Origin of the sequence: Streptomyces noursei (genome assembly GCF_001646665.1) — a bacterium.
Taxonomy (GTDB): domain Bacteria; phylum Actinomycetota; class Actinomycetes; order Streptomycetales; family Streptomycetaceae; genus Streptomyces; species Streptomyces lavendulocolor.
Genome location: NZ_LWBU01000169.1, coordinates 229,186 through 284,545 on the forward strand (window position 1 = coordinate 229,186; position 55,360 = coordinate 284,545).

Sequence of the window (55,360 nt, forward strand, 5' to 3'; positions counted from 1 at the left end):
GTTCCTGGACGTGCGGGACGGGACGTACCGGATCGGCGGCACGGACGCGGACGCGCTCGACGGCGACGACGTACGCCGGCTGGTCGGGCTCTGCGCCCAGGACGCGCACATCTTCGACAGCTCCGTCCGGGAGAACCTGCGGCTGGCCAGGACCGGCGCGAGCGACGGCGACCTGCGCGCGGCGCTCGGCCGGGCCCGGCTGCTGGACTGGGTGGACGGCCTGCCCGAGGGGCTGGACACCCTGGTGGGCGAGCACGGCGCACGGCTCTCCGGCGGCCAGCGGCAGCGTCTGGCCCTCGCCCGGGCGCTCCTCGCCGACTTCCCCGTACTGGTGCTGGACGAGCCCGCCGAGCACCTGGACCTCGCCACGGCGGACGCCCTCACCGACGACCTGCTGCGGGCCACCGAGGGCCGGACGACCGTGCTGATCACCCACCGGCTGCACGGCCTGGACGCCGTCGACGAAGTCGTCGTCCTCGAGGACGGGCGTGCCGTGCAGCGCGGCCCGTACGCCGAGCTGGCGGACGCGGACGGGGCACTGCGCCGCATGCTGGAGCGCGAGCGGGAGGCGGACCGGCTGCTGCTGTCCCCCACGCCGCGCCGGGCATGACCGTGTCCGGGCGACCGCAGCACCCGGTGCACCAGGAGCACGGCGTGGCAGCGGCGGCGGGTCCAGCCGGTGCGGCGGTCCGGGGACGGACCACCGGCGACGGCGGTGGCGATGGCGGTACGTCGGTGGTGGCGGTACATCGGTGGTGCGGGGAGCGCCCCTGGAGGCACCCTTCCGGGTGCGCCCGTAGGCCGGGCGGGGCAACGGCTGTGGGCCGGACGGCGGTACGACACCGCTGGGATGCCGCACATCGGGGGCGCCCGGCGCCACCATCCCAGGATGTTGTTCGTGGCGCTGGCCGTCCTGCTCGCTCTGCTCCCCCAGCCCTCGGCCGCCGCCGCCGAAGGGCCGGGCGGCACGGCCGGAGAGGTGGCGCGGCTGTACGACGAGGCCGCGCGGGCCACCGAGACGTACGAGCGCGGCCGGCGGGCGGCGGCCGGGCAGCGCGCCCTCGCCGGCCGGCTCCAGCGGCAGTTGGTCCTCAAGCGGCGGGAGCTGGCCCTGCTCAACGACCGGATGGGCGAGGTGGCCCGGGCCCAGTACCGCGCGGGCGGGTCGGTGGGCCTGACCGCGCGGCTGTTGCTGGGGGACGACGTGGACGAGGTGATGCGGGCGGAGCGGCTCGCCCGGCAGGCGGACCGGGCGGTGAACCGCCTCATGGAGCGCACCCGGGATGCGGAGCGGCGCCTCGCCCGGGCGGAGGCGGCGGCCCGCGCCGCGTGGCAGGACCTGGACGCGCGCCGGAAGCGGCTGGCCACGATCCGGGTGGGCATCGAGGCGCGGCTGGAGCGCGCCCAGCGGCGGCTCCAGGTGGAGGCGGACCGGCGGGTGGCGGCGGGCCGGTGCGCGGTGGGGGACGCGGGCGGGGGTGCCGGTGCGGCCGCCGCGACGGGTGCGGGCGGGGGCTCGGGTGCGGGTTCGGGTGCGGTCGAGGCGGTGGGTGCAGGCGCGGGCGGGGCGCGGGGCTGGGTGGCGCCGGTGGAGGGGTACGTCCTGTCCGCCGGGTTCCACCGGGCGGGCACGCACTGGGCGCACCGCCACACGGGGCAGGACTTCGCGGTGGACGTCGGCACCCCGGTGCGGTCGATCGGGACCGGGCGGGTGCGGTCGGTGTCGTGCGGCGGGGCGTTCGGCATCGAGGTGGTCGTGCGGCACGCGGGCGGCTGGTACTCGCAGTACGCGCACCTCGCCGCGCCCGTCGTGGCACCGGGGCAGCCGGTGGCCACCGGTCAGGTGATCGGGCGGTCGGGGAACACCGGCAACTCGACGGGGCCGCACCTCCACTTCGAGGTGCGGCTGACTCCGTACATGGGATCGGCCGTGGACCCGGTGCGCTGGCTGGGCGAGCACGGGGTCCGGTTGGGCGGGTGAGGGGCAGGGGCGTCAGTACGCGCCGAGGATGTCCTCGATGACGCGTGCGACCCCGTCGTCGTTGTTGGCCACGGTCCGGCCGGAGGCGGCGGCGACCACGTCCGGGTGCGCGTTGCCCATCGCGTACGAGCGGCCCGCCCAGGACAGCATCTCGATGTCGTTCGGCATGTCCCCGAACGCCACCACCTCGTCGGCGGAGATGCCGCGCTCGGCGCAGCACAGCGCGAGCGTGCTCGCCTTGGACACGCCCAGTCCGCTGATCTCCAGCAGCGCGCTGGGGCTGGAGCGGGTGATGCTGGCGTGCTCGCCGGCCGCCGTGCGCGCCAGGGCGAGGAAGCCGTCCGGCGTCAGGTCGGGGTGGTGGGCGAGGAGCTTGAGCACGGGGGCGGTGAGGCCCGGCCCCGCCTCGTGCAGCAGGTCCTCGGCGGGGGCGATGGTGGCGTCGGGGTCGAGCCAGAAGGGCGGGTAGTCGGGCTCGTAGTGGAAGCCGGTGGTGAACTCGACGGCGAACGCCGTGCCGGGCGCCTCGCGGCGGAGCGTACCGATGACTTCCAGGGCCGTGGGCCGCTCCAGCGGCCGCACCTCCAGGAACGTGCCGCCGGAGTGCAGGTCGACGACGGCCGCGCCGTTGGCGCAGATGGCCAGGCCGTGGCCGTGGACGTGGTCGCTGACGACACCCATCCAGCGGGCGGGCCGGCCGGTGACGAAGAAGACCTCGATGCCGGCCTCCTCGGCCGCGGCGAGCGCTGTGATCGTCCGGTGGGAGACCGATTTGTCGTCGCGCAGAAGCGTTCCGTCGAGGTCGGTGGCGATCAACCGGGGACGTCGGTGTGCCGTGGGCCGGGGGCGGGGAGAGGTCGCTGAGGTCACCCGCCCATTCTCCCGTACGGGGGTGCACGGGCGTGCGGATAGCTGCACATCTGAGCCATGGCGGCTCTGTCGGTGGGGCGACGTAGGCTCGTTCCATGCGTCTGAGCACCGTGATCCTTCCCACCCGCCGCTGGCACGAGGGCGGTCGCGACGCGTGGCTGCGGGCCGAACGGCTCGGGTTCCACGCCGCGTACACCTACGACCACCTGTCCTGGCGGGTGCCGTTCCGGGACGGGCCCTGGTTCGGCGCGATACCGACGCTGACGGCCGCGGCCACCGCCACGGCGAGGATGCGCCTCGGCACGCTGGTGACCTCGCCGAACTTCCGGCACCCGGTCACGCTCGCCAAGGAGCTGATCTCGCTGGACGACATCTCCGGCGGCAGGTTCACGCTGGGCATCGGCGCGGGGGGCAACGGCTTCGACGCGACGGCGCTGGGCCAGGAGCCGTGGACACCGCGGGAGCGGGCGGACCGGCTCGCGGAGTTCGTGCCGCTGCTGGACCGGCTATTGACGGAGGAGTCGGTGACGCACCGGGGGGCCTTCTACTCGGCGGGCGAGGCGCACAACGTGCCCGGCTGCGTGCAGCGCCCGCGGCTGCCGTTCGCCGTCGCCGCCACGGGACCGCGCGGCATGAGGCTGGCGGCGCGGCACGGTCAGGCATGGGTGACGACGGGGGACCCGAAGCTGTACGAGTCGGGGACGCCGGAGGAGTCGTACGAGGCGCTGCGGGGCCAGCTGGAGAAGCTGGGCAAGGCGTGCGCGGAGGCCGGGCGGGAGGGCGAGCCGGACAAGATCCTGCTGACCGGCTTCACGCCGGACCGGCCGCTGGAGTCCTTCGACGCCTTCGTCGACTTCGCGGGGCGCCACTTCTCGCTGGGCTTCACCGAGATCGTGATCCACGCGCCGATCGCGGACTCGATGTTCGCCGCCGACGAGAAGGTCTTCGAGCGGATCGCGACGGAGGCCCTGGCGCAGCTGCGCTGATCCCCCGCGTGTCCGCCGAGCCGCCCGTCGTCAGTCCCGCTCGGGGAAGCGGAGGTAGGCGGGCGGCACGGCGGCCGTGAGCCAGACCCCGTTGGCGCTGACGTGGAAGATGTGGCCGTCCCGGTGCATGGCGCCGGCGTCCACCGAGAGCACGACGGGGCGGCCCCGCCGGGCGCCGACCCGGGTCGCGGTCTCGCGGTCGGGCGACAGGTGCACGTGGTGGCGGGCCATGGGGCGCAGGCCCTCGGCACGGATCGCGGGCAGGCTGCGGGCGACGGTGCCGTGGTAGAGGTGCTCGGGCGGTTCGGCGGCCGGCAGGTCCAGGTCGACGTCGACGGTATGGCCCTGGCTGGCGCGGATGCGGTCGCCGTCGATCGCGAAGCGCCGCTTGTCGTTGACCGCGACCACGTGTTCCAGTTCGGCGCGGCTGATCCTCACGCCGTGCTCGGCGGCCGCCCGCAGGAGGTCCTCGATCGCGACCCAGCCGTGCGGGTCGAGGACGAGCCCGATGCGCTCGGGCTGGTGGCGCAGATGCTTCGCGAGGTACTTCGAGACCTTCACGGTCCGTGCGCCGTCCATGCCGTCGGCGTTCCCGGTCCCGGGTGCGCCGTTCCTGCCGTTCCTGCCGTTCCTGCCGCTCATGCCGCTCAGCGTGTCAGGCATCACGCCCGTGGTGCCACAGCAATTTCCGTGAAAAGGTTTGATCCACAACCAACTTCGTTTATCCACAGGCTATTTGACGAATCTGTGGACAACTAGGCAGTCTTTTCAGCCGGTTTGCTCTACTTGCCCACAATTGTTCGGTGTTGGCATGAGAGCGTCCAAGGTCCTTGTCCGCACCTCGCGTTCGGCCGCCGCGGCGATGAACGCCGAGGTGTTGCCCGGGCCAACGAGCTGCTGCACGGCCCGGATCGTGGCGGCCGGGAGCGCCACCTGCCGGGTCGTGTCCTCCTCCACCCGAGGCCCCTCCGGAACCAGGTGCTGCTGGAGGTGCCGGGCGGCGAACGTACGCATTGCACGGGCCAGTTCGGCGTCCACCGTCTGCTGCGCGAGCGGTCGCAGCCGCCGCACCAGGGCCGCCGCCTCCGACGCGTCGGCGTCCGTCGGCGGCCGGTGCTCCAGATAGCGGGCGAAGACGTGCTCGGTGGTGAACTCCAGGAAACGGTGGGCAATGTGCTCGACCTGGCCGCGAAGTTCCCTCAGGTGTCCGGCAATCGCGGACAGCGGCACACCGGCCGCGTACAACTCGGCCGCCACGGACAGCTCCTGGGGGCTCGGCACCAGGAACTCGTCGTCGCGTCCCGGCACGCACTCCAGCACGCCCAGCTCCAACGCCTCCCGTACCGCATCCTCGTCCGGGGCTCCGCCGAAGGCCGCGTCCAGCTCCGCCCGTGTGATCCGGTCGGCCTTCTCGTCCGTCCACGGTCCGTGCACCTCGGCGACCAGGCCGAGGACGCCGCCCAGACCGCGCCCCGCGTCCCAGGCCTCCAGGAGCTCCTTGATGGACGCCAGGGTGTACCCGCGGTCCAGCAGGTCGGCTATCTGCCGCAACCGGGTCAGGTGGGCGTCGCCGTACACGTTCGACCTGCCGCGCCGCTCCGGCTTCGGCAGCAGCCCCCGGTCCTGGTAGGCGCGGATGGTCCGGACCGTGGCGCCGCTGTGGTGCGCCAGGTCCTCGATCCGGTACTCGGCCGCCGGTGTCCGCGCCGCCCGCTCGTCCACACCCGCTCCCCGCTACTCCGACCCGTTCCGCGAGGGATGGTACGTCCGCCGCCCGCTCACAGCTTCGCCTCCAGCCGGGCGAGCGCCCGCAGGGCCCGTGGCGCCAGCCGGGACAGCAGCCGGGCACCGTGGGCCTCCGGCGTCACCGGGACCACCGCCTCGTTCCTCACGACGGCCCGCAGGATCGCGTCGGCGACCTTCTCCGGCGGGTAGTTGCGCAGCCCGTACAGCCGGGCCGCCTTCTTCCGCCGGCGCTTCTCCTCCTCCTCGGACACCCCGGTGAAGCGCGCGGTGGCGGTGATGTCGGTGTTCACGATGCCCGGGCAGACGGCGCTGACCCCGATGCCCCGGCCCGCCAGCTCCGCGCGCAGGCACTCGCTGAGCATGAGGACCGCCGCCTTCGACGTGCTGTACGCCGGCAGCATCCTGGACGGCTGGAAGGCCGCCGCGGACGCCGTGTTGACGATGTGGCCGCCCTGTCCGCGCTCGGCCATCCGGCGGCCGAAGAGCCGGCAGCCGTGGATGACGCCCCACAGATTGACGTCCAGGACCTGCTTCCAGTCGTCGCTCGTCGTCTCGAGGAACGGCCCGGACAGGCCTATCCCGGCGTTGTTGACCAGCACGTCCACCGGGCCGTACTCCTCGGCCACCTTGTCCGCGAGCTTCTCCATGGCCTGTTCGTCGCCGACGTCCACCGCCTCGCCCCAGGCGTCCGGCGCACCGGTCAGCCGGGCCAGCGCGGCCGTCCGCGCGGCACCCTCCGCGTCCCGGTCCACCGCCACCACCCGCGCTCCCGCCTCGGCGAACGCCAGCGCGGTGGCCCGGCCGATGCCCCTGGCCGCGCCCGTCACCACGACCAACTGCCCGCCGAACCGGTCCGCGTACCGGCGGCCGGCGGCGACCGGCGCCGGCATCTCGCCGCCCCGGTCCTCGTGCGCCCGCACGAACTCGGTGATCCATGCCGCCAGTTGGTCCGGCCGGGTGCGCGGCACCCAGTGCTTGGCCGGCAGCGACCGGCGCACCAGTCGCGGGACCCAGGTGTCCAGCTCGTCGTAGAGCCGGTCCGACAGGAAGACGTCACCGGTCGGCGTGATCAGCTGCACGGGCGCGTGGGCGTACGCGTCCGTGCGCGGGCGCCGCAGCCGCGCCCGGACGTTGTCCCGGTAGAGCCAGGCGCCGTGTGCCGCGTCGGCCGGGAGCGAGGCGGTCGGATAGCCGTCGTCCGGCACCTTCTCCACCCGTCGCACGAGGCCGGGCCAGCGCTTGCCCAGCGGCCCGCGCCAGGCCAGCTCGGGCAGCACCGGGGTGTGCAGCGCGTACACGTACCAGGACCGGGCGCCCTGGCCGAGCAGCTGGCCGACCCGGCGCGGGGTGGGCCGGCTCATGCGCCGCTTGATCCAGTGCCCGAAGTGGTCCAGGGACGGGCCCGACATCGAGGTGAACGAGGCGATCCGCCCCTCGGTCCGGGCGACCGTGACGAACTCCCACGACTGCACCGACCCCCAGTCGTGCCCGACGAGGTGCACCGGCCGGTCCGGGCTGACCGCGTCCACCACGGCCAGGAAGTCGTCGGTCAGCTTCTCCAGCGTGAACCCGCCGCGCAGCGGCGTCGGCGCCGTCGACCGGCCGTGCCCGCGCACGTCGTACAGCACCACGTGGAAGTGCTCGGCGAGCCGGACGGCGACCTCGGACCACACCTCCTTGGAATCCGGGTAGCCGTGCACCAGCACGACGGTGGGCCGGCCGGTGTCGCCCAGCTCGGCGACGCACAACTCGATCCCGCCCGTGCGGATCCGGCGCTCCCGCGCTCCCCGCAGCATGTCCACCGCCATCAGACCGCCTCCCAGCGCCGCACGTGCGGCAGATCGTCGTCGCCGTCCAGTCGGTGCCCTGCGTGGTCCCGCACATGCCGCCGGGCGTGCTCCGCCCTCGCGGAGCACCGGCCGCAGTAGTCGTGCGTCGCGTACGTCGCCGTACGTGTCACCGTGGGCGCGCTACGCGTCCGTAAGGTGACACTGACGAATGTGACAATGCCCGGCGGCTGCGTCAAGGGTCGTGCGGCGACTGTGGAAAACCCCGACTCGGGTCCCAGGCCCCTACGGGCCCGTACTCCTCCAGACGGACACGGAACCAGCCGCCTGGTCTGACGACCGGTGTGGCCTGGGCCACTACCGTCGTAGCGTGACTGTGATCGCGACCGAAAGCCTCAGCAAGCGGTTCCCCCGGGTGACCGCTCTCGACCGGCTCTCCCTGGACATCGGGCCCGGTGTGACCGGACTTGTGGGTGCCAACGGAGCCGGCAAGTCCACCATGATCAAGATTCTGTTGGGCCTGTCCCCCGCCACCGAGGGCCGCGCCGAGGTCCTCGGCCTCGACGTCGCCACGAGCGGCCCCGCCATCCGCGAGCGGGTCGGCTACATGCCGGAGCACGACTGCCTGCCGCCCGACGTCTCGGCCACCGAGTTCGTGGTGCACATGGCCCGCATGTCCGGCCTGCCGCCCACGGCCGCGCGGGAGCGCACCGCCGACACCCTGCGCCACGTCGGCCTGTACGAGGAGCGCTACCGCCCCATCGGCGGCTACTCGACCGGCATGAAGCAGCGGGTGAAGCTCGCCCAGGCCCTGGTGCACGACCCGAAGCTGGTCCTGCTGGACGAACCGACCAACGGTCTCGACCCGGTCGGCCGCGACGAGATGCTGGGCCTGATCCGCCGCGTGTACACGGACTTCGGCATCTCGGTCCTGGTCACCTCCCACCTCCTGGGCGAGCTCGAGCGCACCTGTGACCACGTCGTCGTCATCGACGGCGGCAAGCTGCTGCGCTCCAGCTCCACCAGCGACTTCACCCAGCTCACCACCACCCTCGCCGTCGAGGTGACCGACAGCGACACGCACCCCGACGGCACGGCGGCGCTCCGCAAGGCGCTGACGGCGGCCGGAGTCGTCCTCCACGCACGCGTGGAGGACGGCATGCCGGGAGCGGGCCACATCCTGCTGCTGGAGGCGACCGGCGAGGAGACGTACGACCTGGTCCGCGACACCGTCGCCGACCTCGGGCTCGGCCTCGTCCGCATGGAACAGCGCCGCCACCACATCGCCGAGGTCTTCCGTCCCGGGCCGGAAGCGGCCGCGACCCAGCCGCAGGAGGTGCGGACCCGATGAGCACGCCCACGCCCCAGGCGGAGACCCGGATCCACAACATCGGGTACCGCGACTACGACGGGCCCCGGCTGGGCCGCGCGTACGCGCGCCGCTCGCTGTTCTCGCAGTCGCTGCGCGGCGCCTACGGACTGGGCCGCAGCGCCAAGTCCAAGGTGCTGCCGATGATCCTGTTCGCGGTGATGTGCATCCCCGCGCTGGTCGTCGTCGCGGTCGCCGTGGCCACCAAACTGAAGGACCTGCCGCTGGACTACACGCGGTACGCGATCTTCACGCAGGCCGTCATCGGCCTGTACCTGGCCTCGCAGGCACCCCAGTCGGTCTCCCGCGACCTGCGGTTCAAGACCGTGCCGCTGTACTTCTCGCGCCCCATCGAGCGCGTCGACTACGTCCTCGCCAAGTACGGCGCGATGGCCGCGGCCCTGTTCATCCTGACCGCGTCACCGCTGCTCATCCTCTACATCGGGTCGCTGCTGGCGAAGATGGACTTCGCCGACCAGACCCAGGGCTTCGCACAGGGACTGGTCTCCGTGGCACTGCTCTCGCTCCTCTTCGGGGGGATCGGCCTGGTCCTCGCCGCGCTGACCCCGCGCCGGGGCTTCGGGGTCGCCGCCGTCATCGCCGCCCTCACCATCTCCTACGGCGCCGTCTCCACCCTCCAGGCCATCGCCTGGAGCACCGACTCGCTGGACGCCGTGCCGTGGCTCGGCCTCTTCTCCCCCATCACGCTCATCGACGGCGTGCAGACCGCCTTCCTGGGCGCCACGTCCTCCTTCCCGGCCGAGGCGGGGCCGGGTGCCGGACAGGGCGTGGTCTACCTGCTGGTCGTCCTCGCGCTCGTGGCGGGCTCCTACGCCGTCCTGATGCGCCGCTACCGAAAGGTCGGGCTGTGACCACCATCGACATCGACCACGTCTCGCGGTGGTTCGGCAACGTCGTGGCCGTCAACGACGTCACCATGACCATCGGACCCGGCGTGACCGGGCTGCTCGGCCCCAACGGCGCCGGCAAGTCCACCCTGATCAACATGATGGGCGGCTTCCTCGCCCCCTCCAACGGGTCGGTCACCCTCGACGGGCAGCCGATCTGGCGCAACGAGTCGGTCTACCGCAGCATCGGCGTCGTGCCCGAGCGGGAGGCGATGTACGACTTCCTCACCGGCCGCGAGTTCGTCGTCGCCAACGCCGAGTTGCACGGTCTGGGCGCCGCGGAGGCACAGCGCGCCCTGGCCACGGTGGAGATGGAGTACGCGCAGGACCGCAAGATCGCCACGTACAGCAAGGGCATGCGGCAGCGCGTGAAGATGGCCTCGGCCCTGGTGCACGAGCCGTCGGTCCTGCTGCTGGACGAGCCCTTCAACGGCATGGACCCGCGTCAGCGCATGCAGTTGATGGACCTGCTGCGGAGGATGGGCGCCGAGGGCCGTACGGTCCTGTTCTCGTCGCACATCCTGGAGGAGGTCGAGCAACTCGCCTCCCACATCGAGGTGATCGTCGCCGGACGGCACGCCGCGAGCGGCGACTTCCGCCGCATCCGGCGCTTGATGACCGACCGGCCGCACCGCTATCTCGTGCGCTCCAGCGACGACCGCGCCCTCGCGGCCGCGCTGATCGCCGACCCCTCGACGGCCGGCATCGAGGTCGACGTGACGGAGGGGGCGCTGCGCATCCAGGCGGTCGACTTCGCCCGCTTCACCGCGCTGCTGCCCGAGGTCGCCCGCGCGCACTCCATCCGGCTGCTGACGGTCTCGCCCTCGGACGAGTCCCTCGAGTCGGTCTTCTCGTACCTCGTCGCGGCCTGAAGGGAGCCTTACGACCATGTACAACCCCACAGTCGCCCGGCTCACCTACCGGGCCCTGCTCGGCCGCCGCCGGGCCGCGATCCTCTTCGTCCTGCCCGGGCTGCTGCTGCTCATCGCGGCCGCCGTCCGGGGCTTCAACGGGGCCGACGACCAGATCGCCGCCGATGTCCTGGGCGGGTTCGCGCTCGCCACGATGGTCCCCCTGATCGGTGTCATCGCCGGTACGGGGGCGATCGGGCCCGAGATCGACGACGGTTCGATCGTCTACCTGCTCGCGAAGCCGGTGAAGCGGCCGACGATCATCTTCACCAAGCTGATCGTGGCCATCGCCGTCACCATGGTCTTCTCGGCGGTCCCCACCTTCCTCGCCGGGATGATCCTCAACGGCAACGGGCAGCAGGTGGCGGTCGCCTACACCGTCGCCGCGCTCGTCGCCTCGATCGCGTACAGCGCGCTCTTCCTGCTGCTCGGTACGGTCAGCCGCCACGCGGTCGTCATCGGCCTGGTGTACGCGCTGGTCTGGGAGGCGCTGTTCGGCAGCCTCATCGAGGGCGCCAAGACCCTCAGCGTCCAGCAGTGGGCGCTGGCCGTCGCCGAGCGGGTCACCGGCGACGGGCTGGTCGCCTCGGACGTGGGCCTGCCGGCGGCGGTGGCGCTGCTCACGGGCGTGACGGTGGCGGCCACCTGGTACGCCGGCCAGAAGCTGCGCACGCTGACGCTGGCGGGCGACGAGTAGTCGCGCGACGCACCCCGGAAGGCCCCGTACGCACGCGTGCGGGGCCTTCCCCGTCCCGGCCCCGGTCCGCCCATGGACCCCGGGCCGTCCTCGGGTTCCGGGCCGCCCTTGACACCGGTCCGACGGTCCGGTGTGCACACTTGCCGTACGGAGGAGGCCCCCATGGCCGCTGACCACGGGTCCCGGGACGAGCCGCGGGACTGGGACGACGTCGAACTGGACACCGACTTCATACGGTCCGCCGAGACGGCCGAGCCGTCCGCCCGGGCCCGGATGCTGGCCGCGCGCTGGCGGGGCCGGCCCCCCGAGCCGCAGCCCTGGCGCTCCGACGAGCCCCCGGCGGGCTGGTTCTTCAGCCGCGCCCGCCGGGCCGACCGCGCGGGCCGCACCGGCCGCCCCCGCCGGCGCGGGTGGTGGCTCCCGCGCCGGAACCGCGACCGCGACCGCGACGAGGACTGACGGCGGGGCGGGCGGTCGGCGGTCAGACCTTGCGGTCACGGGCCGCCAGCAGGCCCACCACCAGCGCCGCCGCGCACACGCACAGCACCAGGGCGATCGGGACGGTCCAGCCACCGGTCGCCTCGTGCACCGCGCCCGCCGCGAGCGGACCGGCGGCGGCCAGCAGGTACCCGACCGTCTGCGCCATGCCGGACAGCCGCGACGCGGTCACCGCGTCCCCGCTCCGCAGCACGATCAGCGTCAGCGCCAGGCCCACGGCGCCGCCCTGGCCGACGCCGAGGATCGCCGCCCACAGCCAGGCGCCCGACACGGGGGCGACCATGAGCCCCGCGTACCCGGCCGCGACCAGCGAGGTCACCAGCGCGACCAGCGGCCGCTGACCGCGCATCCGGCCGGCCAGCAGCGGCACCAGGAACGCGCCCGCCACCTGGACCAGGTTGTTGAAGGCGAACACCACGCCGGCCGTCGAGCGGCTCATGCCCTGGTCGGTGAGGATGACCGGCATCCAGGCGATGAGGACGTACGACCAGAGGGACTGCAGGCCCATGAAGAGCGTGACCTGCCAGGCCAGGGCCGAGCGCCACACCGCGCGGCCGGTCGTGCGGCCGACCTCCGGCACCCTCCGCACCTCGTGCCCGGTCCGCCCCCGGGCGATCAGCACCTGCGGCAGCCAGGCCACCGCCGCCACCGCCGCGAGCAGCGACCAGAAGGCGAGCGACGCCTGCCAGCTGCCGCCGAACGCCCGCTCCAGCGGCACCGACGCGGCCGCCACGACCGTCGCACCCGCGATCATCGAGCCGGTGTAGAGGGAGGTCATGGACGCGGCCCGGTCCGGGAAGTCCCGCTTGATCAGGCCGGGCATCAGGACGTTGAGCAGCGCGATCGCCGTGCCCACCAGGACGCCGCCGCCGTACAGCGCGTACACGGACGGCCAGACGCGCACCAGGATCCCGGCCGCCAGGAGCACCAGCGCCCCGCACAGCACCCGTTCGGTGCCCAGCCGCCGGGCGAGCCGGGGCGCCACCAGCGCGCCCAGCCCCAGGAACAGCACCGGCACGGACGTGACCAGCGACGTCGCCGTCGACGACAGGCCGAAGGCGGCGCCGATCTCGCCGGCCAGCGGGGACACGCTCGCGAGGGCGGCCCGCATGTTCAGCGAGGCGAGCACGATGCCGGCGAGCAGCAGCACCGGGTGGGCCGTCAGCGCCCGTCGGGCGGCGGCCGCCCGTGGCGAGGGCCGGACATCGGCCTCCGCGTCGAGGAGCAGCTGGTCGGAATCCGGGCGTGCCACGGTCACAGCACCTTTCACGACGACGACGTACCCGCGCGGAGGCGGTACGGCGGGGGGTGGTTCAACAGGAGGTTCGACGGCGGCGGTTCGACGGGGGCGGCGGGGAGGGGTCAGCGGGCGGCGATCGCCCGGACCGTCTCCAGCGGCACGCGCAGCAGTTCGCGCGCGGCCGCGCCCGCCGCTTCCGGGTCGCCCGCCTCGACCGCCACGACCAGCGCCTCGTGGGCGTCCAGGTCGATGGCGGGCATCTCGTGGTCGCCGAGCGACTCGACGAGGCTCTCGTGCACCTGGACCGAGAAGAACCGGTACACCTCGGTGAACGCGGCGTTGTGCGTGGCCTCGACCACCGCCCGGTGGAAGGCCAGGTCGGCGTCGGCGTCCCGGTCGCCCTCCTCGCGGAGGGTCGCGAGCGCGGCGCGCAGCCGCAGCAGGTCGTGGGTGTCACGCCGGGCGGCCGCGAGCCTGGCGGCCTCGGTCTCCAGGGCGACGCGCAGCTCCAGGACGTCCAGGGCGCCGGCGGCGCGGACGGTGCGGAGCACGGCGGCGGGGTCGGCGGTGGAGCGTACGAAGGTGCCGTTGCCCTGCCGGGACTCGAGCAGGCCGGCGTGGACGAGGACGCGGACGGCCTCGCGGACGGTGTTGCGGCCGACGCCGAGCTGCTCGGCGAGGTCGTGCTCGGTGGGGATGCGGTCGCCGACGGCCCATTCGCCGTGCGTCAGCTGGGCGCGGAGCTGGTCGACGACCGCATCCACGAGGGAGGTCCGTCCCGCGGCCTTCAGCACCATGTGTCCACTGCTCCGTTCCGCTCAATCACCCGGTTGCCCAGTCATCCTACAACTTGCCTCCAGGATTACTGTGGGCACATCCGCACCCACACACACCCAGGGGAGCAAGCCATGTCAGACCGCTTCGACGTCGTCGTACTCGGAGCAGGCCCCGGCGGATACGTCGCCGCCATCCGCGCCGCCCAGCTGGGCAAGCGCGTCGCGGTCGTCGAGGAGAAGTACTGGGGCGGTGTCTGCCTCAACGTCGGCTGCATCCCCACCAAGGCCCTGCTGCGCAACGCCGAGCTGGCCCACCTCCTCACCCACGAGGCGAAGACGTACGGCATCAAGGTCGACGGCCAGGTCTCCTTCGACTACGGCGAGGCGTTCCGGCGCAGCCGCACGGTCGCGGACGGCCGCGTCAAGGGCGTCCACTTCCTGATGAAGAAGAACAAGATCACCGAGTTCACCGGCCGGGGCACCTTCCTGGACGCGAACACGATGGAGGTGGCGCTGACCGACGGCTCGACGACCACCCTGTCGTTCGACAACTGCATCATCGCGACCGGCGCCACGCCGCGCCTGCTGCCGGGTACGCGGCGCAGCGAGCGGGTCGTGACGTACGAGGAGCAGATCCTCGTCGACGAGCTGCCGCGCTCGATCGTGATCGCCGGCGCGGGCGCCATCGGCATCGAGTTCGCGTACGTGATGCACAACTACGGCGTGAAGGTCACCATCGTCGAGTTCCTCGACCGGATCGCGCCGCTGGAGGACAAGGACGTCTCCGCGGAGCTGGCGAAGCAGTACCGCAAGCTCGGCATCGACGTGCTGACCTCCACGCGGGTGGAGGCCATCGACGAGTCCGGGCCGCAGGTGCGGGTGACCGTGACCGGCAAGGACGGCAAGCAGCAGGTCCTGGAGGCCGACAAGGTCCTCCAGGCGATCGGCTTCGCGCCGAACGTCGAGGGGTACGGCCTGGAGAACACGGGTGTAGCGCTCACCGAGCGCGGCGCGATCGAGGTCGACGGCCGTTCGCGCACCTCGGTGCCGCACATCTACGCGATCGGCGACGTGACGGCGAAGCTGATGCTCGCGCACACGGCCGAGGCCATGGGCGTGGTGGCCGCCGAGACGCTGGCGGGCGCCGAGACCATGGAGCTCGACTACCCGATGATCCCGCGCGCCACGTACTGCCAGCCGCAGATCGCCAGCTTCGGCTGGACGGAGGAGCAGGCGCGCGAGAAGGGCTTCGACGTCAAGGTCGCGAAGTTCCCCTTCATGGCGAACGGCAAGGCGCACGGACTGGGTGACACGACCGGGTTCGTGAAGCTGATCAGCGACGCGAAGTACGGCGAGATCATCGGCGCGCACCTGATCGGCCCGGACGTCACGGAGCTGCTGCCCGAGCTGACGCTGGCCCAGCAGTGGGACCTGACGGTGCACGAGGTCGCCCGGAACGTCCACGCCCACCCGACGCTGGGCGAGGCGGTCAAGGAGGCCGTGCACGGGCTCGCGGGCCACATGATCAACTTCTGACGGGTACGCGCGCGTGCGCGGCGGCCCCCACCCGTACGCGCACGCTGCGGCTCCGGCCCGTACGCCCGTACGCGCGCGGCGGTGCGGCGCCCCGGTAAAGCGGTGGCGCCGCCTCGCGCGCGCGGGGCACGCTGGTGGGGCACGGGGGACATCGGGGGGCGGCCGCTTCGAGCGCGCGACACGTCGCGCGGGCCGCCCCGCGACCCCGCGACCCCGCGACCCCATGCCGCCGCGCGACGCGACCCCGCTTACCCCGCGCCACGCGACCCCGCGCGACGCGGCCCGGGACGGGTCAGGCGCTCCCGGGAGGGGTCAGGCGCTCAGGAGTTCCTCCAGCACCACCGCGATGCCGTCCTGGTCGTTGGAGGCCGTGATCTCGTGCGCGACGGCCTTGAGGTCGTCGTGCGCGTTGGCCATGGCCACCCCGTGGTGCGCCCAGGCGAACATCGGGATGTCGTTCGGCATGTCGCCGAACGCGATGGTGTCCACCGCCTTGACCCCCAGCCGGCGGGCGGCCAGGGACAGGCCCGTCGCCTTGCTCAGGCCCAGCGGGAGGACCTCCACCACGCCCGCGCCGGCCATCACGACGTCCACCAGTCCGCCGACCGCCTGCCGGGCGGCCAGCGCCAGGGCGTCGTCGTCCAGTTCGGGGTGCTGGATGTAGACCTTGTTGAGCGGGGCGGACCACAGGTCGGCCGGGTCCTCGTAGGGGACGTACGGCAGCGGGCCCTCCTGGACCCGGTAGCCGGGGCCGACCAGGACCTCGCCGTCCAGGCCGTCGCGGCTGGCGGCGAGGGCCAGCGGGCCGACCTCGGCCTCCAGCTTGGACAGCGCGAGGCCGGCGAGCTGGCGGTCCAGCGTCACGGACGTCAGCAGCCGGTGCTCGCCCGCGTGGTAGACCTGGGCGCCCTGGCCGCAGACGGCGAGGCCGTCGTACCCGAGGTCGTCCAGGATGTGGCGGGTCCAGGGGACGGCGCGGCCGGTGACGACGATGTGCGCGGCGCCCGCCGCCGTCGCGGCGGCGAGCGCGTCACGCGTGCGCTGCGAGACCGTGTCGTCGGAGCGCAGCAGCGTGCCGTCGAGGTCGGTCGCGACCAGCTTGTAGGGGAACGGAGTCACTTGGAGACGGGCTCCAGGACTTCCCGGCCGCCGAGGTAGGGGCGGAGGACCGGGGGGACCCGCACGGAGCCGTCGGCCTGCTGGTGGTTCTCCAGGAGGGCGACGATCGTGCGCGGTACGGCGCACAGGGTGCCGTTCAGGGTGGCCAGCGGCTGGACCTTCTTGCCGTCGCGCATCCGCACCGACAGGCGCCGTGCCTGGAAGCTGTCGCAGTTGGAGGCGGACGTCAGCTCGCGGTACTTGCCCTGCGTCGGGATCCACGCCTCGCAGTCGTACTTGCGCGAGGCGGAGGCGCCGAGGTCGCCGGTGGCCACGTCGATCACCTGGAAGGGCAGTTCCAGGGAGGTGAGCCACTGCTTCTCCCAGTCGAGCAGCCGCTTGTGCTCGGCCTCGGCGTCCTCGGGGGCGACGTAGGAGAACATCTCGACCTTGTCGAACTGGTGCACCCGGAAGATGCCCCGGGTGTCCTTGCCGTACGTGCCGGCCTCGCGCCGGTAGCAGGGGGAGAAACCGGCGTACCGCAGCGGCAGCTTGTCCGCGTCGAGGATCTCGTCCATGTGGTACGCGGCCAGCGGCACCTCGGAGGTGCCGACCAGGTAGTAGTCGTCCTTCTCCAGGTGGTACACGTTCTCGGCGGCCTGGCCGAGGAAACCGGTGCCCTCCATGGCGCGCGGGCGCACCAGGGTGGGCGTCAGCATCGGGATGAACCCGGCCTCGGTGGCCTGGGCGATCGCCGCGTTGACGAGGGCGAGCTCCAGCAGCGCGCCGACACCCGTCAGGTAGTAGAAGCGGGAGCCGGAGACCTTGGCGGCGCGCTCGACGTCGATCGCGCCCAGCGCCTCGCCGAGCTCCAGGTGGTCCTTGGGCTCGAAGCCCTCGGCGCCGAAGTCGCGGACGGTGCCGTGCGTCTCCAGGACGACGAAGTCCTCCTCGCCGCCGACCGGCACGTCCTCGTGGACCAGGTTGCCGAGCTTGAGCAGCAGCCGCCTGGTCTCCTCGTCCGCCTCGTTCTGGGCGGCCTCGGCGGCCTTGACGTCGGTCTTCAGCTGCTCGGCCTTCCGCAGCAGCTCCGCGCGCTCCTCCGGGGACGCCTTGGGGATCAGCTTGCCGAGCCCCTTCTGCTCGGAGCGGAGTTCGTCGAAGCGGACGCCGGACGACCTGCGCCGCTCATCGGCGGAGAGCAGGGCGTCGACGAGGCCGACGTCCTCTCCACGGGCGCGCTGGGAGGCGCGAACACGGTCGGGGTCCTCACGGAGCAGGCGAAGGTCAATCACCCCACCAGGCTACCGGTGCGGGGTCGCGTCACCCCATCCGATATGCCGCCCGCACCTTGCGTGTCACTTTGACCGAATTGCAGGAGTTTATCCCTGGGGAATGGGAGCGGAATTCCGCACTTCCGATCTCTCGGGTCCGGCGCGGCGGGCGGCGCGCATTGCCCCGCGCCGCGGCTCCCGCGCGATGTTCGAGCCCGGTTGTCCACAGAAGCCGGTCGCCACGGGAAGTTATCCACAGGCTGTGCGAATCCGCTGTGGACTCAGCAATTGATCATTGTGATTGCCCTGCCGTCACCCGGGATTCCCCCGCCAAACCATGCCCACCCACTCATTCGGGTGGGAAATTCTCTCCCCAAGGAGGTGATCGGCGGAATTGAGGTGACACGGTCACCGTGCCGCACTCCATGACCCCCTGTGGGGAGTGGAGCGATTTGTCGACCCTGTCCAGTTGTGTTGTCGACTTGTCCCCAGGTCGAGAAGCGACCCTGTGGATAACTCTGTGGACGTACGGTCAGGCCCGGCCGTCCTGGCACCGGGCCAGCCAGTCGGACGCCTCCGTGAACTCCCGGTCGGACGTCCCCGGCCGCAGCGGGGTGACGTCCCCGGCGCCCGCGCCCGCCCGCGGGTACGACCCCAGGAACCGGACGTGCGCGCAGATCCGCTTCAGGCCCATCAGCGCCTCGCCGACCCGCCGGTCCGCGATGTGCCCCTCGGCGTCGATGGCGAAGCAGTAGTTGCCGATGCCCGCGCCCGTGGGCCGCGACTGGAGGAGCATCAGGTTGACCCCGCGCGCCGCGAACTCCTGGAGCAGCTCCAGCAGCGCACCCGGATGGTCCTCGCGCTGCCAGATCACCACCGACGTCTTGTCCACACCGGTCGGCGCCGCCGGCCGGGCCGGGCGGCCCACCAGCACGAAGCGGGTCTCCGCGTTCTCCGCGTCGTGGATCTCGGAGACCAGCGCCTGAAGCCCGTACGTCGCCGCCGCGAACTCACCCGCGAACGCCGCGTCGAACCGCCCCTCCTGCACCAGCCGCGCGCCGTCCGCGTTGGACGCGGCCGACTCCCACACCGCCTCCGGGAGGTGGGCCCGCAGCCAGTTGCGCACCTGCGGCTGGGCGACCGGGTGCCCGGTGACCGTCTTGATGTCGGAGAGCTTGGTGCCCGGCCGCACCAGCAGCGCGAACGCGATCGGCAGCAGCACCTCGCGGTAGATCATCAGCGGCTCGCCGGACGCCAGCTCGTCGAGCGTCGCGGTCACCCCGCCCTCCACCGAGTTCTCGATCGGTACGAGCGCGGCGGCCGCCTCGCCGTTGCGCACGGCGTCCAGGGCGGCGGGCACGGACACCATCGGCACCAGCTCGCGCGTGGCGGCCTCCGGGAGCGTGCGCAGGGCGGCCTCGGTGAAGGTGCCCTCGGGACCGAGATACGTGAAGCGAGTGGCCGACATACCGGTCACCCTAATGCGCGGCACGCCCCCGCGGTCACGCCTCCAGCAACCGCTGCCCCACGTACTCGCCCGCACCCGGCCCGCCCGGCACGGCGAACAGGCCGCTCGCCTCGTGCCGGACGAACGGCGACAGCGCGTCCCCCCGGTCCAGCTTCCGCTGCACCGGCACGAACCCGCGCCGCGGATCGGCCTGCCAGGCGATGAACAGCAGCCCCGCGTCCGGCTCCCCGTCGGCCCCGAAGCCGTCGTGGTACGAGAACGGGCGCCGCAGCATCGCCGCGCCCCCGTTCTGCTCCGGCGCCGAGATGCGCGCGTGCGCGTTGTCGGGCACGACGAGCTTCCCGTCCGGCCCCGTGCGGTCCAGGTCGATCGCCGCCGTCTCACCGCCGCCCGTCAGCGGCGCGCCGTCGGACTTCCGGCGGCCGATGACCCGTTCCTGCTGCTTCAGCGGCAGCTTCTCCCAGTCGTCCAGCAGCATCCGGATCCGGCGGACCACGGCGTACGAACCGCCCGCCATCCACGGCTGCTCCCCGCCCGCCGGCACGAAGACCCGCTCGTCGAAGTCCGGTTCCGACGGCTTCGGATTGCGCGAACCGTCGACCTGGCCCATCAGGTTCCGGGCGGTCATCGGGTGCGCGGTGGCGCCCGGCGAGCGGTTGAAGCCGTTCATCTGCCAGCGCACCCTCGCCGCCCCGCCGGCCTCCTTCTGCACGGCGCGCAGCGCGTGGAAGGCGACGAGCGCGTCGTCGGCACCGATCTGCACCCACAGGTCGCCGCCAGACCGCCGGGGGTCCAGCCGGTCGGAGGAGAACGCGGGCAGCGGGTCCAGCTCCTCCGGCCGCCGGGCCACGAGCCCCGTCCGGTCGAAGAACGAGGCGCCGAAGCCGAACGTGACCGTCAGCGACGAGGGCCCGGCGTCCAGGGCGACCCCGGTGTCCCCGGCGCCGAGCGGCTCGCCCGCCATCAGCCGCTCGGCCACCGCCGACCAGCGGCGCATCAGCGCGATGGCCTCCTTGCGGCCCGCGCCGGGCACCAGGTCGAAGGCGACCAGGTGGCCGCGCGCCTGCAACGGCTGGAGGATGCCCGCCTGGTGCGCGCCGCGGAACGGCACGGCGGTCGAGCCGACGGACGCCAGGGCCGCGCCGGCGGGTCCGGCGGCGGCGGCGTGGGCCGCGGCGCCGCCGGCCGCGCCCAGCATCAGCCCGGTCGCGCCGGCCGCGCCGACGGTGCCCAGCAGCCTGCGCCTGGAGATGTCGAGGTTCTCGGTGCTCACGGTCAGGGTCAGCCGATCTTCACGTTCTTGTCGATGGTGGTCTGGTCGATGTCCGAGGTCCGCACGGTCACCTGGAGCTTCCACTCGCCGGGCATCGGGACCTGCACGGCGGTGGAGGACCAGTGCCCGGCCGCGACCCGCTCGGGCAGGACGGGCAGCGGCCCGATCTGCTTCGACTCCAGGGTGTAGGCCACCTTCAGCTCCGGTACGTCCAGGGGCCGGCCGTCCGGGCCGTCCACGTACACGTGCATCGCGTTCCGTCCGGAGCGGCCCGGATCGAGGGTGAGCCGTACGGTGCCCTTGCCGTTCACGCCGCCGGTGTCGAACGGCAGGGTCAGGTCGAGGGGCCGGTCCGGCACGGCGGCCGGGGCCGACGTCTGCGCGGCGCCGGCCTCCTCCACCGTACGGCCCGGCTCGGTGGTCGTCAGGACGGTCGTCACCGCGAGCAGCACCACCGCGACGCCCGCCTCCGCCAGTACGGAGCGGCGCAGCCCGGCGCGCTCCGGGTCGGCGTCGCGGACCCGCTTGGCGCGGGCGGCCGCGAGGACCGCCCGCTGCCGGGCGAGCTGCGCGGCACGCTCGGGGTCGTCGGGCACGGTGACCGGCACGGCGGCACCCCCGCCGGCGTCCGTGTCCCCGGCCTCCGAGTCCCCGCCGGCGTCCGAGTCCCCGGCCTCCGAGTCCTCCCCGCCCTCCGCCTCCCCGGCGGCGTCCTCCGGAGCGGCGGCGACGGCCGTCTCCGCCATCCGCCGCGTCCACCGCCGCGAGAGCCACGCCACCGCGACCAGGACGGCCACCAGCGCCACCTTGAGCAGCAGCAGCCTGCCGTACGCCGTGCCGGTCAGCGCCGACCAGGAGCCGACCTGCCGCCACGACTGGTACACGCCGGTCGCGGCCAGCACCACCACGGAACCGAACGCGACACGGGAGAAGCGCCGCACCGCCGAGCCCTCGACGGACGGCTCCCGGTACAGGGCCACCAGCAGCGCGGCCAGGCCGCCCAGCCACGCGGCCATCGCCAGCAGGTGCAGGATGTCCACCGGCATGGCGACCAGCGGCTGGAGCCCGGCCGACGCGTGCTCCGACAGCGCCCACGTCCCGGCGATGCCGGCCGCGACCACCGTGCCGCCGATCGCCAGCCCGAAGGTCAGGTCCTTCTTCTCGCCCTCGTCCTCCCGGCGGGTGTAGGCGCCGAAGAGCACCGCGACGAACAGCGCCGCCGCCCCCAGCAGCAGCAGCCGTGAGACGAGCGCGGCACCGGTCTTGGTCTCCAGGACCGCGCCGAGGGAACCCGGGCCGAAGTCCGCCCCCGTGTACGGCGCGCGCAGCAGCAGCAGTGCCAGCGTCGCCGCCGTCAGGGCCGCCCAGCCGCGCACCACGAGCCGTTGCAGCGGCCGTACCGCCGCGCCGCGCGGCCAGCAGGCCAGGACGAACGCGGCGCCGCCGACCAGCAGGACGAAACCGCCGTACGAGACGTACCGCGCGATCCCGTAGAGCACCCCGACGACCCCACCGCCGGCCTCCTCCTTCGGCAGCGCGACGGTGGTCTTCGACGGGGCGCCGATGGAGAAGGTGAACGCGCCCGAGATGGGGTGGCTGTCGGCGGACACGGCACGCCACGCCACGGTGTACGTGCCCTCCGGCAGCCCCGAGTGGAGGTCGACGCCGTACTTGACGACCGCTCCGGCGCACAGGTCGCGCAGCTCGCCGGTGTCGGCGCGCTTTCCGCTCGGTTCCAGCACGCGGATCGCGTCGTCACCCATGGCGACCTGCTCGGAGAAGGTGAGGGTGACGTCCTTGGGGGCGGTGGCGACCACCGCCCCGTCCTTCGGGGTGCTGCCGGTGAGCGCGGCGTGGGCGCTCGCCGTGCCGGAGAGCACGCTGCCGAGCAGTGCCGCGGTGGCCAGGATCAGCCACAGGACGCGGGCGGCTCCGAAGCGCGGGGCGGTGGCCGTCATGTGTCAGTCCCCCGGTGCCTAGTGCTTCGACGGGTTGTGGGTCGCGGCCTCCACGGGGAGGTCCACCTCGATGGGGCCGGACTTCTCGAAGTTCAGCCGTATGCGCACCTTCTCGCCCTGCTTCGGCTGCTTCTTGATGGCCATGAACATGATGTGGTTGCCTCCCCGTTCGAGCTTCAGCTCACCGTCGGCGGGGACGTCGAAGGACTTCACCTGCCGCATCTTCTGGTCCTTGGTCTCGTGGATCTGGACGTCGTCGGAGAGCGGGCTCGTGACGGAGGTGAGCCGGTCCGCGGCGTCACCGCTGTTGGTGACGGTCAGGAAGCCGCCGGCCATGTCGCCCACGGGCTGCGGCATGAAGGCCCCGTGGACCTTCAGCTCCGGCCCGCCGTCCGAGGAGCAGCCGCCCAGCGCCATGGCCCCGGCGAGGGCCACGGCGGTCGACAGGGCGGTCAGGGTGGTGCGGCGGTTCACGGGTTCTCCCCCTTGATGATCTTCGGCAGGTCCTTCTCGTACTCCTCGGCGGTGGTGTCGTCGTCGTAGACGACGTAGCCCTGGTCGGTCCGGGGGGAGAACGCGATCACCTGGGCGCCGTGCATGGAGACGACCGAGCCGTCCTTCTCCTTCTTCGGCGGGTCGATGCCGATGCCGATCTGGCGCGCGCCCGCCTGGATGGTCGGGAAGTCGCCGGTGAGGCCGATGAACGACGGGTCGCCGGCGCCGGGCAGCCACTTGGCGAGCTCGGCGGAGGTGTCCCGCTCGGGGTCGGTGGTGACGAAGACCACCTGGAGCCTGTCCCGGTCTGCCTTGGGGAGTTCCTTGTAGGCCAGCGCGATGTTGCTCATGGTCAGCGGGCAGACGTCGGGGCAGTGGGTGTAGCCGAAGTAGATCAGCGTCGGCCGGCCCTTGGTCCGCTCGCGGAGGTCGTACGCCCGTCCCTTGGTGTCCTTCAGGACGAGGTTGGGCTTCTCGAAGGGCCGGTCCAGCACGGTCGCGGCCTTGTCGGGGGAGGCGGCGACGGACACGCCGGCGGCGTCGCCGGACGTGTCGCCGCCGCCGCACGCCGACAGGGTCAGTGCCGTCACGGCGACGAGCGCGGCCGCGAGCACGGGGGTGCGGCGGCGCGGCCGGGACCGCTCGCCGGTCTTCTGGAGGTGCATGGGGTTTCTCTCTCGGTGTTTCCGGGGGGCGGCCGTCAGGCCGAGCGGCGGCGTCCGGCGAGGACGCCGAAGGCCACGCCGGCGGCGCCGACGAGGATGCCGACGACGCCCAGGACGCGGGCGGTGGTGTCGCTGGAGTCGGCCGCCGCGGCCTTCTCCCGGGCGCCGTGACCCTTGTCGTCCGCCGTGGCGGTCGTGGCGCCGCCGCCGTGGTGGTCGTCCTTCGCCGCGGAGAGCTTCAGGACGGGGGCCGGCGTCTGGGGCTCGGGAGCGCCGTCCTTGGGCTCCTCGATCCAGCGCACGATCTCCTTGTTGTCGTACGTCTGGAGGGCCTTGAAGACGAGCCTGTCGGTGTTCTCGGGGAGCCGGCCGAGGGAGACCGGGAACTGCTGGAACTGCCCGGGGCCGATCTTCGCACCGGCGGCCGTCCAGGTGATCTTGGAGGGCGCCTCGGTGATCTTCTTGCCGTGCACCTCGAGCGGCTTGGCGAGCTTGGCCTTGTCGACCACGACCGTCCAGCCAGGAACCGGCTGCGGCATCACGGAGGCCATCGGCGCGTCGGCCGGGAGGGTCACCTCGAGCTTCACGGTCGAGGCGTTGTCGCGCTCGTTGGGGACCTTGAAGTTCACCGTGGCGTACCCGCCCTTGGCGGCCTCGCCCTGCGGCTGTACGCCGACGTGCGCGAAGGCGGTGCCGGACAGCAGGGCGACGGAGGAGACGGCGATGCCGCCGGCCAGGGCGACACGGGAAGAGACATTCATGACGGAGACACTCCACAGAAGTCGGGGAAGCGGGTGCGTGCGCACGGGCGCACCACGGCGCCACTCCCGTCGAGTGCGCCGTGTCAGGCTGCGAGGGCGTAGAGCAGTACGGCCGGCGGGCCGCGCCTGATCACCGTGTGCTGGAGTGCGTCCGCCGCGGCGGGCGGCGGCGGGTCGTCCTCGGTGCGCGGACGCGCCGGTCCGCCCGCGGGCAGCGCGGGCAGCCCGGCGACCAGGGCGCGTACGAGGGCGAGGGTGGCGCGCAGTGCGCGGACGAGCGCCCCTTCGGCGAGCCCCGCGGCGCCGCGCGTCGACAGCCGGACCAGCTTCAGCAGCGCGAGGTCCCCGCGCCGCAGCAGCCAGCCGGTCGCCACGGCGGCCAGCAGGTGCCCGAGGACCATGGGGAGGCTGGGCCACAGCCCGGCGGCGGGCTCCGCCGCGTGCCCGGCGTGCCCCGCGTGGGGGACGGCGGTGGCCGGATCCAGCCCGGCGCGGGTGACGATCCGGTGCGCGTCGGCGGGGCTCAGCGACGACGCGCCCGCCCCGCACACCAGTTTGGCAGCCATCCGGATCAGTGCGTCGTCCGCCCGTTCGCCGATATCCACCGTGAGCTGCTGCCGCTGTCCGAGCCCGAACAGCGCGTGCAGGCCCAGCTGGCCGCCGGCCAGCGCCGTGGCGATCACGGGGAGCGAACGCTCGCGCCCGGCGAACGGCACGACCGACGCGAACACGCAGAGGAACCCGAGGGCCAGCGTCCACCACGGGACGGTCTCGCAGGCCGCGAGCACATGTCCCAGCGCGGACAGCACGAGGCAGACCGCGGTGAACACCGCGGCCCTCAGCAGCCGCGGACCAGCGGAAGGGGCAGACATGGCCGGGCCATCATCGCACTGCGCCCCTTCCCTCCACACGGCAGGTCCGGAAGGTCACCGTTTCGCCGCCTCGGTCCGCAAGCACCGGACAGAGTCCGACACACGCCGACATACACCGGCGTACGGGCTACGCATATCCGCCGAACGGGGGCTGTCGCGTCAACGCGGCGCTTACCACGCAGAGGTGGGGGCAATACGTAACGGTATGTCGAGCCGCAGCCAGGAGGCTGGAGCATGAGCATCTGGTGGTCTCTCCATTTGCGGCGCGAGGCCGCGAGCGTCCCGCTCGCCCGGCGCCTCCTCCTCGGCACCATGGAGACCGCCGGCGTCGACCCGGAGATCTCCTACGACCTGTCCCTCGCCCTCACCGAGGCGTGCGCCAACGCGGTGGAGCACGGCGGGCGGACGGAGACCGGCGACGTCTGCGCGGAGTACCGCGTCACCGCCTACCTCGACGGCGAGAAGTGCCGGATCGAAGTCGCGGACTCGGGCCCCGGCTTCCCGTCCGGACCGGCGCCCACGGTCCGCAGGACCGCCCCGGAGGCCGAGAACGGACGGGGCCTGCGCCTCATCGAGGAGCTGGCCGACCACGTCCACTTCGGCAACAGATCGGGACGCGGCGGCGCGGTCGTCAGCTTCGACAAGATCGTCAAGTGGCGTACGGACGCCCCGCTCGTGGCGTCCTGACGGGCCCCGTGCGAAGGCCCCCCGCCCGGAGACACCGGCGGGGGGCCTTCGCACGCGTGGCGCGGACTCAGCCCTTCAGGCCCGCCATCCACGCCTCGACCTCGTCCGACCGGCGCGGCAGCGCGGCCGACAGGTTCCGGTTGCCGTCCTCCGTGACCAGGATGTCGTCCTCGATCCGGACGCCGATGCCCCGGTACTCCTCCGGCACCGTCAGGTCGTCCGCCTGGAAGTACAGGCCCGGCTCGACGGTCAGGCACATGCCCGGCTCCAGCACGCCGTCCACGTACGTCTCGGTCCGCGCGGCCGCGCAGTCGTGCACGTCCATGCCGAGCATGTGACCGGTGCCGTGCAGGGTCCACCGGCGCTGGAGGCCCAGCTCCAGGACCTTCTCGACGTCCATGTCGCCGAGCAGGCCCCAGGACACCAGCCGCTCGGCCAGCACCCGCTGCGCGGCGTCGTGGAAGGCGCGGTACGGAGCGCCCGGCCGCACCGCCGCGATGCCCGCCTCCTGGGCGTCGTACACCGCGTCGTAGATCTTGCGCTGGAGCTCGGTGAACCGGCCGTTGATCGGCAGCGTCCGCGTCACGTCGGCCGTGTACAGGGTCGTCGTCTCCACGCCCGCGTCCAGCAGCAGCAGCTCGCCGGAGCGGACCGGGCCGTCGTTGCGCACCCAGTGCAGGGTCGTGGCGTGCGGTCCGGCCGCGCAGATCGAGCCGTAGCCGATGTCGTTGCCCTCGACGCGGGCGCGCAGGAAGAAGGTGCCCTCGATGTACCGCTCGCTGGTCGCCTCGGCCTTGTCCAGGACGCGGACGACGTCCTCGAAGCCGCGCGCGGTCGAGTCGCAGGCGCGCTGCAGCTCGCCGATCTCGAACTCGTCCTTCACCAGGCGCGCCTCGGAGAGGTACACCCGCAGCTCCTCGTCGCGCTCGGCGGTGACCTTGTCGGTCAGGGCCGCCTCGATGCCCGCGTCGTGACCGCGCACCACGCGCACCGGGCCGGTCGCCTCCTTCAGGGCGGCCGGCAGCTCGCGCACGTCCTTGGCCGGGATGCCGAGCAGCTGCTCCGCCTCGGTCAGCGAGTGCCGGCGGCCCACCCACAGCTCGCCCTGGCCGTCCAGCCAGAACTCGCCGTTCTCCCGGTCGGAGCGCGGCAGCAGGTAGATCGTCGCCGCGTGGCCGCCGGCCTTGCGCGGCTCCAGCACCAGCACGCCGTCGTGGGTGTGGTCACCGGTGAGGTACGCGTACTCCGTCGACGGGCGGAAGGCGTACTCCGTGTCGTTGGAGCGGGTCCGCAGGTTGCCCGCGGGGATCACCAGGCGCTCGCCGGGGAAGCGCGCGGACAGCGCCGCGCGGCGGGCGGCGGTGTGGGCCGCCTGGGGAAGGGGCTCCAGGCCGTGCAGCTCGGTGTCGGCCCAGCCGGACTTCATGTTCTCGGCGAGCTCGTCGGACACGCCCGGGTACAGGCCGTTCTTGCGCTGCTTGATCGGCTCGTCGGTCTCTTCCGGGGTCTCCGGGGTGAGCTCTTCGGACACGGGTCCGCCTCCTGATCGATACGACATTCGACCTCCCCCACGCCCTCGGATGTCGGGCAGGGGGGACCGCACTCCATCGTACGGTCGTACGGAGGACCGGCCAGGGGCCCGCGTCACTCGAAGCGGGCGGCCAGCACGACGACGTCCTCGTCCCCGGTACCGCCGTCCGGCAGCACCGTCCGCAGCACGTGGTCGGCGACGGCGCCCGGGTCGGACCGGTCCGCCGCGGGAACGGTCGCCGCGGCCGCGTGCAGCCGCGCGAAGGCCCGGTCCATGGAGTCCCCGGTACGCCGCAGCAGCCCGTCCGTGTAGAGGAGCACCGTCTCGCCCGGCTCGGGCGCCAGCTCCACGCTCGGCGCCTCCCAGCAGGCCAGCATCCCGAGCGGGGCCGACAGGGACGTCTCGACGAACTCGGTCCGCCGCTCGCCCACGATCAGCGGCGGCGTGTGCCCCGCCCCGGCCAGCACGATCCTGCGGTGCGCCGGCTCGGCGTACGCGAAGAGCGCGGTGGCCGACCGGGCCGGCTCGGTCAGCCGCAGCAGCAGCTCCAGGTCGGAGAGGACGGCGACGGGGTCCTCGCCCTCCATCACCGCGTACGCCCGCAGCGAGGCGCGCAGCCGCCCCATCGCGGCCAGCGCGCTCGGCCCCGCCCCGGACACCGACCCGACCGCCAGGCCGAGCGCGCCCTCCGGCAGCGGCAGCGCGTCGTACCAGTCGCCGCCGCCCTGCGGCCCGGTGCGGTGCCGGGCGGCGAGCCGGACGCCCGGGACGCGCGGCAGCCGGCTGGGCAGCAGCTCCTCGGCGATGGTGGCCATCCTGGCGCGGCCGCGCTCCAGCTCCACCAGCCGTGCCAGGTGCTCGGAGGCGTACTGCCCGTAGAGGCCGACCAGGTGGCGCCGCCCCTCGGCGGGTTCGGCGGGCTCGTCGTACAGCCAGACGGCCGCGCCCAGCCGCCCCGCCGTGCCGGTGACGAGCGGAACGGCGTAGCTGGCGGCGTAGCCGAGGCGGGCGGCGACCTCGCGGTGGCGCGGGTCGAGGCCCTCGTCGGCGAAGAGGTCGGGCACGGCGACGGCGCCGGGCCGGCGCCGCTCGGCGAGGGGCTCGTCGGGCAGGTCGTCCAGGATGCGGCCGTAGGAGGTGGCGCTGCGCGGCACGGTCTCGATGGTGCCGATGTCCGCGTGGGCCAGGCCCAGGCCGATGGTGGTGGTGGGGCCGAGGCCGTCCGCGGGTTCGAGGACGGCCATGCCGCGGCGGGCTCCGACGAGTGCGGCGCCGGCGCGCAGCACCTCCCGCAGGGCCTCGTCGACGGTGCCGGTGCGGATGAGCCGTTCGGTGAGTTCGTGGAGCGTGGTGAGGTCGGAGACCCAGCCCGCCAGTCTGTCCTGGATCATCGCGCCGGGCGCGATCGGGGGGGTCGGGAGGCCGGACAGGGGCTCCGCAGTGTGCGCGGGCGCCGGAACAGTTGGATCGATTCCAGCCACTTTCGGCAGGTGAGGGGCGCTCATGGCAGTCGGCTCTTCGACGGGCGCGTTTCGCTGGATAGCATCGCAAACCCCCATGTCAATCTGCGCCGCTGTCACTGGAACCACATCTACACGCAGAAGTGAGGGGATGTCCAGCATTGTCACGGCTCGGGCGCGCAGTATTTACGTGAACCGCAACTTGGCTCAAAAATGCCCCCCATGGACAGGATTTGCGGTCGACTGAGCCCCGTTCGAAAAGGGGTACCCCCAGGGGGCGGCGTCGGTGGACGCGGTCCGAGGGGGCGTCGTTCCGAGTCGGCTGGGTACGTAGACGGTGTCGGCCAGGGGCAGTTGGGGCAAGCCCGGAACCCGGCGGGAAGCCCTGGCGTCCTTGACCCCGAAGGCCGCGCCCCGTCCCCGAGTGGCGGGGAAAGAGAACAGCGGGACCGCCAGTGCGCGCCATGGGTGCGCCACCCCCCGCCACGTGTTGAATGGACGGACACCCGGGCCGCGGCTCGGCCCACGCTCGGCGGGCCCCGGCGGTGTGCCTTGCCGCAGGCGAAGAGAGGCCGGCCCCGTGCCGGCACCGGCACGGGGCGGCGACGCGCCGGACCGTACGCACAGTGAACTGACGCACACCTTTTGTCCATGTGGATGACCTCGGCGTTCAACGGAAAGGAACGAGCGCTCATGCGCGAGATCCTCGGAAGGCGACGCAGGCTCCGGTTCCGGCGCAGGAGGAGGCCCGTCCACCTGGACGCAGCGCTCCTGTGCGCCACCGAGTGGGACTGGCCCGTACTCCCCGGCGTGGGGCTCGAGGCGGCCGGGGGCGGCGCCGCGGGACGGGGCCGCGGCGACCGGGAACGCGGCTGTGCCTGTCCCGACCCCGAGTGCGTCGTACCCGGCGCACACCCCTTCGACCCCGGCCTCCTCGCGGCCTCCACCGACGAGCGCCTGGTGCGCTGGTGGTGGGGCAACCGCCCCGACGCCCCGGTCGTGCTCGCCACCGGCGGCCGCGCGCCGTGCGCGGTGAGCCTGCCCGCCGTCGCGGCGGCGCGGGCGCTGGGCGTGCTCGACCGGCGGGAGATGCGGCTCGGACCGGTGGTGGCGACGCCCACCCGCTGGTCCCTGCTGGTCGCCCCGTACACCCTCGAACAGCTGGGGGAGCTGCTGTACGTGAAGGACTGCGTGCCCAGCTCCCTGCGCTTCCACGGGGAGGGCGGCTACCTCGTGCTGCCGCCCTCGGAGACCGGGACCGGGCAGGTGCGCTGGGAACGCGCGCCGCTCGCCGGGTCCGCGTCCCCCTGGCTCCCGGACGTGGAGGCTGTCGTGGACGCGCTCGTCGAGGCGAGCACCAGCGCCCCGGACGGCGGCAGCCGGCTGCGTTACTGAGTCCCCGCCGCCCGCCGTCACCACCCCGGCCCCGCCGCCACCCGTGCGTCACTCGTACGGGTGCGAGCGGGGCCGAGTTGTACGGGATTCGGGCGCGCGGCCCCCGGGACGGCCGCGTCCCGTCGCTATCGTCGCCCCACCGTCATGTTTTCCCGGCCAGTTGGGCAGGTGGGGTCCCCATGAATCTCCGCGTGATCGGGCTCGGGGCCGTGGTGCTGGCCGCCGCGCTGCTGTCGCCGGCCGCCTCCGCCGGACCGGCCGGCGCACCCGCCGCACCGGCCGGTCCGGCGGGCGCGGGCGGGGCCCCGGGGAAGGCGCCCGGGAGGGCACTCACGGAGGCGCCGGAGAAGGTGTCCGGGGAAGCGCCGGGGGAGGCGCCCGCGGAGGCGTCGGCACTTCTGGCCGGAATCGATGCCCCGCCGGCCGCCGGCACGGCTACCTGCGGGCCGGAGGTGGCCTCGCCGGACGGGGTGGAGGCGCAGACCTGCGTCCTGACCGAGGGCCGCGACACCTGGGCGCGCACGTACTACCGCAACGCGACCGGCGAGGAACTCGGCGCCGTACTCACCTTGATGGCGCCCGGCGGACGCACCGTACAAGCGCATTGCGAGGTGCGGGCGGAAGACGAACCGGGTGTTTGCGAGACGCCCGCGGAGCCGTCACGCGGGACTTCCGCCGAATACACGGCAGTGGCGGAGTTCGCGGAGAGCGGGGAAAGTCCGCTGCTGCTGCGGTCGGGGAGCAACTCCGCCTCGTAGCGCGCGAGTTGGGGCGCCGGGGCGGAAGGGTCCATTCCGCGGAAATGGAAGGGCCCGGTCGCTGGCGACGGGGGATGCACCAGCGACCGGGCTTCAAGCACCGTAACAAGAGATCGGCTGTTCGCAAATTCGATCTCAGTAATTCGGACAGGGATTTACCTTCGGGTACGCGTCATTGTGGCGGAAGTCACCGACCGGTCGGGATGTGCGGCGATTCCGGCTCTGCTAACGGTCCCGGCCGGCCCGCCGGTCAGCTCAGGGTGACCTGGCGGTTGGTGAGGCCGCCGCGTGCCCGCCGCTCCTCCGCCGTCAGCGGCGCGTCGTCGGCGAGCGCGCCCGCGAGCCGCTCCGCGAAGTCGGCGGCCGGCTGCTCGCACTCCTTCGCGCCCATCCCCGTCGGCAGGTCCCACACCGGCACCACGAGCCCGTGCGCACGGAACGAGCCGACCAGCCGGGTGCCGTCGCCGAGGGAGGACCGTCCGGCGGCGTGCAGCCGGGCCAGCGCGTCGAGCAGCTGCTCCTCGGGGTGCGGCATGACCCAGCGCAGGTGGTTCTTCTCGGGCGTCTCGCACCAGTACGCGGCGTCCACGCCGGACAGCCGGACCGTCGGGATCGCGGCGGCGTTGGCCCGCTCCAGGGAGGCGGCCACCTCCGGGGCGGCGCTCTTCTCGGCGTCCGGCACCCAGAACTCGAAGCCCGGGTGGACGACCGGCTCGAAGGCGGCGTCCGCGTCCAGCAGGTCCTGGAGGCGCGGGCCGTCCGCCCGGCTCCCCGCCGGGGCGCCACCGGCCGCGACCGGCGTGCCCGGCTCGGCCTCCAGCGCGCGCCGCAGGGTGTCCGCGAGGTCCCGGCTCAGGTCGCCGGAGGAGGTGTCGTTCTGCAGGGCCAGCAGGACCGAGCCGTCGTCGCGGCGGAGCGCGGGCCAGGCCATGGGCAGCACGGTCGCCAGCGTCACCGAGGGCATGCCCTCGGGCAGGCCGCCCGCGAGGTGCAGCGGCGCGGTGGCGGCCGGGACCAGTTCGCGCAGGGCGACCCAGTCGCACTCGCCGGGCAGGCCCTCGAAGGGACGCTGGACCAGCTCGGTCACCGCGTGCGCGGCCGCCCGGCCGTGACAGGCCTTGTAGCGGCGGCCCGAACCGCAGGGGCAGGGCTCGCGGGCCCCGACGACCGGGATCTCGCCCTCCTTCAGCTGCGCCTGGGGCTTCCCGGCCTTGGTCTGGGGACGCTTCTTGCCCATGGTGTGACTTCTCCCGTAACGGCGGTGCGGCACTGCTGTGTCGGCCGCGAGCCTAGCCGCCCGGGGGCACCGGCCGGGTCACGCGCCGGTGCGCCGCCCGGGGGCGTCCGCCGGTGGCCGCCCGCCCGGGAGGGTCAGTCGACGTCCTCGAAGGTGTCGTACACCCCGTACGCGTCCAGGAAGTCGAAGCCGGGAGCCGTGACGCGCGTAGCGAAGTCGTCGCGCCGGTGCCCTCCCGTGAGGACCACCCACACCGTCACCTCGCCCGCCGCGCTGTCCCGTACGCCCCAGTCCTGGGCGAGCGCACTGATGATGTTGAGCCCCCGGCCGCCGCGCGCGGTCACCGAGGGCGTCGACGGAACCGGTCGGGTGGGACCACCCCCGTCCGTCACCTCGACGGTCAGCGAGCCCCGTTCGTCGACGCGCCAGGCGGCGCGGACGTCGCCGTCGCCCACCTCCACGCCCCGGCCCAGCGGTCTGCCGTGCCGACAGGAATTGCTGAGCAGTTCGGACAGGACCAGTACGGCGTCGTCGACGACCGATTCGGCCACACCGCCGCGGCGGAGCTCCTCCCGCATGCGGTGCCTCGCCTCACCCACGCCCGCAGGGCCATGGGGTACGGCCATGCTCGACGACGTGGGCACCTCCTGTGCCACCACCAACGCCACCCCCGAGACCTCCTTTGCCCCACGCCACGGTGTGGATGCCCCAATGGACTGGACCGGAAACCGGCCAACCGGTGCGCAGTGACGCACCTGTCACGGACCGGTACGCAGCGCACGCGTCCGGGCGCGGGGCGTGACGGAGGTCAGAGCCGTCCCAGCTGGGACAGGACCTGTTTGGGGCGGTTGGTGATGATCGCGTCCACTCCGAGCCGGGCGCACAGCTCCACGTCCTCCGGCTCGTTCACCGTCCAGACATGGACACGGTGACCCGCCCGGTGCAGCCGCGCGACATACCCCGGGTTGCCGCGGACGATCCGGAGGGAGGGCCCGGCGATCCGGGACCCGGCGGGCAGTCGCCCGTCGCGGATCCGCGGGGTGACGAACTGCATCAGGTACACGGTCGGCACGGCGGGCGCGGCGGCGGCGACCCGGTGCAGCGAGCGGGCGGAGAAGCTCATGATCCGTACCGGGGTGGTGGTGCCCGCGCGGGGCCGGGCCAGCCCGTAGCGCTCCAGCAGCTCCACCAGCCGCGCCTCCACCTGGCCGGCCCAGCGCGTGGGGTGCTTGGTCTCGATGGCCAGCTCGACGCGCCGCCCGGCGTCCGCCACGAGCGCGAGCAGCCGTTCGAGGGTCAGTACGGAGGTGTACTCCGGGTCGCCCCAGTCCGGGCTCTCGTTCGGGTCCTTCCAAGCGCCGAAGTCCAGCGCGGCCAGATCGGCCAGCTCCAGCGTGGAGACGGCGCCGCGTCCGTTGGAGGTGCGGTTCACGCGGCGGTCGTGGACACAGACGAGGTGGCCGTCGGCGGTGAGCCGGACGTCGCACTCGAGGGCGTCGGCGCCGTCCTCGATCGCCTTCATGTACGCGGCCAGGGTGTGCTCGGGCGCGTCCTCGGAGGCGCCCCGGTGGGCGACGACCTGAATCGTGTGCTGGCGTGCGTGGGTCACCGCGACATGGTGCCACCGCTGTTCGGCCCTCCACGACGGGCATCCCTTTTGTCGGAGATAAAGGATGGCCCGCGGACGCACAGGTCCGGCTTACAGTGGCCTGACGGGCGGTGGGAAAAGCTGACCGCATACACCTGCCCAGCGGACTCTCGCCGAGACGCCGACGAGGACGCGGACGACGCAGACGACGCAGACGACGTGGAACCCCGAGGAGAACGAGCTGTGAGCACCGAGAACGAGGGCAACGCGGTCCCGGCCGCCCCGTCCGTACCTCCCGTGCCGCCCTCTTCGTCCGCGCCGGCGGAGGACGCCCACGGGACGGCAGCGCCGGAACCACCCCGCACGCCCCCGCACACGCCCCCGTACGACCCGGCGGGCGCCGCCGCGCCGACGCGCGCCCATGACGTGCCGCCGCCCCACGCCCCCCACACGCCTCCCGCCCCGCCCACGGGCACGGGCTGGCCCGCCCCGCCGCCCCCGCCCGCCTGGGGCGCGCCGCTCCCGCCCTCCTCCGAGCCGCCGCGCAAACGTTCCGGCGGCGGACTGGTCGCGGCCCTCCTGGTGGCCGCCCTGGTCGCCGGCGGCATCGGCGGCGGCGTCGGCTACTGGGCGGCCGAGCAGAACGACGGCTCCAGCAGCTCCACCACCGTCGCGGCGGGCGAGGCCCCGGCCGACTTCGCGCGCGAGCCGGGCTCGGTCGCCGCGGTCGCGGGCAAGGCCCTGCCGAGCGTCGTCACCATCGAGGCCAAGGCCGGCGGCTCGGCGGCCGAGGGCGGCACCGGCACCGGGTTCGTGTACGACAAGGAAGGCCACATCCTCACCAACAACCACGTGGTGGCCTCCGCCGCGGAGGGCGGCACCCTCTCCGCGACCTTCTCCGACGGCAAGACGTACGACGCCGAGGTCGTCGGCCGCGCCCAGGGCTACGACGTCGCCGTGCTCAAGCTCAAGAAGGCCCCCTCCGGTCTCGCCCCGCTCCCGCTGGGCAACTCCGAGAGGGTGGCCGTCGGCGACTCGACCATCGCGATCGGCGCGCCCTTCGGCCTGTCCAACACCGTCACCACCGGCATCATCAGCGCCAAGAACCGCCCGGTGGCCTCCGGCGACGGCAGCGGCGCCGGCCGCAACTCGTACATGAGCGCCCTCCAGACCGACGCCTCCATCAACCCGGGCAACTCCGGCGGCCCCCTGCTGGACGCGCGCGGCGCCGTGATCGGCATCAACTCCGCCATCCAGTCGGCGGGCAGCGGCGGCCTCGGCCAGTCCCAGGCGGGCTCCATCGGCCTCGGCTTCGCCATCCCGATCAACCAGGCCAAGGGCGTCGCCGACCAGCTGATCAGGACCGGCGAGCCGGTCTACCCGGTGATCGGCGCCACCGTGAACATGGCCGAGGGCGGCACCGAGGGTGCCCGTATCGCCCCCGAGGGCGAGGGCGGCACCCCGGCGGTCGTCCCGGGCGGCCCCGCCGCGAAGGCGGGCCTCAAGGCGGGCGACGTGATCGTCAAGTTCGGCGACCGGACCATCGACAGCGGCCCGACGCTGATCAGCGAGATCTGGACCCACAAGCCGGGCGACCGGGTCACCCTCACCTACGAGCGCGGCGGCAAGAGCGCGACGGCCGAGGTCACCCTGGGCGAGCGCAAGGGCGACAGCGGCTGACGGACGCCTCGTCACCCGGCTCCCGGCCCCGGCGTGCCGGGCGCCGGGCGCCGGGCCACAGTGGGGTCATGACCGCAGACCAGCCGCCCGTGACCGTGTCCCCGCCCAACGGCTCCGGCGGCCGCACCGTCCACACCGACGGCACCCTCCTGGGCCTCGCCCACAGCGTCGCCGACCTCGTCGACCTGCTGAGCGGTGTGGGCCTGGAACTGGGCCCGGACGAAGTGGCCACCACCCGCCTCATCCACTGGCAGGGCGGCGGCCCCGCGGTCTGGGCCGAGTCACCCCCCTGACCCACCCGCCCCCCACCCCCCAACCGGTAGGCTGTAGCCCGCTCCACCGTAGGTGCGGCGGAGCGTGGGTGGGTTGCCCGAGCGGCCTAAGGGAACGGTCTTGAAAACCGTCGTGGCGCGAGTCACCGTGGGTTCAAATCCCACACCCACCGCACGCGAAGCGGCCCCTGACCAAGCACATCGGTCGGGGGCCGCTCGGCCGTGCGGCGCCGTCACCCGGCGACCGCTGCCGACTGTCCCGCGTGTCGCTTGCGGGGGCGCGGGTGCCGGGTGGGACGGAACCTTGCCGATCGGTCGGACGTCCTACAGGGCGAGGACGTCCGCGAGAGGGAGTTGCCATGCCGGTGAACGACCCGAAGAAGCTCGAGACCACCCTTGGTGACGGACGGCGCGTGACGCTGTCGCTGCCGCCGACCGATGCCCTGTGGGCCGCCGACGGGGTGGGCGCGCTGCGCGCCGTTCCCGCCACGCACACAGGACGCGGCGAGGAGCCGCCCGCCCTCCCGGCGCGGCCCGTACTCCCCCTGGAAGTGGCGCTGTTGGGGCTCGGCGTCTAGAGCCAGACGGCGGCTGCCGAACGCGACCTGGGGAGCACGGCGCGCAGACGCCGAGAACGGTTATGAGCCGCGCGTGATGCGGGGCGCCGCCAGTTGGCAAGGAGTGCTCAGTTGCGTGTGAAGAGGATTGTCCCGCTGCTCCTCGTTCCGGTACTTCTGTCCGGCTGCGGACTGCTGGAGGAGGCGCCGAGCGGAGACAGGGTCGCACCACCGCAACTGCCCGCTGTGCAGAACGAAGGCAAGGCTGTCTCCGATGCCGAATCGTTTGCAGCCTGGGTGTCGGAGAAGGGCAGTAAGGAACAGCAAGATGCAGTCATCGGCCATGTGTCGATGATGTGGGGCGATTGGAACACCCCAGGCGAGTTGGGGTTTGTGGTCACCGACCACACCCAGAAGGCTCCGGCCGAGACGGTGGCCGAGGCGTTCGCCGGGTGGGAGGACAACGTCGACACCACGGTGCGGGCTGCTGTCTACGGAAAAGGTGGAGAACTGCTGCATGTGACCGAGCCGAAGCCTGGGTCGTAGTTTCAGCGGTATCCGCGTCGCTGGCCTAGGCCGACTGGTCGATGACCGAACCTCTGAAGTGCGGGCGCCTTCCCCGGGCGGTTCACGGCGCCACCCTCGGCGGCGATGGTGAGGGTGGCGCTGTCTCGCTGGGGTCGTGTGTCGAGGGCTTGAGGCCGGGTGCCTTTCAGTGTCCTTCTGGCGGCGTCTGGTCTCCAGGGGGAGTCATCAGCCCGTCGGGCGGTCAGGAGCCGACGATGGCGCGGAGGGCGGCGAGGTGGGCGTGGTAGGCGTCGCGGCCCGGGCGGGTCAGGCGGAGCCAGACGCGGGCGCGGGTGTCGCGCACCGCCTTGCGCTGCTCGACGTAGCCGGCGTCCGCCAGCACGGTGACGTGCTTGCTCAGGACCGAGGCGGAGACGCCCAGTTGCTGCTGGACCGTGGCGAACTCGGCCTCCCCGGCGGTGTCCAGGAGGGCGCAGATCCGCAGGCGGTTGGGGGCGTGGATGGTGGTGTCGAAGCCGTCCATGGGGTCGGGCGCGGGACTGCTCATGAGGCCTTCCGGTGCAGGCGGACGAAGACGAGGTGGAAGGCGATCGACGTCGCGGCCCCGACGGCCGACGCGGCGAACAGCCAGAGCGGTTCACGGGTGGCCCGGAAGACCAGGGCCGATCCCAGGAGCACCACGGGCAGCCCGATCACCAGCGGCAGCGTGACGTTCCTCGGGAGGACGTCGAAGCGGAGCGCCACGCCGGTCTTCTTCCGCCAGTTGGAGGCCGCCACCACGAACAGCGACAGGTACGCCGCCGTCATCACCACCATGATCACGCTCCAGGTGCCCTGGGGCAGCAGCCAGTCGTGGCGGGCCAGCGTGCCTCCGTACACGGGCGGTACGGCGGCGGTGTAGAGCGTGAGCGCGGCGGCGAACCAGCGCGGCCAGGGGGTGGCTGCGAGGGCGGTCGCCGACGCCTTGACCTGCTCGGCGTCGGAGAGGGCGGCGAGCGCCTCCTGTGCGGTCGGACGGATGGCATCCCCGTTGGTTTCCATGATGGAAACTTTAGGGGTGAGTTTCCGGTGTGGCAAGTCTTGATTTTCCGAAGCGGAAAGTGTCAGAGCGCGGCGCTAGAGTCGTCGTATGGGGGATTTCGCCAGTCAGAACCGGACCGTGCTGTGCAAGTCGTGTCACCGGCCGCTCCGTCAGAACCGCCGTTGGTTTCCGCAGCAGTACTGCAACCGCTGGCACAAGGTGCGGCACCGGGTGGCCGAGTTCGTCGGCGGCGTGATGGAGAACGTGTAGCGCGCCCGTAGGCGGGTGAGCGCGGAGCGGGCGGGGCAAAACCCGTTGCCCGGGCGGACGCGGCCGCGCCAGCATCGGGCCATGGACTCCTCGACGCTCCACCCCGTGCCGCTGACCGCCGCCGCCCGATCGGCGCGCGGGCAGCAGCAGCGCGGGTCCCGGCGGAGGCCGGCTGCCGCGCCGTCGTGATCGGCGCGCTGGTCGCGGGGGCGCTCGCCGGGTACGGGATCGCCGTGCCGGTGGGGGCCGTCGGGGCGTACCTGGTGGCGCTCACCGCGCGGACGTCCTGGCGGGTCGGCGCGTGCGCCGCGCTCGGGGTGGCCACCGCCGACGGGCTGTACGCAGCGGTCGCCGCCGTCGGAGGAACGGCCCTGGCGCCGCTCGTGGAGCCGGTGTCGGTGCCCCTGCGCCGGCTGTCGGCCCTGGTCCTGCTGGTGCTGGCGGTCCACGGCGGTGTCGTGGCGATCCGGCGGTACCGGGCGCGGCGGGCGGCGGAGCGGGACGACGAGGCGCCGGTCGGACCCCTGCGGGCGTACCTGGCGCTCCTGGGCCTCACGGTGCTCAACCCCATGACCGTCGTCTACTTCGCGGCGCTGGTGATCGGCGGCCGCACCGCCGGCACCCCGGGCCCGCTGGAGCAGGGCGCCTTCGTGCTCGCCGCCTTCCTCGCGTCGGCCAGCTGGCAGCTGCTGCTGGCCGGGGGCGGGGCGCTGCTGGGCAGGGCGCTGACCGGGCGCCGGGGGCGGCTCGCCACCGCCCTGGCCTCCAGCGCCCTGATCACCGCGCTCGCGGGGCACCTGCTCCTCGCGGCGCCGTGAACCGGGCGGCCGAGGCGACGGTGGCGCGGGCCTCGTGGGCGGTGAGCCCGGTCCGTACGGCGGCCTCGGTGAGGGCGTCCGCCAGGGCGTCGCCGATGCCGCTCTCGTACGCCCGGCACGCCGCCCAGAACAGCCGGGCGTTGCGCCGGCCCTCCCGGGCGGCGAGGACGAACCCGACCAGCCCCTCGCCCCGCGGTCCGGGTCGCCCCCCGCGGGCGCGCGCGGGAGGCCGCGGCGGGGGGACCAGCAGGCGCAGGAGGGCCGGCGGGCAGGCCGCCGGGGGCAGGGCGGGCGTGCCGGGCGCCAGGCGGTAGGCGCCGCGCGCGGTCACCGAGCCGGGTCCGGCCAGGTAGCCGCCGAAGCCGCGGATGTCGATGCCCGGGGCGAGGCGCCCGGCCGAGTTCGGGACGACGACGCCGGGCGGGCCGGCCAGCCAGAGGTGCCGTCCGCCGCTGGGGGTCAGCACGGTGACCGTCCCCGGAACCGGGAAGCCGTGCTCCCGGGCGAGGTGCCGCAGCACGGCGGGGTCCGTGTCGAGGTCGACGCCGATCAGGTGGTGGGGCGGGCGCCCGCACGCGATGCCGTAGCCGGTCGCCCAGGGGGCGAGCGCGAAGAGCGCGCGTACGGCCGCCGGGTCGGTGGTCGCGTCGTGGACGCCGTGTCCGGGCCGGCCGCACTCGCCCCGGCAGCGGACCGGTGCCGGATCGTCGCGGTGGGGCGACGGCAGGGCGGGCAGCTTGGACGGCGACAGGGGAAAGACGGGCAGTCCGCGCTCGGCGGCGGACTGCGCGTACGTCAGGGCCAGGGTGGTGCGCCTTCCGGTGGCGGCCATGGCTCCATGGTCGTACATGCGTTCGACCATGGGAAGGGGGTGGATGTCCGTCGTCGTTCCGCGTCCACCCGAACGGCCGCGAGCCCGGACGGGGGTCCGGCCGCTCGACCGGCCGCGCGCCGGCCGATCGGGCGGTGAGCAGGACTTTCGGGCAGTCGGGGACGTTTATCGCCAAGTCGTCACGCTTGCGAGGGAAATGAGCGGTCCTGCCTGGTTCACAGGGGAATCGGTGGGCAACTCTTTCACCACGAAGCGGGGCGCCCAACCGTCCCGCAACCGGCCGCAGTTGCGCAGAGGACTCCTGGAGGGCATCCATGGCAAGCATCCGCACCGCACGCCTCATCGCCACCGGTCCCTCCGGGCGGCGGGGTGGTACCGCGCACGTGAACGGCCCGGGGCGCACGGTCATTCGCCGGAGCGGCCCCACGGCGGACTTAGCCCACTCCCGGTAGGGCCGGCCCGAGGGAAGGGGCGAGGGGCGGGGGCAGGGGGGCGTAGAACGGGGCGGAGGGGCGGGGGACGAGCGACAGGGGAGGAACGACGGGGGGAGGGGGCGAGCGGAACGGGCGGCCCGTGCGCGGTACTTCGGTACCGGCGCGCGGGCCGCCCGGCGTCGTGGCCGCCGGGCTCGTCGAGCCCGACGACCGGTCAGGGGGCCGCTGGCCGGCTCGGTCGTGACGGGCGCGCCGTACGAGCGGATGAGGGGCGTACGAGGGGCGTACGAGGATGCCGCGCGGCCGCCCGCGCCGTACCGCGACCTGTCCCGCCGGACGCCCCGCGTCGACCCCGCGCCGCCTCCGCGCGGCCGGCTGCCGGCCGGGCGACGGCCCTGGTCGGGGGCGGTGCTGTGACCCGTCCGCCGGACCGGTGACAGGGGTGGCGCCGGCGCCGGACCCTGAGCCGGCGCGCCCCGCCCCTCCACCTCCAGGAGGTCCGGCGGGCGGCGGCAGTACAACCTGAGGCGGACACCGGTTCGGCACCTGTGGGCGATCCCCCGGACGGCGCCCGCTCCTAGCGTGGAGACATGACCGCGACCGCCGGCCCCGTCTGCACCGGGGCGTCCACAGCCGCCACCGGATACCCGTCGTTCTCGTCGTACGTACGAGCCCGTGGACCCGTGCTGCTGCGCACCGCCCGGTCGCTGACCGCCAACCCGAGCGACGCCGAGGACCTGCTGCAGACCGCCCTCGCCAAGACCTACGTCGCATGGGGCGGCATCGAGGACCACCGCGCGCTCGACGGCTACGTACGCCGTGCGCTGCTCAACACCCGTACCTCGCAGTGGCGCAAGCGCAAGGTCGACGAGTTCGCCTGCGACGAGCTGCCCGAGCCGCCGGGGCTGCCGGGGCCCGACCCGGCCGAGCAGCAGGCGCTGCGGGACGCGATGTGGCGCGCGGTGATGAGGCTGCCCGACCGCCAGCGGGCCATGCTGGTGCTCCGGTACTACGAGGACCTCAGCGAGGTCCAGACGGCGGAGGTCCTCGGGGTCTCCGTCGGGACGGTCAAGAGCGCCGTCTCCCGGGCGCTCGGCAAGCTCCGCGAGGACCCGGAACTGTCCCGCGAGAGCCTCGGACCGTCCCCCGTCCGGTGATCCGTCCCAGCCGATCTACTCCCGGGTAGTGACATACCGCGCGGTATGTGCGCAGAATCTCCGCACCGATAGTGTCACGTAGCGCCCAACGGGAGGACGCCGTGCTGAGCACCATGCAGGACGTACCACTGACTGTCACCCGCATCCTCCGCCACGGGATGACGATCCACGGGAAGTCGCGGATCACCACCTGGACCGGCGAGGCCGAGCCGCACCGCCGCAGCTTCGCCGAGGCCGGCGCCCGCGCCACCCAGCTGGCCGGAGCGCTCCGCGACGAGCTCGGCGTCACCGGTGACGAGCGGGTCGCCACGCTCATGTGGAACAACGCCGAGCACGTCGAGGCGTACCTGGCGATCCCCTCCATGGGCGCCGTCCTGCACACCCTGAACCTGCGCCTGCCCGCCGAGCAGCTGGTCTTCATCGTCAACCACGCCGCCGACCGGGTCGTGCTGGTCAACGGCAGCCTCCTCCCGCTCCTCGCCCCGCTCCTCCCGCACCTGCCGACGATCGAGCACGTCGTGGTCTCGGGTCCGGGCGACCGCTCGCTCCTCGACGGCGCCGCGCCCGCCGTCCACGAGTACGAGGAGCTCATCGCCGGCCGCCCGACCACGTACGACTGGCCCGAGCTGGACGAGCGCGCGGCCGCGGCCATGTGCTACACCTCCGGCACCACCGGCGACCCCAAGGGCGTCGTCTACTCGCACCGCTCCATCTACCTGCACTCGATGCAGGTGAACATGACGGAGTCGATGGGCCTGACGGACAAGGACACCACCCTGGTGGTCGTGCCGCAGTTCCACGTCAACGCCTGGGGCCTGCCCCACGCCACCTTCATGACCGGCGTCAACATGCTGATGCCCGACCGCTTCCTCCAGCCCGCCCCGCTCGCCGAGATGATCGAGCGCGAGAGGCCCACGCACGCGGCGGCCGTCCCGACCATCTGGCAGGGCCTCCTCGCCGAGGTCACCGCCAACCCCCGCGACCTGTCCGCCGTCCCTCATGGAGGCCTACGACAAGCTCGGCGTCCGCCTCTGCCACGCCTGGGGCATGACCGAGACGTCCCCGCTGGGCACCATGGCCAACCCGCCGGCCGGCCTCACCGCGGAGGAGGAGTGGCCCTACCGCGTCACCCAGGGCCGCTTCCCCGCCGGAGTCGAGGGCCGGCTCGTCGGACCCGGCGGCGACGTCCTGCCCTGGGACGGCGAGTCCGCCGGCGAGCTGGAGGTCCGCGGCCCGTGGATCGCGGGCGCCTACTACGGCGGGGCGGCCGGGGAACCCCTGCGGCCCGAGGACAAGTTCACCGCGGACGGCTGGCTCAAGACCGGCGACGTCGGCGTGATCAGCCCCGACGGCTTCCTCACCCTCACCGACCGGGCCAAGGACGTCATCAAGTCGGGCGGCGAGTGGATCTCCTCCGTGGAGCTGGAGAACGCGCTCATGGCCCACCCGGAGGTCGCGGAGGCGGCCGTCGTCGCCGTACCGGACGACAAGTGGGGCGAGCGGCCCCTGGCGACGGTCGTCCTCAAGGAGGGCGCCACCGCGGACTACGAGACGCTGCGCGCCTTCCTCGGCGAGTCGATAGCGAAGTGGCAGCTCCCCGAGCGCTGGGCGATCATCCCGGCCGTGCCGAAGACGAGCGTGGGCAAGTTCGACAAGAAGGTCATCCGCCGCCAGTACGCCAACGGGGAACTGGACGTCACCCAGCTCTGACCCGTACCCGCGTGACATGACGAAGGGGGCGCCCGTCCCGGGCGCCCCCTTCCGTGTCGTGGCCGCGCGTACCGCCGTCAGCCCGTACCGAGCCCGAGCCCGTACCGAGCCCGAGCCCGTACCGAGCCCGAGCCCGTACCGAGCCCGAGCCCGTACCCACCGGTCACGCGTACCGGGCGCGCGTACCGGTCAGTTGGTGCCGATCTTCGCCAGCAGGTCCACGATCCGCGCCTGCACCTCGGCGCTCGTCGAACGCTCCGCAAGGAACAGCACCGTCTCGCCCGACGACAGCTTCGGCAGCTCCTCCTCCTGGAGGCTCGCCGAGGTGTAGACGACGAGCGGCGTGCGGTTGAGCTGCCCGTTGGCCCGCAGCCAGTCGATGATCCCGGCCCGCCGGCGACGCACCTGCATCAGGTCCATCACCACCAGGTTCGGCCGCATCTGCGCGGCCAGGGTGACCGCCTCGCTGTCCGTGGCCGCCCGCGCCACCTGCATCCCGCGCCGCTCCAGCGTCGCCGTCAGCGCGAGAGCGATCTCCTCCTGCTCCTCGATGAGCAGCACCCGCGACGGGTGCTGCTCACTGTCCCGCGGGGCCAGTGCCTTGAGCAGTACGGCCGGATCGGCGCCGTACGCCGCCTCCCGGGTCGCCTGACCCAGGCCGGCGGCGAGCAGTACGGGCACCTCGGCGGCCACCGCCGCCTGGCGCAGCGACTGGAGCGCCGTACGCGTGATCGGCCCGGTCAGCGGGTCGACGAACAGCGCCGCCGGGAACGCGGCGATCTGCGCGTCCACCTCCTCGCGGGAGTGCACGATCACCGGCCGGTAGCCGCGCTCGCTGAGCGCCGCCTGCGTGGAGACGTCCGGCGCGGGCCACACCAGGAGCCGGCGCGGGTTGTCCAGCGGCTCCGGGGGCAGCTCGTCGTCGACCGGCAGCGGAGCCGGCTCGTTGGCGACCTCGACGGCGCCGCCCGGCCCGTCCAGCGGCTCCGGGCCCTCGGCCGCGCCCTCGTCCGGGGCCCCTATCTCGTACGCCCGGCCCTCGGCCGGCGCGGACAGCCGCGGCTGCGGGGCGAGGGTGGGGGCCGGACCGGCCACCGGGGACGCGGCGGAGGCGGAGGCGGGCGGGGGCGTCGGCGCGGAGGTGGTCGCGGGCGACTGGGGGTGCGGCCGGGCGGCCGGCTCCTCCGCCGGGGGCGTGGCCAGCTTGCGGCGGCGCCCGGAGCCCGAGGACGGGGCCGACTGCTGGGCGATCTGCTGCGCGAACGGCACGCCCTGGCCCAGAGTGCGCACGCTGAACGCCCGCCCCTGGGTGGAGTTGGCGGACGCGTCGTCGGCGGACGGCACCTCCGGCGGCAGCGGTACGGAGCCGGTGCCGGTCCCGGTGCCGGTACCCGGACCCGTGGCCGGGTCCTGGACCGCACGCCGCCGGCCGGTGGGCGCCGGTGCGGGCACGGGCGGCGCCACGGCCTCCGGAGCCGCGGGTTCGGGCGTCTGCGCGGGTACGGGCGCGGCGGCCGGTCCGGTGGGGGCGGCGGGTGCGGACTGCACGGGTTGCGCCGGGGGCGCGGGGGGCGCGGGCTGGACCGGGTGCGGCTGGGACGGCGTGTGCTCGGCGCCCGGCAGCGCGGGCACGGCGTCGTGGCGCCCCTCGGGGTGCTCGCCGACCCGCTGGTCCGGGAGCCCCGCCGGGCGCCGGTCCGCCTCGGCGGGCGGCAGCGCGAACGCGGTACGGGCACCGCCCTCGGCGCTCTGCGCGGTCCGGTCCTGCGCGGGTCCGAGCGCCCGGCGGGCCCGTCGGCCCCCGGCCGGTTCGGTGGCCGGTACGCCGGCCGCGGGAGCCGGGACCGGGGTGGTGACCGGAGCGGGGGCGGCCGGGAGCGCCGGCATCGCGCCGCCCTCGTCGCCGTGCCGTGCCCGCCGTCCGGCGGCCGGGACCGGCACCGCGTCCACGGGGACGCCCTGCGGCGGCACCGTCTCTCCCAGGGCGGCCCTGCCCTGCGCGCTCTCGGCGGCCGTCACGACCGCCCCTTCGGAGGGTGCCCCGGCCGCCGGCAGTCCGGCCGCCGGCGGTCCCGCCACCGGTGCGCCGGCCTCCGCCGGGCTCGGCCGCCCGCGCCGCCGCCCGGTCGGCTTGGCCGCCACCGGGTCCTCGGCGAGCACGGGGCTGTCCAGGAAGGCGTCCGTGGAGGCCCGCCGCGCCCGGCGCCGCCCGCCACCGGAAGTCCCGCCACCGGACGTACCGCCCGCCTGCTGGGCCGGCACCACCGGAGCGGGCGCCGCGACCGGCGCCTCCCCGGCGGCCGGCTCCGCCTGCTTCACCGTGCCCGAGCCCTCGCCGAGCGGTACCTCCAGCACGTACGCGCTGCCCGGCATCCCCGGCACCTCGTGCGTCTGGAGCACCCCGGCGTGCGCCCGGACGATCCCGCGCACGATCGGCTCGTGCACCGGGTCACCCCCGGCGTACGGTCCGCGCACCTCGATGCGTACGACGTCACCGCGCTGCGCCGCCGCGACCACGATCGTCGAGTCGACGTACCCGCCGCCCGGCACGACCCGCGCCTTGCCGGTCGAGTCGACCCCGGCGACGTCCGCGATCAGGTGGGCCAGCGCGGTCGAGATCCGCACCCCGTCCACCTCGGCCTCTATCGGCGGAGCGTGCACCGCGAACTGCACCCGGCCCGGACCGATCAGTTCAACCGCGCCCTCGACACCGGCGGCGACGACCGCGTCGAGCAGCACCTTCGCCTTCCGCAGCGACTCCTCGCCGACGTCCAGCCGCTGGTAGCCCAGCACGTTGTCGACGAGCGTCGTCATCCGGGCGTACCCGGCCGCCAGGTGGTGCAGCACCTGGTTGGCCTCGGGCCACAGCTGACCGGCCGGGTCGGCGGCCAGCGTGCCCAGCTCCCGGCGCAGCTCCTCCAGCGGCCCGCGCAGCGACCCGCCCAGGACGGCGGTCAGCTGGGCGTGCCGCGCGGCGAGGGCCGCGTACCGCTCCTCGAGCCGCTCGATCTCCACGGACAGCCGCTCGCTGAGATCGGCCATCTCGGTGGCGTGCCGTTCGGTCAGCTCGGTGACCTCGGCGGTGTGCCGCTCGGTCAGCTCGGTGACCTCGGCCGTGTGCCGGGTCTCCTGCTCCTCGTAGGGGCGCCGGTCGGTGAAGGTCATCACCGCGCCGACCAGCTGGTCCCCGTCGCGCACCGGCGCGGTCGTCAGGTCGACCGGCACGGCCGAACCGTCCTTCGCCCACACCACCTGCCCGCGCACCCGGTGCTTGCGCCCGGAGCGCAGGGTGTCGGCCAGCGGCGACTCCTCGAACGGGAAGGCCTCCCCGTCCGCCCGGGAGTGCAGCATCAGGCCGTGGAGTTCCTTGCCGCCCAGGTCGCTGGCCCGCCAGCCCAGTATCTGGGCGGCGGCCGGGTTGACGAGCACGATCCGCCCGTCGGTGTCGGTGCCCACGACGCCCTCGGAGGCGGCGCGCAGGATCATCTCGGTCTGCCGCTGGGAGCGCGCCAGCTCCGCCTCGGTGTCGATCGTCCCGGACAGGTCGCGGACCACGAGCATCAGCAGCTCGTCACCCGTATAGGCACTGCCGTACGAGTCGTACGCCTCGCGCCCGTCCTCCAGGCTCGCGCTGGTCACCTCGACCGGGAACTCGCTGCCGTCGGTGCGCCGCGCGACCATCCGGGCCGGCTTGGTGCGGCCGCGCGCGTCGGCGGCCTCGGGGCGGCGCATCGAGCCGGGGATCAGCCGGGAGTCGAACGCGGGCAGCAGGTCCAGCAGCCCGCGCCCGACCAGGGCCGTACCGGGCGTCTCGAACATCTCGAGGGCGATGGTGTTGGCGTTGACGACCGTGCCGTTGCAATTGACGAGTACGAGCCCGTCCGGCAGCGCGTCGAGTATGGCTGCGAGGCGAGCAGCACCTCGGGATGGCCTGCTGCTCACGACGACGCTTCCTCCCACTCGGCCTGTCACTGGAGGGAGTCTAAAGGCAGGTGATGTGGGCCCGACGGCGGTTGTGTGCGGGTTCCTCTACGACCTGGCCATCGGCAGCACCGGCTTCAGGGTGTCCCACCTGGCGATCTCGCAGCCGTCGGTCCGCTTGAAGTGGGCGTCGACGTCCTGCCCCTGCCAGGTGCCGGTGACGTGCGCGGTGGCGGCACCGCCGTGCTGCTGGGTGCACATCTGGTCCTTGGCCACGGGGGCGAACGGGTCACGGCCCTCCTCGGCCAGCTCGTCGAGCCGGTCGCACGCCCCCTGCACGCGCGGGTGGTTGCCCTCGGCGGTCCGCAGCCCGCACTTCAGCTCGAAGGTGCCGTCCGCCATCGGGTTGCCCGAGTTCTTCACGGTGACGGTCAGCGAGTCGGTCCCCGCCAGCAGCGGCAGCGGCAGCGGCCCGCCGCCGGCCAGGGCGGCGGGGGCGGCGGCACCGAGCGCGGCGAGCGACGCGGCGGAGGTGAGGACGAGGCGGCGCAGCATACGAACTCCTGGGGTCACGGATCCGTCGGGATGCCCGGCATCCCTCACCCCACTAACGCTCCAGCCCCCGCCGCGTTGCGCAAGCCGGGCATCCGGGGCAGCCGTCCCGGGGGCGCGACGCGGAACGCCTTTGCCCTGTGCCCCGCCCGCCTAGTACCGTGGGGACCGATTGGTGACACCCCCCAGGGCTGTGTCATCATCTGCACGCACCATTCGCGCTCGCGCGGGTGGCGGCAAGCTGGAGGCGTCGCCTAGTCCGGTCTATGGCGCCGCACTGCTAATGCGGTTTGGGTCTTAAAGCCCATCGAGGGTTCAAATCCCTCCGCCTCCGCCAGCTCCACCCGAAGCCCCGGCCCCACGGCCGGGGCTTCGGTCGTTCCCGCAGCTGTTCCCCGGGCCGTTCCCGTAGCTGTTCCCCGAGCCGTTTCCCCGGGCCGTTCCCGGAACCGTTCGCGAGTCCGCGCCCCGAGCCGCTTCCCGGCCCGTTCCGCACGCCGTTGCCCTGCCGGACGTGGCGGCCGCGCGTTCACCCATCCGTGGCCCGTTTGGCGTTTGTGCAGGTCAGAGGGGGTGGGGCTAATGGATTTCGCGTCACGGCGCAGGTCATGTAATGTTGTTCCCGCAACGCCGACCGGGCAGAAGAGCCCGGGAAGCACAAGCACTCGTAGCTTAACGGATAGAGCATCTGACTACGGATCAGAAGGTTGCAGGTTCGAATCCTGCCGAGTGCACAGAGTCGAGAGGCCCCCGGAGAAATCCGGGGGCCTCTCGCGTTGTGGCGATGCGGTCACAGACTTCCCAGGCGGGACCTCTCCATGAGGTCGATGACGAAGTGCACCAGCTCCGTGGGGACGGTCGTGCCGGCGAAGAGGCGGCGGTCGACACCCCGTTCCGGGTCCCAGGAGCCGGTGTAGACGAGGGCCGGCGTGCGGACGTCGTACTCGTCCAGGAGGCGGAGCAGGGTGATGCCGGCGCGCGGGTCGCCGTGGCGGGCCATGTCGGTGATCAGGACGTCGTAGGACCGGTGACGCAGGAGGGGTGCGGCCTCCTCGGTCGAGCGGGCCAGGTCGACGTGCATGCCTGCCGCGCGGAAGAGCTGTACGAGGGGGGTGTTGCCCTCCGGGTGGTCGTCGACCCAGAGGATGCGGCCGCCCGGGAGCAGCTCCCCGGCGTGGGCGAGGCGGCCCAGAGCGGTGCGCCTGGCGGTCGGGGTGTCGGGGCTCGGCCTCTCCTCCTGGGCACGGTCGAGGAGCTCGCCGGCGAGTTCGACCTCGACGCCCATGGCGCGTACGGCGGTCAATCGCGGAACCATGCGATCGATGATCGTCACGCGCAGGGTCAGGTAGACGGTCGCCGCGAAGGCCACCCAGAGGACGGCCGGGACGGTGCCGATGACTTTGATCCACAGCGCTTCGGACATAGCCGCATCATCGAGCGCGGTGCCCGGCGGCGCAGCCGCTTTCCGGCCGGATGGGGCGGCGTGCGGGGTACGGTGCGGCGGTGGCGGGATGGCGGTGCGAGGGGTTGCGGTGGCCGGGCGGGGAGCCCGTGCTGCGCTGGGAGGGCGGTCGGGCCGGGCCGCTGGCGTACGGGCGGGAGATCGGGTTCCGGGTGGTGGGGGAGCGCCGGTGCGTCGGGGCGCGGGGCAACCCGTGTCCGGTGCGGGCCGTCGTCGGTGGACGGAGTTCCGGTGGGCGGTGCCCGGAGTGTGCGCGGCTGGACCGGGTGGGGTCCGTGGCGGCGGACGGGATCGCCGACGACCCCAGGGTCTACCGGGTGTACCTCGCCTGGTTCGGCCCCGGCATGGTCAAGGTGGGGATCACGGCCGAGGAGCGGGGCGGGGCCCGGCTGCGGGAGCAGGGGGCCGTCGCGTACGGCTGGCTGGGGCGCGGGCCGCTGATGGCGGCGCGGCGGACCGAGGAGGTGCTCGGCAGCGCGCTGGGGGTGCCCGACCGGATCCCGTACGCCGCCAAGCGTGCCGCGCGCGTGGGGCTGCCGGGCGAGGCGGAGCGGGCGGCGGAGGTGGCGGAGCTGCACGGGCGCGCCATGGGCGTGCCCGGCTGGGCGGACACGCTGGAGCCGGTGGAGCCGCGGGTGGTCGACCATGCCGGGCTGTTCGGGCTCGACCGGGTGGACCGGGTCGACGGGGTGGTCGGCGCCCTGGTGGACGGCGGGTGCGTGCGGGGGACCCTCACCGCCGCCGCCGGGCCGGATCTGCACCTGGAGGACCCCGACGGGCGGGCGCTGGTGCTCGACACCCGGCTGATCACCGGGTGGGAGCTGGTGGCGGCGGGGAGCGGGGCGCGGACGACCGTGCCCGTCACCGTGCTGCCGCCGGGCGTGCAGGACGGCCTCTTCTGACGCGCGCCCCAGCCCGCAGTGGCCCGGGCATCGGGTCCCGGCCGGAAGGGGCCGGGGCCGGCGGGTCCCCGGGCCGGCGCGTCCCCGGGAAGGCGGGTCCCAAGTGAAGGCACGTCCCGGGTAAAGACTCGGATCCCGATCTCCGGAGGACCTGGACAGCGCCCGCGCCCCCGGCGGAGGGTGAGCCGCATGAGCGATCACCTGATCGGCGGCATCGAACCGCCCTACTACACCGTCGTGTTCACCTCCGTACGCACCGGGGACGACGAGGAGGCGTACGCGGAGACGGCGCGGCGCATGGAGGAGCTGGTGCGGGACGTCCCCGGCTTCCTCGGCTACGAGTCGGCCCGCACACCCGGCGGCATCGGCATCACGGTCGGGTACTTCAGGGACGAGGAGGCCATAGCCGCCTGGCGGGCGGACGCCGAGCACCAGGGGGCGATGCGGCGCGGCCGTGCGGACTGGTACGAGCGGTACTCCGTGCACGTGGGCCGGGTCGAGCGGAGCTACCGCTTTGACCACCGGTGACGAGGCGGAGCGGATCCGGGCGTTCTGGGGGCGGCTCGGGCTGCCCGGGCTCGTCGACGTGCACACGCACTTCATGCCGGAGCGGGTGCTGCGCAAGGTGTGGGCCTACTTCGACGCGGTGGGGCCGCTGACGGGGACGCCGTGGCCCATCACGTACCGGGAGGAGGAGGACCGGCGGGTCGAGCTGCTGCGGGAGTTCGGGGTGGTGGGCTTCACGTCGATGGTCTATCCGCACAAGGCCGGGATGGCGGAGTGGCTCAACGCGTGGGCGGCGGACTTCGCCGGGCGGGTCGACGGGTGCCTGCGCACGGCCACGCTGTTCCCGGAGGAGGGCGTGGAGGGGTACGTCGCCGACGCGGTCGCCACCGGGGCGCGGGTGTTCAAGGCGCACGTCCAGGTCGGTGGCTACGACCCGAACGACCCGCTGCTGGACGGCGCGTGGGGCGCGCTGGCCGAGGCCGGCGTACCGGTCGTGACCCACTGCGGTTCCGGGCCGGCGCCCGGCAGGCACACCGGGCCCGGTCCGGTCGCGCGGCTGCTGGCCCGCCACCCGCGGCTGCGGCTGGTCGTCGCGCACATGGGGCTGCCCGAGTACGGCGACTTCCTCGACCTCGCCGAGCGGTACCCGGACGTGCGGCTGGACACGACGATGGCGTTCACGGACTTCAGCGAGCGCATGGCGCCGTTCCCGGTGGAGGAGCGGGGGCGGCTCCTGGACCTCGGGGACCGCATCCTGCTGGGGAGCGACTTCCCCAACATCCCCTACGGCTACCTCGACCAGCTGCGTGCCCTGGAGCGGCTGGGGCTGGGGGACGACTGGCTCAGGGCGGTCTGCCACGACAACGGCGCCCGGCTGTTCCCCGGGCTTTCTCAGGAGATTCACAGAGAGGGGAAAGGCTGCTCTCAGCGGTCCGCGTGATCGTCGGAGCATGACCGTCTCCTCGCCCCAAGGGCGCACCGAACCGTCCGGCACCACGGAAGACGCCGTCCGCGTGCTCGTCGTGGACGACGAGGACCCGCTCGCCGAGCTGCTGTCCATGGCCCTGCGGTACGAGGGGTGGGAGGTGCGCAGCGCCGGTGACGTCGCCGGAGCGGTGCGCGCGGCGCGGGACTTCCGGCCGGACGCCCTGGTGCTGGACGTGACACTGCCCGGCGGGGGCGGGCCGGACGGGACGGGCAGGGCGGAGGGGACGGGCAGGGCGGACGGGGTCTCGGCGCTCGGCCGGCTGCGGCGCGAACTGCCGGACGTGCCGGTGCTGTTCCTCACCGCGAGGGACGCGGCGGCGGACCGGATCGCCGGGCTGACGGCGGGCGGCGACGACCACCTCACCAAGCCGTTCGGCCTGGAGGAGGTGGTGGCCCGGCTGCGCGGGCTGATCCGGCGGTCCGGGGCCGCGCCGGAGCGGGCCGCGTCGCTGCTGGTCGTCGGGGACCTGGTGCTCGACGAGGACAGCCACGAGGTGTCCCGGGCCGGGCGGGCGGTCCACCTGACCGCCACGGAGTTCGAACTGCTGCGGTTCCTCATGCGCAACCCCCGGCGGGTGCTGAGCAAGGCGCAGATCCTCGACCGGGTGTGGAGCTACGACTTCGGCGGCCGGGCCAACGTGGTCGAGCTCTACATCTCGTACCTGCGCAAGAAGATCGACGCGGGGCACCCGCCGATGATCCACACCCGGAGGGGCGCGGGGTACCTGATCAAGCCGGCCGGATGAGGGGCCCGCTCGCCGGAGCCCGACCGGTCCACAGGCGGTCACAGGCGGCACAGGCCGGTTCGGGCGGCACAGGCGGCCGAAAAAGCGTTATACAGCGTACGGCGTTCACTTGTACGGTGTACGAGACCTAGTCCCGTACACCGTACAAGGAGCTTTGCGCATGACGGCGACCACCGCCGACCAGGGCCGGAAGCCCCCCGCCGCCACGACCGGCGGCGGTCACCCGCAGCGCTGGCTGATCCTCGGCGTGATCTGCCTCGCCCAGCTCACCGTGCTGCTCGACAACACCGTCCTCAGCGTCGCCATCCCCTCCCTCACCACGGAGCTCGACGCCTCCACCGCCGACATTCAGTGGATGATCAACGCCTACTCCCTGGTCCAGTCCGGGCTGCTCCTCACCGCCGGCAACGCCGCCGACCGCTACGGCCGCCGCAAGATGCTGCTCACCGGCCTCGCGCTGTTCGGCATCGGCTCGCTGGCCGCCGGGCTCGCCCAGTCCTCCGCCCAGCTGATCGCCGCCCGTGCCGGCATGGGCGTCGGCGGCGCGCTGCTGATGACCACCACGCTCGCGGTCGTCGTGCAGGTCTTCGACGACACCGAACGCGTCAAGGCCATCGCCCTGTGGTCCACCGTCAGTTCGCTCGGCTTCGCGGCCGGTCCGCTGCTCGGCGGGTTCGTGCTGGACCACTTCTGGTGGGGCGCGATCTTCCTGATCAACATCCCGGTGGCGCTCATCGGTCTGGTCGCCGTCGCCGCCCTCGTACCCGAGTCCAAGCACAAGCAGGGGGACCGGCCGGACCTCGCCGGTGCCGTGCTCTCCACCATCGGCATGACGGCGGTGGTGTACGCCATCATCTCCGGGCCCGAACACGGCTGGACCTCCGGCCCGGTCCTCGCCTCCGCCGCGCTCGGCGCCGTGGTCCTCGCCGCCTTCGCGCTGTGGGAGCTGCACACCCCGTACCCCATGCTCGACATGCACTTCTTCCGCAACCAGCGGTTCGTCGGCGCCGTCGCGGGCGCCATCCTGGTCGCCTTCGGAATGACCGGATCGCTCTTCCTGCTCACCCAGCACCTGCAGTTCGTGCTCGGGTACGGGCCGCTCGACGCGGGTCTGCGCACCGCGCCGCTCGCCCTCACCGTCGTCGTGCTGAACATGACCGGTGTCGGCGCCCGCCTGCTGCCCAGGCTCGGCACGCCCGGGACCATCGCCATCGGCATGGCCCTGGTCGCGGCCGGTCTCGCCGCCATCGCCGTCCTCGGCGGGGCGCACGGCTACGGCGGCATGCTGCTCGGGCTCGTCGTCATGGGCGCGGGCGTCGCGCTGTCCATGCCCGCCATGGCCAACGCCATCATGAGCGCCATCCCGCCGGAGAAGGCCGGGGTGGGCGCCGGGATCAACGGCACGCTCGCCGAGTTCGGCAACGGGCTGGGCGTCGCCGTCCTCGGCGCCGTGCTCAACTCCCGGTTCGCCGCGCTGGTCACCGTGTCGGCCGCCTCCCTGCCGGCCGCGCTCGCCGCCGCCGACGGCCCGGCCGAACGGGCCAGGATCTCCGACGCGTTCGCCTCCGGTCTGGAGACCAGCCAGTTGGTCGGCGCGGCGGCGGTCCTGGCGGGCGGCCTGCTGGCTGCGGCGCTGCTGCGGCGGGCCGAGCGCGCCGACGCGGCCCCCGCCACGGCATAGCATCGGGCCAGGAGCGAGGAGGAAAGCCCATGGTGTCGGCGCGACGGACGAGCGTGTGGCTGGAGGGCAAGTCGCCCCGGGCGCGGAAGGCCGAGCAGCCGTCCGGACTCGACCGCGAGAAGATCACCGAGGCGGCGGTCCGGCTGCTCGACACCGAGGGCCTGGCCCGGTTCTCGATGCGCAAGCTCGCGGCCGGGCTGAACGTCACCGCGATGTCGGTCTACTGGTACGTCGACACCAAGGACGACCTCCTGGAGCTGGCGCTCGACCGGGTGGTGGGCGAGCTGCCCATTCCGGACCCCGCCTCCGGGGCGGACTGGCGCGACCGGCTCCGGGAGCTGGCCGCGTCCTACCGGGCCCTCTTCGTCGCCCACCCGTGGGCGTCCTCGCTGGTCGGCCACTTCCTCAACATCGGCCCCCGCTCGATGGAGTTCGGCCGCACGGCCCAGCAGGTGATCGCCGACACCGGGCTGCCGCTGCACCTCCAGAGCGCCGCGCTCTCCTCGGTGTTCCAGTTCGTCTACGGCTTCGGCACCGTCGAGGGCCAGTTCCGGCAGCGCTGCGAGGAAGCCGGGATGAGCCAGGACGAGTACTTCCGGCACGCCATGGGCGCTTTCCGGGACCAGCCCGCGTACGGCGAGGACTACGAGCGGGCCGAGCGGATAATGGCGGCCCGGGGCGGCGACACCGTGGAGGAGATGCGGGACCGGGACTTCCGGTTCGCGCTGGAGGTGCAGATCGCGGGCATCGAGGCCATGGTGGCCAGGGGCGCCTGAGCGGCGGCGCCGAGCCGGGGGGAGTCCCCCTTCCCGTACCGGCCGCCGTGCCGCTCAGCCCTGCGGCAGCGCGTCCCCCTGCACCGCCTGGACGTCCAGCTCCACCCGCAGGGTCGTGCCGATCGCGGATATCCCCGCCTGCACCACCTGGTTGTAGTTCATGGCGAAGTCCTCCCGGTGCAGCCGGGCCGTGGCCCGGAACGCCGCCCGCACCCCGCCCCAGGGGTCCGGCCCGGTCCCCAGGTACGTCAGGTCGAGGTCCACGTCCCGTACGACACCGCGCAGGGACAGCGCACCGTGCACGGTCCAGCGGTCGGGTCCGGCGGGCGCGAGGCCGTGGCTCCGGTAGGTGATCTCGGGGTGGGCGTCCACGTCCAGGAAGTCGGGCGACCTCAGGTGCTCGTCCCGCAGCGCGTTGCCCGTGTCGATGGACCCGGCCGCCAGCACGGCTTCCACCCGCGAGGCGGCGAGGTCCGGCGAGATCTCGATCCGCCCGCCGAAGTCGGTGAACCGGCCGTGCACGCTGGAGATGCCCAGGTGCTGGGCGACCGCGCCCACGGACGAGTGCGCCGGGTCCAGCGTCCACACGCCCGGCGGGGGCAGCTCGACACCGCCCGCCCGGGCCAGGACCACCGTGCCGACCTCGGCCCGGCCGCTCGCCGTCACCAGCGCGGTGGACGCCGCCGGGGCGTACCCGACCGCCGTCACGATCACCGTGTACG

At 73.6% G+C, this 55,360-nt stretch carries 53 protein-coding genes, 3 tRNA genes and 1 pseudogene (2 of these 57 running past the window's edge); 29 read left to right on the forward strand and 28 right to left on the reverse strand.

Translation table 11 applies throughout. From position 1 onward, the window contains the following. Together cydD and A4V12_RS14730 are read left to right on the forward strand one after the other, a co-directional pair. Positions 1 to 610, forward strand: the final stretch of a protein-coding gene (cydD, locus tag A4V12_RS14725) for a thiol reductant ABC exporter subunit CydD (RefSeq protein ID WP_064069786.1). The gene continues 3,017 nt to the left of window position 1, outside the view; the window shows 610 of its 3,627 coding nt (coding positions 3,018–3,627); its start codon lies beyond the left edge, outside the window; it ends in the stop codon at positions 608 to 610. Between the two features lie 279 nt (positions 611 to 889). Continuing rightward, positions 890 to 1,981: a M23 family metallopeptidase gene (locus A4V12_RS14730; protein WP_079137056.1), complete on the forward strand. Its 1,092-nt coding sequence runs from the start codon at positions 890 to 892 to the stop codon at positions 1,979 to 1,981. A gap of 12 nt (positions 1,982 to 1,993) precedes the next feature. Here A4V12_RS14730 and A4V12_RS14735 read toward each other — a convergent pair whose 3' ends face one another. After that, complete coding sequence (locus A4V12_RS14735; RefSeq protein ID WP_064069788.1) at positions 1,994 to 2,851, reverse strand: Cof-type HAD-IIB family hydrolase; 858 nt, start codon at positions 2,849 to 2,851, stop codon at positions 1,994 to 1,996. A 95-nt stretch (positions 2,852 to 2,946) separates the two neighbouring features. Here A4V12_RS14735 and A4V12_RS14740 point away from each other — a divergent pair, with 95 nt between their 5' ends. Then, positions 2,947 to 3,837, forward strand: coding sequence for an LLM class flavin-dependent oxidoreductase (locus A4V12_RS14740; RefSeq protein ID WP_064069789.1), 891 nt, complete (start codon positions 2,947 to 2,949; stop codon positions 3,835 to 3,837). Positions 3,838 to 3,867: 30 nt separating this feature from the next. Here the strand turns inward: A4V12_RS14740 and A4V12_RS14745 are convergent, their stop codons facing one another. The 4 genes from A4V12_RS14745 to A4V12_RS37510 all read right to left on the reverse strand — a co-directional run bounded on the left by A4V12_RS14745 (position 3,868) and on the right by A4V12_RS37510 (position 7,543). Beyond that, complete coding sequence (locus tag A4V12_RS14745; protein ID WP_064069863.1) at positions 3,868 to 4,416, reverse strand: RNA 2'-phosphotransferase; 549 nt, start codon at positions 4,414 to 4,416, stop codon at positions 3,868 to 3,870. A gap of 189 nt (positions 4,417 to 4,605) precedes the next feature. Next, positions 4,606 to 5,559 (reverse strand): MerR family transcriptional regulator, encoded by a 954-nt coding sequence (locus A4V12_RS14750; protein ID WP_064069790.1) that lies wholly within the window; start codon positions 5,557 to 5,559, stop codon positions 4,606 to 4,608. Positions 5,560 to 5,615: 56 nt separating this feature from the next. Continuing rightward, on the reverse strand, positions 5,616 to 7,391 hold the full coding sequence (locus tag A4V12_RS14755; RefSeq protein ID WP_079137045.1) for an SDR family oxidoreductase: 1,776 nt from the start codon (positions 7,389 to 7,391) through the stop codon (positions 5,616 to 5,618). Continuing rightward, positions 7,391 to 7,543, reverse strand: a complete 153-nt coding sequence (locus tag A4V12_RS37510; RefSeq protein ID WP_159028871.1) for a hypothetical protein — start codon at positions 7,541 to 7,543, stop codon at positions 7,391 to 7,393. The genes A4V12_RS14755 and A4V12_RS37510 overlap by 1 nt, the downstream gene beginning before the upstream one ends. Before the next feature lie 203 nt (positions 7,544 to 7,746). On the opposite strand from A4V12_RS37510, the gene A4V12_RS14760 reads away from it, so the two are divergent. The 5 genes from A4V12_RS14760 to A4V12_RS14780 all read left to right on the forward strand — a co-directional run bounded on the left by A4V12_RS14760 (position 7,747) and on the right by A4V12_RS14780 (position 11,714). Then, positions 7,747 to 8,721, forward strand: a complete 975-nt coding sequence (locus A4V12_RS14760; protein WP_064069791.1) for an ABC transporter ATP-binding protein — start codon at positions 7,747 to 7,749, stop codon at positions 8,719 to 8,721. Beyond that, positions 8,718 to 9,611: a hypothetical protein gene (locus A4V12_RS14765; protein WP_064069792.1), complete on the forward strand. Its 894-nt coding sequence runs from the start codon at positions 8,718 to 8,720 to the stop codon at positions 9,609 to 9,611. The genes A4V12_RS14760 and A4V12_RS14765 overlap by 4 nt, the downstream gene beginning before the upstream one ends. Then, entirely contained in the window at positions 9,608 to 10,519 is a 912-nt protein-coding gene (locus A4V12_RS14770; protein ID WP_064069793.1) for an ABC transporter ATP-binding protein, read from the forward strand. Before A4V12_RS14765 ends, A4V12_RS14770 begins: the two co-directional genes overlap by 4 nt. A gap of 16 nt (positions 10,520 to 10,535) precedes the next feature. Beyond that, a complete protein-coding gene (locus tag A4V12_RS14775; protein ID WP_064069794.1) occupies positions 10,536 to 11,255 on the forward strand; it encodes an ABC transporter permease in 720 nt (239 codons plus the stop codon). Positions 11,256 to 11,417: 162 nt separating this feature from the next. Further along, entirely contained in the window at positions 11,418 to 11,714 is a 297-nt protein-coding gene (locus tag A4V12_RS14780) for a hypothetical protein (RefSeq protein ID WP_064069795.1), read from the forward strand. A 22-nt stretch (positions 11,715 to 11,736) separates the two neighbouring features. Here the strand turns inward: A4V12_RS14780 and A4V12_RS14785 are convergent, their stop codons facing one another. Further along, positions 11,737 to 13,011, reverse strand: coding sequence for a CynX/NimT family MFS transporter (locus A4V12_RS14785; protein ID WP_423563320.1), 1,275 nt, complete (start codon positions 13,009 to 13,011; stop codon positions 11,737 to 11,739). A 104-nt stretch (positions 13,012 to 13,115) separates the two neighbouring features. Next, on the reverse strand, positions 13,116 to 13,790 hold the full coding sequence (locus A4V12_RS14790; protein WP_064069796.1) for a FadR/GntR family transcriptional regulator: 675 nt from the start codon (positions 13,788 to 13,790) through the stop codon (positions 13,116 to 13,118). Between the two features lie 111 nt (positions 13,791 to 13,901). Between A4V12_RS14790 and lpdA the strand changes: the two genes are divergently transcribed. Next, positions 13,902 to 15,305 carry a dihydrolipoyl dehydrogenase gene (lpdA, locus tag A4V12_RS14795; protein WP_064069797.1) on the forward strand — a complete coding sequence of 468 codons (1,404 nt, stop codon included), beginning with the start codon at positions 13,902 to 13,904 and terminating at the stop codon, positions 15,303 to 15,305. A 312-nt stretch (positions 15,306 to 15,617) separates the two neighbouring features. Here the strand turns inward: lpdA and A4V12_RS14800 are convergent, their stop codons facing one another. The 9 genes from A4V12_RS14800 to A4V12_RS14840 form a co-directional block, all read right to left on the reverse strand. Beyond that, positions 15,618 to 16,424 carry an HAD family hydrolase gene (locus A4V12_RS14800; RefSeq protein ID WP_064069798.1) on the reverse strand — a complete coding sequence of 269 codons (807 nt, stop codon included), beginning with the start codon at positions 16,422 to 16,424 and terminating at the stop codon, positions 15,618 to 15,620. Next, positions 16,421 to 17,698, reverse strand: a complete 1,278-nt coding sequence (gene serS, locus A4V12_RS14805) for a serine--tRNA ligase (protein WP_064069799.1) — start codon at positions 17,696 to 17,698, stop codon at positions 16,421 to 16,423. Before serS ends, A4V12_RS14800 begins: the two co-directional genes overlap by 4 nt. Positions 17,699 to 18,209: 511 nt before the next feature. Then, positions 18,210 to 19,145: a prephenate dehydratase gene (pheA, locus tag A4V12_RS14810; RefSeq protein WP_064069800.1), complete on the reverse strand. Its 936-nt coding sequence runs from the start codon at positions 19,143 to 19,145 to the stop codon at positions 18,210 to 18,212. Positions 19,146 to 19,179: 34 nt separating this feature from the next. Then, positions 19,180 to 20,418, reverse strand: a complete 1,239-nt coding sequence (gene efeB / locus A4V12_RS14815) for an iron uptake transporter deferrochelatase/peroxidase subunit (protein WP_064069801.1) — start codon at positions 20,416 to 20,418, stop codon at positions 19,180 to 19,182. An 8-nt stretch (positions 20,419 to 20,426) separates the two neighbouring features. Further along, positions 20,427 to 22,376: a copper resistance CopC/CopD family protein gene (locus A4V12_RS14820; protein WP_064069802.1), complete on the reverse strand. Its 1,950-nt coding sequence runs from the start codon at positions 22,374 to 22,376 to the stop codon at positions 20,427 to 20,429. Between the two features lie 18 nt (positions 22,377 to 22,394). Continuing rightward, positions 22,395 to 22,850, reverse strand: a complete 456-nt coding sequence (locus A4V12_RS14825; RefSeq protein ID WP_064069803.1) for a copper chaperone PCu(A)C — start codon at positions 22,848 to 22,850, stop codon at positions 22,395 to 22,397. Further along, positions 22,847 to 23,536 carry an SCO family protein gene (locus A4V12_RS14830; protein ID WP_064069804.1) on the reverse strand — a complete coding sequence of 230 codons (690 nt, stop codon included), beginning with the start codon at positions 23,534 to 23,536 and terminating at the stop codon, positions 22,847 to 22,849. The genes A4V12_RS14825 and A4V12_RS14830 overlap by 4 nt, the downstream gene beginning before the upstream one ends. A 35-nt stretch (positions 23,537 to 23,571) precedes the next feature. Beyond that, positions 23,572 to 24,297 (reverse strand): YcnI family copper-binding membrane protein, encoded by a 726-nt coding sequence (locus tag A4V12_RS14835; RefSeq protein ID WP_064069805.1) that lies wholly within the window; start codon positions 24,295 to 24,297, stop codon positions 23,572 to 23,574. An 83-nt stretch (positions 24,298 to 24,380) separates the two neighbouring features. Beyond that, positions 24,381 to 25,169 carry a hypothetical protein gene (locus A4V12_RS14840; RefSeq protein ID WP_064069806.1) on the reverse strand — a complete coding sequence of 263 codons (789 nt, stop codon included), beginning with the start codon at positions 25,167 to 25,169 and terminating at the stop codon, positions 24,381 to 24,383. 234 nt (positions 25,170 to 25,403) lie between these two features. Between A4V12_RS14840 and A4V12_RS14845 the strand changes: the two genes are divergently transcribed. Further along, the gene (locus A4V12_RS14845; RefSeq protein ID WP_064069807.1) at positions 25,404 to 25,856 is read left to right on the forward strand and encodes an ATP-binding protein; all 453 of its coding nucleotides are present in this window, start codon (positions 25,404 to 25,406) and stop codon (positions 25,854 to 25,856) included. A 67-nt stretch (positions 25,857 to 25,923) separates the two neighbouring features. Here the strand turns inward: A4V12_RS14845 and A4V12_RS14850 are convergent, their stop codons facing one another. Both A4V12_RS14850 and A4V12_RS14855 read right to left on the reverse strand, forming a co-directional pair. After that, the gene (locus A4V12_RS14850) at positions 25,924 to 27,387 is read right to left on the reverse strand and encodes an aminopeptidase P family protein (protein ID WP_064069808.1); all 1,464 of its coding nucleotides are present in this window, start codon (positions 27,385 to 27,387) and stop codon (positions 25,924 to 25,926) included. Between the two features lie 113 nt (positions 27,388 to 27,500). Beyond that, positions 27,501 to 29,009, reverse strand: coding sequence for a PP2C family protein-serine/threonine phosphatase (locus A4V12_RS14855; RefSeq protein WP_079137046.1), 1,509 nt, complete (start codon positions 29,007 to 29,009; stop codon positions 27,501 to 27,503). A 531-nt stretch (positions 29,010 to 29,540) separates the two neighbouring features. Between A4V12_RS14855 and A4V12_RS14860 the strand changes: the two genes are divergently transcribed. Both A4V12_RS14860 and A4V12_RS38020 read left to right on the forward strand, forming a co-directional pair. Next, on the forward strand, positions 29,541 to 30,242 hold the full coding sequence (locus tag A4V12_RS14860) for a bifunctional DNA primase/polymerase (RefSeq protein ID WP_064069810.1): 702 nt from the start codon (positions 29,541 to 29,543) through the stop codon (positions 30,240 to 30,242). 179 nt (positions 30,243 to 30,421) lie between these two features. After that, positions 30,422 to 31,000, forward strand: a complete 579-nt coding sequence (locus A4V12_RS38020; protein WP_064069811.1) for a hypothetical protein — start codon at positions 30,422 to 30,424, stop codon at positions 30,998 to 31,000. A 250-nt stretch (positions 31,001 to 31,250) separates the two neighbouring features. Here A4V12_RS38020 and A4V12_RS14870 read toward each other — a convergent pair whose 3' ends face one another. From A4V12_RS14870 to A4V12_RS14880, 3 genes are all read right to left on the reverse strand, one after another. Then, positions 31,251 to 32,237, reverse strand: coding sequence for a DUF5926 family protein (locus A4V12_RS14870; RefSeq protein WP_064069812.1), 987 nt, complete (start codon positions 32,235 to 32,237; stop codon positions 31,251 to 31,253). 134 nt (positions 32,238 to 32,371) lie between these two features. Then, entirely contained in the window at positions 32,372 to 32,992 is a 621-nt protein-coding gene (locus A4V12_RS14875; RefSeq protein ID WP_079137047.1) for an ATP-binding protein, read from the reverse strand. A gap of 53 nt (positions 32,993 to 33,045) precedes the next feature. Further along, entirely contained in the window at positions 33,046 to 33,846 is an 801-nt protein-coding gene (locus A4V12_RS14880; protein WP_064069814.1) for a glycerophosphodiester phosphodiesterase, read from the reverse strand. 222 nt (positions 33,847 to 34,068) lie between these two features. On the opposite strand from A4V12_RS14880, the gene A4V12_RS14885 reads away from it, so the two are divergent. From A4V12_RS14885 to A4V12_RS14905, 5 genes are all read left to right on the forward strand, one after another. Then, entirely contained in the window at positions 34,069 to 35,505 is a 1,437-nt protein-coding gene (locus A4V12_RS14885; protein ID WP_064069815.1) for a S1C family serine protease, read from the forward strand. Positions 35,506 to 35,573: 68 nt separating this feature from the next. Next, on the forward strand, positions 35,574 to 35,798 hold the full coding sequence (locus A4V12_RS14890) for a hypothetical protein (protein ID WP_064069816.1): 225 nt from the start codon (positions 35,574 to 35,576) through the stop codon (positions 35,796 to 35,798). 67 nt (positions 35,799 to 35,865) lie between these two features. Continuing rightward, positions 35,866 to 35,950, forward strand: a tRNA-Ser gene (locus A4V12_RS14895). 186 nt (positions 35,951 to 36,136) lie between these two features. Continuing rightward, positions 36,137 to 36,355, forward strand: coding sequence for a hypothetical protein (locus A4V12_RS14900; protein ID WP_064069817.1), 219 nt, complete (start codon positions 36,137 to 36,139; stop codon positions 36,353 to 36,355). 117 nt (positions 36,356 to 36,472) lie between these two features. Next, entirely contained in the window at positions 36,473 to 36,880 is a 408-nt protein-coding gene (locus tag A4V12_RS14905) for a hypothetical protein (RefSeq protein ID WP_064069818.1), read from the forward strand. A 223-nt stretch (positions 36,881 to 37,103) separates the two neighbouring features. Here A4V12_RS14905 and A4V12_RS14910 read toward each other — a convergent pair whose 3' ends face one another. Both A4V12_RS14910 and A4V12_RS14915 read right to left on the reverse strand, forming a co-directional pair. After that, positions 37,104 to 37,409: a transcriptional regulator gene (locus A4V12_RS14910; RefSeq protein ID WP_064069819.1), complete on the reverse strand. Its 306-nt coding sequence runs from the start codon at positions 37,407 to 37,409 to the stop codon at positions 37,104 to 37,106. Further along, on the reverse strand, positions 37,406 to 37,903 hold the full coding sequence (locus A4V12_RS14915) for a hypothetical protein (protein ID WP_064069820.1): 498 nt from the start codon (positions 37,901 to 37,903) through the stop codon (positions 37,406 to 37,408). The genes A4V12_RS14910 and A4V12_RS14915 overlap by 4 nt, the downstream gene beginning before the upstream one ends. An 88-nt stretch (positions 37,904 to 37,991) precedes the next feature. Between A4V12_RS14915 and A4V12_RS38025 the strand changes: the two genes are divergently transcribed. Both A4V12_RS38025 and A4V12_RS14920 read left to right on the forward strand, forming a co-directional pair. Then, on the forward strand, positions 37,992 to 38,153 hold the full coding sequence (locus A4V12_RS38025) for a hypothetical protein (RefSeq protein WP_199831292.1): 162 nt from the start codon (positions 37,992 to 37,994) through the stop codon (positions 38,151 to 38,153). A 185-nt stretch (positions 38,154 to 38,338) separates the two neighbouring features. Continuing rightward, positions 38,339 to 38,971, forward strand: a complete 633-nt coding sequence (locus A4V12_RS14920) for a LysE family transporter (protein ID WP_064069821.1) — start codon at positions 38,339 to 38,341, stop codon at positions 38,969 to 38,971. On the opposite strand, the gene A4V12_RS14925 is transcribed toward A4V12_RS14920, so the two are convergent. Next, positions 38,931 to 39,803 (reverse strand): bifunctional DNA primase/polymerase, encoded by an 873-nt coding sequence (locus A4V12_RS14925; protein WP_064069866.1) that lies wholly within the window; start codon positions 39,801 to 39,803, stop codon positions 38,931 to 38,933. The two genes, A4V12_RS14920 and A4V12_RS14925, sit on opposite strands and share 41 nt — an antisense overlap. Before the next feature lie 1,024 nt (positions 39,804 to 40,827). Here A4V12_RS14925 and A4V12_RS14930 point away from each other — a divergent pair. Then, complete coding sequence (locus tag A4V12_RS14930) at positions 40,828 to 41,394, forward strand: SigE family RNA polymerase sigma factor (protein ID WP_064069822.1); 567 nt, start codon at positions 40,828 to 40,830, stop codon at positions 41,392 to 41,394. A gap of 101 nt (positions 41,395 to 41,495) precedes the next feature. Next, a pseudogene (locus A4V12_RS14935) lies at positions 41,496 to 43,104 on the forward strand (long-chain fatty acid--CoA ligase). A gap of 189 nt (positions 43,105 to 43,293) precedes the next feature. On the opposite strand, the gene A4V12_RS14940 reads toward A4V12_RS14935, so the two are convergent. Together A4V12_RS14940 and A4V12_RS14945 are read right to left on the reverse strand one after the other, a co-directional pair. Continuing rightward, positions 43,294 to 47,046, reverse strand: coding sequence for a hybrid sensor histidine kinase/response regulator (locus A4V12_RS14940; RefSeq protein WP_064069823.1), 3,753 nt, complete (start codon positions 47,044 to 47,046; stop codon positions 43,294 to 43,296). An 87-nt stretch (positions 47,047 to 47,133) separates the two neighbouring features. Next, complete coding sequence (locus A4V12_RS14945; protein ID WP_064069824.1) at positions 47,134 to 47,580, reverse strand: SSI family serine proteinase inhibitor; 447 nt, start codon at positions 47,578 to 47,580, stop codon at positions 47,134 to 47,136. 240 nt (positions 47,581 to 47,820) lie between these two features. Between A4V12_RS14945 and A4V12_RS14950 the strand changes: the two genes are divergently transcribed. Beyond that, positions 47,821 to 47,914 (forward strand) — tRNA-Ser (locus tag A4V12_RS14950). Between the two features lie 324 nt (positions 47,915 to 48,238). Then, positions 48,239 to 48,311 (forward strand) — tRNA-Arg (locus tag A4V12_RS14955). A 56-nt stretch (positions 48,312 to 48,367) separates the two neighbouring features. On the opposite strand, the gene A4V12_RS14960 is transcribed toward A4V12_RS14955, so the two are convergent. Then, on the reverse strand, positions 48,368 to 49,000 hold the full coding sequence (locus A4V12_RS14960) for a response regulator (protein WP_064069825.1): 633 nt from the start codon (positions 48,998 to 49,000) through the stop codon (positions 48,368 to 48,370). Between the two features lie 50 nt (positions 49,001 to 49,050). On the opposite strand from A4V12_RS14960, the gene A4V12_RS14965 reads away from it, so the two are divergent. From A4V12_RS14965 to A4V12_RS14990, 6 genes are all read left to right on the forward strand, one after another. Continuing rightward, positions 49,051 to 49,941: a DUF2797 domain-containing protein gene (locus A4V12_RS14965; protein ID WP_064069826.1), complete on the forward strand. Its 891-nt coding sequence runs from the start codon at positions 49,051 to 49,053 to the stop codon at positions 49,939 to 49,941. 189 nt (positions 49,942 to 50,130) lie between these two features. Further along, positions 50,131 to 50,469 (forward strand): antibiotic biosynthesis monooxygenase family protein, encoded by a 339-nt coding sequence (locus tag A4V12_RS14970; RefSeq protein ID WP_064069827.1) that lies wholly within the window; start codon positions 50,131 to 50,133, stop codon positions 50,467 to 50,469. Continuing rightward, positions 50,456 to 51,388 (forward strand): amidohydrolase family protein, encoded by a 933-nt coding sequence (locus A4V12_RS14975; RefSeq protein ID WP_064069828.1) that lies wholly within the window; start codon positions 50,456 to 50,458, stop codon positions 51,386 to 51,388. Before A4V12_RS14970 ends, A4V12_RS14975 begins: the two co-directional genes overlap by 14 nt. A 10-nt stretch (positions 51,389 to 51,398) precedes the next feature. After that, positions 51,399 to 52,181 (forward strand): response regulator transcription factor, encoded by a 783-nt coding sequence (locus A4V12_RS14980; RefSeq protein ID WP_064069829.1) that lies wholly within the window; start codon positions 51,399 to 51,401, stop codon positions 52,179 to 52,181. Positions 52,182 to 52,341: 160 nt separating this feature from the next. Beyond that, the gene (locus A4V12_RS14985; RefSeq protein WP_064069830.1) at positions 52,342 to 53,862 is read left to right on the forward strand and encodes an MFS transporter; all 1,521 of its coding nucleotides are present in this window, start codon (positions 52,342 to 52,344) and stop codon (positions 53,860 to 53,862) included. A 29-nt stretch (positions 53,863 to 53,891) separates the two neighbouring features. Beyond that, the gene (locus A4V12_RS14990) at positions 53,892 to 54,638 is read left to right on the forward strand and encodes a TetR/AcrR family transcriptional regulator (protein WP_064069831.1); all 747 of its coding nucleotides are present in this window, start codon (positions 53,892 to 53,894) and stop codon (positions 54,636 to 54,638) included. A 54-nt stretch (positions 54,639 to 54,692) separates the two neighbouring features. Here the strand turns inward: A4V12_RS14990 and A4V12_RS14995 are convergent, their stop codons facing one another. Next, positions 54,693 to 55,360, reverse strand: the 3' portion of a protein-coding gene (locus A4V12_RS14995) for a YceI family protein (protein WP_064069832.1). The gene runs 151 nt beyond the window's last position; 668 of the gene's 819 nt are visible here — the last part of the coding sequence; its start codon lies beyond the right edge, outside the window; it ends in the stop codon at positions 54,693 to 54,695.

Excerpts from the sequence above, each read along its gene's own strand:
- A4V12_RS14730 (WP_079137056.1), top strand. The coding sequence starts at position 890 with ATGTTGTTCGTGGCGCTGGCCGTCCTGCTCGCTCTGCTCCCCCAGCCC.
- A4V12_RS14740 (WP_064069789.1), top strand. The coding sequence starts at position 2,947 with ATGCGTCTGAGCACCGTGATCCTTCCCACCCGCCGCTGGCACGAGGGC.
- A4V12_RS14745 (WP_064069863.1), bottom strand. The coding sequence starts at position 4,416 with ATGGACGGCGCACGGACCGTGAAGGTCTCGAAGTACCTCGCGAAGCAT.
- A4V12_RS14755 (WP_079137045.1), bottom strand. The coding sequence starts at position 7,391 with ATGGCGGTGGACATGCTGCGGGGAGCGCGGGAGCGCCGGATCCGCACG.
- A4V12_RS14765 (WP_064069792.1), top strand. The coding sequence starts at position 8,718 with ATGAGCACGCCCACGCCCCAGGCGGAGACCCGGATCCACAACATCGGG.
- A4V12_RS14775 (WP_064069794.1), top strand. The coding sequence starts at position 10,536 with ATGTACAACCCCACAGTCGCCCGGCTCACCTACCGGGCCCTGCTCGGC.
- A4V12_RS14780 (WP_064069795.1), top strand. The coding sequence starts at position 11,418 with ATGGCCGCTGACCACGGGTCCCGGGACGAGCCGCGGGACTGGGACGAC.
- A4V12_RS14790 (WP_064069796.1), bottom strand. The coding sequence starts at position 13,790 with ATGGTGCTGAAGGCCGCGGGACGGACCTCCCTCGTGGATGCGGTCGTC.
- lpdA (WP_064069797.1), top strand. The coding sequence starts at position 13,902 with ATGTCAGACCGCTTCGACGTCGTCGTACTCGGAGCAGGCCCCGGCGGA.
- pheA (WP_064069800.1), bottom strand. The coding sequence starts at position 19,145 with ATGTCGGCCACTCGCTTCACGTATCTCGGTCCCGAGGGCACCTTCACC.
- A4V12_RS14820 (WP_064069802.1), bottom strand. The coding sequence starts at position 22,376 with ATGACGGCCACCGCCCCGCGCTTCGGAGCCGCCCGCGTCCTGTGGCTG.
- A4V12_RS14830 (WP_064069804.1), bottom strand. The coding sequence starts at position 23,536 with ATGCACCTCCAGAAGACCGGCGAGCGGTCCCGGCCGCGCCGCCGCACC.
- A4V12_RS14835 (WP_064069805.1), bottom strand. The coding sequence starts at position 24,297 with ATGAATGTCTCTTCCCGTGTCGCCCTGGCCGGCGGCATCGCCGTCTCC.
- A4V12_RS14840 (WP_064069806.1), bottom strand. The coding sequence starts at position 25,169 with ATGTCTGCCCCTTCCGCTGGTCCGCGGCTGCTGAGGGCCGCGGTGTTC.
- A4V12_RS14845 (WP_064069807.1), top strand. The coding sequence starts at position 25,404 with ATGAGCATCTGGTGGTCTCTCCATTTGCGGCGCGAGGCCGCGAGCGTC.
- A4V12_RS14855 (WP_079137046.1), bottom strand. The coding sequence starts at position 29,009 with ATGCTGGACATCCCCTCACTTCTGCGTGTAGATGTGGTTCCAGTGACA.
- A4V12_RS14860 (WP_064069810.1), top strand. The coding sequence starts at position 29,541 with ATGCGCGAGATCCTCGGAAGGCGACGCAGGCTCCGGTTCCGGCGCAGG.
- A4V12_RS38020 (WP_064069811.1), top strand. The coding sequence starts at position 30,422 with ATGAATCTCCGCGTGATCGGGCTCGGGGCCGTGGTGCTGGCCGCCGCG.
- A4V12_RS14870 (WP_064069812.1), bottom strand. The coding sequence starts at position 32,237 with ATGGGCAAGAAGCGTCCCCAGACCAAGGCCGGGAAGCCCCAGGCGCAG.
- A4V12_RS14890 (WP_064069816.1), top strand. The coding sequence starts at position 35,574 with ATGACCGCAGACCAGCCGCCCGTGACCGTGTCCCCGCCCAACGGCTCC.
- A4V12_RS14900 (WP_064069817.1), top strand. The coding sequence starts at position 36,137 with ATGCCGGTGAACGACCCGAAGAAGCTCGAGACCACCCTTGGTGACGGA.
- A4V12_RS14910 (WP_064069819.1), bottom strand. The coding sequence starts at position 37,409 with ATGAGCAGTCCCGCGCCCGACCCCATGGACGGCTTCGACACCACCATC.
- A4V12_RS14915 (WP_064069820.1), bottom strand. The coding sequence starts at position 37,903 with ATGGAAACCAACGGGGATGCCATCCGTCCGACCGCACAGGAGGCGCTC.
- A4V12_RS38025 (WP_199831292.1), top strand. The coding sequence starts at position 37,992 with ATGGGGGATTTCGCCAGTCAGAACCGGACCGTGCTGTGCAAGTCGTGT.
- A4V12_RS14925 (WP_064069866.1), bottom strand. The coding sequence starts at position 39,803 with ATGGCCGCCACCGGAAGGCGCACCACCCTGGCCCTGACGTACGCGCAG.
- A4V12_RS14930 (WP_064069822.1), top strand. The coding sequence starts at position 40,828 with ATGACCGCGACCGCCGGCCCCGTCTGCACCGGGGCGTCCACAGCCGCC.
- A4V12_RS14945 (WP_064069824.1), bottom strand. The coding sequence starts at position 47,580 with ATGCTGCGCCGCCTCGTCCTCACCTCCGCCGCGTCGCTCGCCGCGCTC.
- A4V12_RS14960 (WP_064069825.1), bottom strand. The coding sequence starts at position 49,000 with ATGTCCGAAGCGCTGTGGATCAAAGTCATCGGCACCGTCCCGGCCGTC.
- A4V12_RS14965 (WP_064069826.1), top strand. The coding sequence starts at position 49,051 with ATGGGGCGGCGTGCGGGGTACGGTGCGGCGGTGGCGGGATGGCGGTGC.
- A4V12_RS14970 (WP_064069827.1), top strand. The coding sequence starts at position 50,131 with ATGAGCGATCACCTGATCGGCGGCATCGAACCGCCCTACTACACCGTC.
- A4V12_RS14980 (WP_064069829.1), top strand. The coding sequence starts at position 51,399 with ATGACCGTCTCCTCGCCCCAAGGGCGCACCGAACCGTCCGGCACCACG.
- A4V12_RS14985 (WP_064069830.1), top strand. The coding sequence starts at position 52,342 with ATGACGGCGACCACCGCCGACCAGGGCCGGAAGCCCCCCGCCGCCACG.
- A4V12_RS14990 (WP_064069831.1), top strand. The coding sequence starts at position 53,892 with ATGGTGTCGGCGCGACGGACGAGCGTGTGGCTGGAGGGCAAGTCGCCC.